The sequence below is a fragment of the Streptomyces sp. IMTB 2501 genome (assembly GCF_001953885.1).
Classification (GTDB): Bacteria; Actinomycetota; Actinomycetes; order Streptomycetales; family Streptomycetaceae; genus Streptomyces.
In genome coordinates this window covers 226909-283999 of the sequence record NZ_MQUS01000007.1, presented here as the reverse complement: position 1 = coordinate 283999, position 57091 = coordinate 226909, and the positions used below count along the sequence as shown (strand labels likewise).

51 protein-coding genes and 1 pseudogene (2 of these 52 running past the window's edge) are annotated in these 57091 nt (G+C 72.0%); 29 read left to right on the top strand and 23 right to left on the bottom strand.

Annotated elements, in window-relative coordinates:
- Positions 1–2193, top strand: the 3' portion of a protein-coding gene (locus AV521_RS15170) for a glycosyl hydrolase (protein WP_076088500.1). Its footprint begins 480 nt before the window's first position; only the last 2193 of its 2673 coding nucleotides appear in the window; the start codon falls outside the window, past its left edge; the stop codon is at positions 2191–2193.
- A gap of 79 nt (positions 2194–2272) precedes the next feature.
- Here the strand turns inward: AV521_RS15170 and AV521_RS15165 are convergent, their stop codons facing one another.
- The 5 genes from AV521_RS15165 to AV521_RS15150 all read right to left on the bottom strand — a co-directional run bounded on the left by AV521_RS15165 (position 2273) and on the right by AV521_RS15150 (position 7244).
- Positions 2273–2743, bottom strand: a complete 471-nt coding sequence (locus AV521_RS15165) for a hypothetical protein (protein WP_143658609.1) — start codon at positions 2741–2743, stop codon at positions 2273–2275.
- A gap of 106 nt (positions 2744–2849) precedes the next feature.
- Positions 2850–3263: a carboxypeptidase-like regulatory domain-containing protein gene (locus AV521_RS15160; RefSeq protein WP_076088498.1), complete on the bottom strand. Its 414-nt coding sequence runs from the start codon at positions 3261–3263 to the stop codon at positions 2850–2852.
- Between the two features lie 129 nt (positions 3264–3392).
- A complete protein-coding gene (locus AV521_RS15155; RefSeq protein WP_256725554.1) occupies positions 3393–5309 on the bottom strand; it encodes an exo-alpha-sialidase in 1917 nt (638 codons plus the stop codon).
- A gap of 93 nt (positions 5310–5402) precedes the next feature.
- Positions 5403–5540: a hypothetical protein gene (locus AV521_RS49290; RefSeq protein WP_179023108.1), complete on the bottom strand. Its 138-nt coding sequence runs from the start codon at positions 5538–5540 to the stop codon at positions 5403–5405.
- A 498-nt stretch (positions 5541–6038) separates the two neighbouring features.
- On the bottom strand, positions 6039–7244 hold the full coding sequence (locus tag AV521_RS15150) for an FAD/NAD(P)-binding oxidoreductase (RefSeq protein WP_076088497.1): 1206 nt from the start codon (positions 7242–7244) through the stop codon (positions 6039–6041).
- Positions 7245–7322: 78 nt separating this feature from the next.
- Here AV521_RS15150 and AV521_RS15145 point away from each other — a divergent pair, with 78 nt between their 5' ends.
- The 5 genes from AV521_RS15145 to fusA all read left to right on the top strand — a co-directional run bounded on the left by AV521_RS15145 (position 7323) and on the right by fusA (position 13221).
- Positions 7323–8162, top strand: a complete 840-nt coding sequence (locus tag AV521_RS15145; protein WP_076088496.1) for a GntR family transcriptional regulator — start codon at positions 7323–7325, stop codon at positions 8160–8162.
- A 109-nt stretch (positions 8163–8271) separates the two neighbouring features.
- The gene (locus tag AV521_RS15140; protein ID WP_076088494.1) at positions 8272–9633 is read left to right on the top strand and encodes a rhodanese-like domain-containing protein; all 1362 of its coding nucleotides are present in this window, start codon (positions 8272–8274) and stop codon (positions 9631–9633) included.
- Between the two features lie 51 nt (positions 9634–9684).
- Positions 9685–10074: a rhodanese-like domain-containing protein gene (locus AV521_RS15135; protein WP_076088493.1), complete on the top strand. Its 390-nt coding sequence runs from the start codon at positions 9685–9687 to the stop codon at positions 10072–10074.
- Complete coding sequence (locus AV521_RS15130; protein WP_076088489.1) at positions 10071–10817, top strand: sulfite exporter TauE/SafE family protein; 747 nt, start codon at positions 10071–10073, stop codon at positions 10815–10817. Before AV521_RS15135 ends, AV521_RS15130 begins: the two co-directional genes overlap by 4 nt.
- A 346-nt stretch (positions 10818–11163) precedes the next feature.
- Positions 11164–13221, top strand: a complete 2058-nt coding sequence (gene fusA / locus AV521_RS15125) for an elongation factor G (RefSeq protein ID WP_076088487.1) — start codon at positions 11164–11166, stop codon at positions 13219–13221.
- 340 nt (positions 13222–13561) lie between these two features.
- Here the strand turns inward: fusA and AV521_RS49285 are convergent, their stop codons facing one another.
- Positions 13562–13900, bottom strand: coding sequence for a hypothetical protein (locus AV521_RS49285; protein WP_179023106.1), 339 nt, complete (start codon positions 13898–13900; stop codon positions 13562–13564).
- 202 nt (positions 13901–14102) lie between these two features.
- Between AV521_RS49285 and AV521_RS15110 the strand changes: the two genes are divergently transcribed.
- The 9 genes from AV521_RS15110 (at position 14103) to AV521_RS15070 (ending at position 23885) form a co-directional block, all read left to right on the top strand.
- Positions 14103–15419 (top strand): sugar ABC transporter substrate-binding protein, encoded by a 1317-nt coding sequence (locus tag AV521_RS15110; RefSeq protein WP_076088483.1) that lies wholly within the window; start codon positions 14103–14105, stop codon positions 15417–15419.
- An 8-nt stretch (positions 15420–15427) separates the two neighbouring features.
- Positions 15428–16420, top strand: coding sequence for a carbohydrate ABC transporter permease (locus AV521_RS15105; protein ID WP_076088481.1), 993 nt, complete (start codon positions 15428–15430; stop codon positions 16418–16420).
- Between the two features lie 34 nt (positions 16421–16454).
- On the top strand, positions 16455–17294 hold the full coding sequence (locus AV521_RS15100) for a carbohydrate ABC transporter permease (protein WP_076088479.1): 840 nt from the start codon (positions 16455–16457) through the stop codon (positions 17292–17294).
- Positions 17295–17323: 29 nt separating this feature from the next.
- Entirely contained in the window at positions 17324–18688 is a 1365-nt protein-coding gene (locus AV521_RS15095; protein ID WP_076088477.1) for a GH1 family beta-glucosidase, read from the top strand.
- 246 nt (positions 18689–18934) lie between these two features.
- Positions 18935–19108, top strand: coding sequence for a hypothetical protein (locus AV521_RS52680; protein ID WP_371917039.1), 174 nt, complete (start codon positions 18935–18937; stop codon positions 19106–19108).
- 2 nt (positions 19109–19110) lie between these two features.
- A complete protein-coding gene (locus AV521_RS15085; RefSeq protein WP_076088473.1) occupies positions 19111–20616 on the top strand; it encodes an ABC transporter substrate-binding protein in 1506 nt (501 codons plus the stop codon).
- A gap of 3 nt (positions 20617–20619) precedes the next feature.
- Positions 20620–22329, top strand: a complete 1710-nt coding sequence (locus tag AV521_RS15080; protein WP_076088471.1) for an ABC transporter permease subunit — start codon at positions 20620–20622, stop codon at positions 22327–22329.
- A gap of 212 nt (positions 22330–22541) precedes the next feature.
- Positions 22542–23129 carry a hypothetical protein gene (locus AV521_RS15075; protein WP_076088469.1) on the top strand — a complete coding sequence of 196 codons (588 nt, stop codon included), beginning with the start codon at positions 22542–22544 and terminating at the stop codon, positions 23127–23129.
- 42 nt (positions 23130–23171) lie between these two features.
- Positions 23172–23885: a YcnI family protein gene (locus AV521_RS15070; protein ID WP_076088467.1), complete on the top strand. Its 714-nt coding sequence runs from the start codon at positions 23172–23174 to the stop codon at positions 23883–23885.
- Between the two features lie 70 nt (positions 23886–23955).
- Here AV521_RS15070 and AV521_RS15065 read toward each other — a convergent pair whose 3' ends face one another.
- On the bottom strand, positions 23956–24717 hold the full coding sequence (locus AV521_RS15065) for a CDP-alcohol phosphatidyltransferase family protein (RefSeq protein WP_076088466.1): 762 nt from the start codon (positions 24715–24717) through the stop codon (positions 23956–23958).
- Positions 24718–24823: 106 nt separating this feature from the next.
- On the opposite strand from AV521_RS15065, the gene AV521_RS15060 reads away from it, so the two are divergent.
- The 5 genes and pseudogenes from AV521_RS15060 to AV521_RS50785 form a co-directional block, all read left to right on the top strand.
- Positions 24824–25813 carry a dehydrogenase gene (locus tag AV521_RS15060; protein ID WP_076088464.1) on the top strand — a complete coding sequence of 330 codons (990 nt, stop codon included), beginning with the start codon at positions 24824–24826 and terminating at the stop codon, positions 25811–25813.
- Positions 25814–25925: 112 nt separating this feature from the next.
- Positions 25926–26324, top strand: coding sequence for a 6-carboxytetrahydropterin synthase (locus AV521_RS15055; RefSeq protein WP_076088462.1), 399 nt, complete (start codon positions 25926–25928; stop codon positions 26322–26324).
- On the top strand, positions 26321–27538 hold the full coding sequence (locus AV521_RS15050; protein WP_076088460.1) for a glycosyltransferase family 4 protein: 1218 nt from the start codon (positions 26321–26323) through the stop codon (positions 27536–27538). Before AV521_RS15055 ends, AV521_RS15050 begins: the two co-directional genes overlap by 4 nt.
- Before the next feature lie 281 nt (positions 27539–27819).
- The gene (locus tag AV521_RS15045) at positions 27820–28749 is read left to right on the top strand and encodes a class I SAM-dependent methyltransferase (RefSeq protein WP_076088459.1); all 930 of its coding nucleotides are present in this window, start codon (positions 27820–27822) and stop codon (positions 28747–28749) included.
- Positions 28746–29831, top strand: a pseudogene (locus AV521_RS50785) (YbhN family protein); the annotation flags it as partial. The gene AV521_RS15045 and the pseudogene AV521_RS50785, both read left to right, overlap by 4 nt.
- Positions 29832–29956: 125 nt before the next feature.
- On the opposite strand, the gene AV521_RS15035 reads toward AV521_RS50785, so the two are convergent.
- Complete coding sequence (locus tag AV521_RS15035) at positions 29957–30745, bottom strand: creatininase family protein (protein WP_076088455.1); 789 nt, start codon at positions 30743–30745, stop codon at positions 29957–29959.
- Between the two features lie 38 nt (positions 30746–30783).
- Between AV521_RS15035 and ribA the strand changes: the two genes are divergently transcribed.
- Positions 30784–31455: a GTP cyclohydrolase II gene (gene ribA / locus AV521_RS15030; protein ID WP_076088453.1), complete on the top strand. Its 672-nt coding sequence runs from the start codon at positions 30784–30786 to the stop codon at positions 31453–31455.
- Between the two features lie 58 nt (positions 31456–31513).
- Here the strand turns inward: ribA and AV521_RS15025 are convergent, their stop codons facing one another.
- The 3 genes from AV521_RS15025 to AV521_RS15015 form a co-directional block, all read right to left on the bottom strand.
- Positions 31514–32737 carry a serine hydrolase gene (locus tag AV521_RS15025; protein WP_076088451.1) on the bottom strand — a complete coding sequence of 408 codons (1224 nt, stop codon included), beginning with the start codon at positions 32735–32737 and terminating at the stop codon, positions 31514–31516.
- 64 nt (positions 32738–32801) lie between these two features.
- Complete coding sequence (locus AV521_RS15020; protein WP_107480918.1) at positions 32802–34205, bottom strand: MFS transporter; 1404 nt, start codon at positions 34203–34205, stop codon at positions 32802–32804.
- Positions 34202–34783 (bottom strand): TetR/AcrR family transcriptional regulator, encoded by a 582-nt coding sequence (locus tag AV521_RS15015; RefSeq protein ID WP_076088449.1) that lies wholly within the window; start codon positions 34781–34783, stop codon positions 34202–34204. The genes AV521_RS15020 and AV521_RS15015 overlap by 4 nt, the downstream gene beginning before the upstream one ends.
- A gap of 111 nt (positions 34784–34894) precedes the next feature.
- Between AV521_RS15015 and AV521_RS15010 the strand changes: the two genes are divergently transcribed.
- Entirely contained in the window at positions 34895–35332 is a 438-nt protein-coding gene (locus AV521_RS15010; protein ID WP_076088447.1) for a PPOX class F420-dependent oxidoreductase, read from the top strand.
- Positions 35333–35346: 14 nt separating this feature from the next.
- On the opposite strand, the gene AV521_RS15005 is transcribed toward AV521_RS15010, so the two are convergent.
- A complete protein-coding gene (locus AV521_RS15005; protein ID WP_076088445.1) occupies positions 35347–36225 on the bottom strand; it encodes an NAD(P)-dependent oxidoreductase in 879 nt (292 codons plus the stop codon).
- A 119-nt stretch (positions 36226–36344) separates the two neighbouring features.
- Here AV521_RS15005 and AV521_RS15000 point away from each other — a divergent pair, with 119 nt between their 5' ends.
- Positions 36345–36941, top strand: a complete 597-nt coding sequence (locus AV521_RS15000; RefSeq protein ID WP_076088443.1) for a TetR/AcrR family transcriptional regulator — start codon at positions 36345–36347, stop codon at positions 36939–36941.
- A gap of 129 nt (positions 36942–37070) precedes the next feature.
- Here the strand turns inward: AV521_RS15000 and AV521_RS14995 are convergent, their stop codons facing one another.
- Complete coding sequence (locus AV521_RS14995; protein WP_076088441.1) at positions 37071–37496, bottom strand: hypothetical protein; 426 nt, start codon at positions 37494–37496, stop codon at positions 37071–37073.
- Between the two features lie 211 nt (positions 37497–37707).
- Between AV521_RS14995 and AV521_RS14990 the strand changes: the two genes are divergently transcribed.
- On the top strand, positions 37708–38049 hold the full coding sequence (locus AV521_RS14990; RefSeq protein ID WP_076088439.1) for a VOC family protein: 342 nt from the start codon (positions 37708–37710) through the stop codon (positions 38047–38049).
- Between the two features lie 67 nt (positions 38050–38116).
- Here the strand turns inward: AV521_RS14990 and AV521_RS14985 are convergent, their stop codons facing one another.
- Both AV521_RS14985 and AV521_RS14980 read right to left on the bottom strand, forming a co-directional pair.
- Positions 38117–39475, bottom strand: coding sequence for an MFS transporter (locus AV521_RS14985; protein ID WP_076088437.1), 1359 nt, complete (start codon positions 39473–39475; stop codon positions 38117–38119).
- A 122-nt stretch (positions 39476–39597) separates the two neighbouring features.
- Positions 39598–40263 carry a TetR/AcrR family transcriptional regulator gene (locus tag AV521_RS14980; RefSeq protein ID WP_076088435.1) on the bottom strand — a complete coding sequence of 222 codons (666 nt, stop codon included), beginning with the start codon at positions 40261–40263 and terminating at the stop codon, positions 39598–39600.
- A 164-nt stretch (positions 40264–40427) separates the two neighbouring features.
- Between AV521_RS14980 and AV521_RS14975 the strand changes: the two genes are divergently transcribed.
- The 3 genes from AV521_RS14975 to AV521_RS14965 all read left to right on the top strand — a co-directional run bounded on the left by AV521_RS14975 (position 40428) and on the right by AV521_RS14965 (position 45347).
- On the top strand, positions 40428–41321 hold the full coding sequence (locus AV521_RS14975; protein ID WP_076088433.1) for a shikimate dehydrogenase: 894 nt from the start codon (positions 40428–40430) through the stop codon (positions 41319–41321).
- A gap of 135 nt (positions 41322–41456) precedes the next feature.
- A complete protein-coding gene (locus AV521_RS14970) occupies positions 41457–43307 on the top strand; it encodes a bifunctional sugar phosphate isomerase/epimerase/4-hydroxyphenylpyruvate dioxygenase family protein (RefSeq protein WP_076088431.1) in 1851 nt (616 codons plus the stop codon).
- A gap of 165 nt (positions 43308–43472) precedes the next feature.
- Entirely contained in the window at positions 43473–45347 is a 1875-nt protein-coding gene (locus AV521_RS14965; protein WP_076088429.1) for a glycosyltransferase family 39 protein, read from the top strand.
- 22 nt (positions 45348–45369) lie between these two features.
- Here the strand turns inward: AV521_RS14965 and AV521_RS14960 are convergent, their stop codons facing one another.
- Genes AV521_RS14960 through tkt form a run of 7 tightly spaced genes read right to left on the bottom strand, consistent with a single transcriptional unit; the run spans position 45370 to position 54301 of the window.
- Positions 45370–45954 (bottom strand): histidine phosphatase family protein, encoded by a 585-nt coding sequence (locus AV521_RS14960; protein WP_076088427.1) that lies wholly within the window; start codon positions 45952–45954, stop codon positions 45370–45372.
- Positions 45955–45960: 6 nt separating this feature from the next.
- Positions 45961–46839, bottom strand: a complete 879-nt coding sequence (gnd, locus tag AV521_RS14955; RefSeq protein ID WP_076088425.1) for a phosphogluconate dehydrogenase (NAD(+)-dependent, decarboxylating) — start codon at positions 46837–46839, stop codon at positions 45961–45963.
- A gap of 2 nt (positions 46840–46841) precedes the next feature.
- Positions 46842–48500, bottom strand: coding sequence for a glucose-6-phosphate isomerase (gene pgi, locus AV521_RS14950; RefSeq protein ID WP_076088424.1), 1659 nt, complete (start codon positions 48498–48500; stop codon positions 46842–46844).
- Position 48501: 1 nt separating this feature from the next.
- Positions 48502–49428, bottom strand: a complete 927-nt coding sequence (gene opcA, locus AV521_RS14945; protein WP_076088422.1) for a glucose-6-phosphate dehydrogenase assembly protein OpcA — start codon at positions 49426–49428, stop codon at positions 48502–48504.
- A complete protein-coding gene (gene zwf, locus AV521_RS14940; protein WP_076088420.1) occupies positions 49425–51038 on the bottom strand; it encodes a glucose-6-phosphate dehydrogenase in 1614 nt (537 codons plus the stop codon). The genes opcA and zwf overlap by 4 nt, the downstream gene beginning before the upstream one ends.
- The gene (tal, locus tag AV521_RS14935; protein WP_076088418.1) at positions 51035–52180 is read right to left on the bottom strand and encodes a transaldolase; all 1146 of its coding nucleotides are present in this window, start codon (positions 52178–52180) and stop codon (positions 51035–51037) included. Before tal ends, zwf begins: the two co-directional genes overlap by 4 nt.
- A gap of 45 nt (positions 52181–52225) precedes the next feature.
- Positions 52226–54301, bottom strand: a complete 2076-nt coding sequence (gene tkt / locus AV521_RS14930) for a transketolase (protein WP_076088416.1) — start codon at positions 54299–54301, stop codon at positions 52226–52228.
- A gap of 145 nt (positions 54302–54446) precedes the next feature.
- On the opposite strand from tkt, the gene AV521_RS14925 reads away from it, so the two are divergent.
- Together AV521_RS14925 and AV521_RS14920 are read left to right on the top strand one after the other, a co-directional pair.
- Positions 54447–55352, top strand: a complete 906-nt coding sequence (locus tag AV521_RS14925) for an AraC family transcriptional regulator (protein WP_076088414.1) — start codon at positions 54447–54449, stop codon at positions 55350–55352.
- A 182-nt stretch (positions 55353–55534) separates the two neighbouring features.
- On the top strand, positions 55535–56083 hold the full coding sequence (locus AV521_RS14920; RefSeq protein ID WP_076088412.1) for a hypothetical protein: 549 nt from the start codon (positions 55535–55537) through the stop codon (positions 56081–56083).
- A 52-nt stretch (positions 56084–56135) separates the two neighbouring features.
- On the opposite strand, the gene AV521_RS14915 is transcribed toward AV521_RS14920, so the two are convergent.
- On the bottom strand, positions 56136–57091 hold the 3' portion of the coding sequence (locus AV521_RS14915; protein ID WP_076088410.1) for a glycoside hydrolase family 16 protein. The gene runs 457 nt beyond the window's last position; the window shows 956 of its 1413 coding nt (coding positions 458–1413); its start codon lies off the right edge, out of view; the stop codon is at positions 56136–56138.

Sequence of the window (57091 nt, the reverse complement as noted above, 5' to 3'; positions counted from 1 at the left end):
TATGTGTACGCGGGCGGAGCCAACGGCGGTGTCTTCCGCTCGACGACCGGCGGCGGGCACTGGAAGCCGATCTCCGACAAGCTGCCGTCCCTGTCGACCGGCACCCTCTCCCTCGACGGCCGGCAGCGGCTCTGGTACGCCACGGGCGAGTCCAACACCGGGGCGACGTCCTTCGTGGGTACGGGCGTGTACGTCCTCAAGGACCCGCGTCACGGGCAGTTCCAGCCCGGTGACCGCGTCGGCGGCGCCGAGCTGGAGTCCACCGTCATCCACGCGCTGCGCTTCGCCGGCACCACGGTGTGGGCGGCGACCAGCACCGGTGTCTGGTCGCACTCCTCAACCGTCCTGTCCGGTCCGTGGAAGCACGAGTTCGCTCCCAACCCGGACTATCTGCCGGGCGGTGCGAAGGCGGACGACCCGAGCGCGCCGTACAAGAACATCGCCAACGACATCGCCGTCGACCCGAAGGACCCCTCCAAGGTTCTGCTCGCGGTCGGCTGGCGTGGCGGTGACACCTACAACGGCCTGTACGCCAAGGCGGACGACGGCAGCTGGAAGCCGGTCAGCGGGCTCGGTGACCTGCCCACCAGCAGTGCCGACGTCGGCAACATGACCTTCGCCGCGGCGGCCGACGGCTCGCGCCTGTACGCCATCGACCAGTCCCCGGCGCAGATGGCCGCCAACCCGGACAGCGGGCTCAAGGGCGTGTACGTCTCCAAGAACGGCTCGCCGTTCGGGCCGTGGACGCTGATCGCGGACTACACCAAGCTGAAGGCGTCCGGGTCGGCGCTGCAGACCGCCGGTTACATGCCCGGCATCCAGTCCTGGTACAACCAGTTCCTCCAGGTCGACCCGGCCAACCCGGATCATCTCTACCTCGGCCTGGAAGAGGTCTTCGAGACCAAGAACGGCGGCCAGAGCTGGACGACTCCGGGCCCGTACTGGAACTTCCCCTTCCCGTGCTGGAGCATCGACCCCTCGAAGCAGACGGGTGACTGCTCGCCCACCACCCACTCCGACCAGCACGCGGTCGCCATCGGCAGCTACCGGGGCAAGACCTGGGCCTACGTCGGCAACGACGGCGGCATCTACCGCCGCCCGCTGAACGGCGCCGTCGACTCGGGCGGTCACGCCAAGGACTGGCAGTCCCTGAGCGACGGCACCCTCGACACCCTCCAGTACTACTCGGTGGGCGTCGGCAAGGACCTCACCTATGGTGGGGTCTCGGTGACCGGCGGGCTCCAGGACAACGGCCAGTCGATCCTGCGCGGCCGGGACAAGGTCATGGGCTCCAACTTCGGCGGTGACGGCGGTGACACGATCACCGACCCCGCGAACGGCTGCAACATCGCCGCCGAGTACGTCTACCTCGACCTGTGGGTCACCCAGAACTGCGGCGTGAACGACGGCTCGTGGTCCACGGACCCGTCGAAGGCCACCGAGTACGAGGTCGCCCCGCCGGACAAGGACCTCGGCGGCGCGGGCGCCCGCTTCATCGCCCCGATCTCCGCTGACGCCAAGGACCCCAACACCTGGATCGCCGGTGGCCGGCACGTGTGGGTGAACACCAAGGGCTACGCCATCCGCTCCGGCAAGGAGTGGACGAACGCCTACGACCTCGGTGAAGGCCATGTGGCCACGGCCGTGGCGTCCTCCGGCGGCACGGTGTACGTCGGCTGGTGCGGGCCCTGCAACAACCAGGGCTTCACCCGCGGCATCGCGGTCGGCAACGCCGACGGCACCGGCTGGCACCAGCTCAGCCTCCCGGTCGACGGGACGATCCCGAACCGCTACATCTCCGGCTTCGAGGTCGACCCCGCCGACGCCCAGCACGTCTACGTGGCGGTCAACGGCTTCTCCCGCAAGTGGACCGAGGGCCCCGGCGCGGGCGTCGGCCACGTCTTCGAGTCCAAGGACGGCGGCGCCAACTGGACGGACATCTCCACCAACCTGCCCGACGTCCCGGCCGACACGGTCAAGCTCCTCCCGAACGGCGGCCTCGCCCTCGGCACCGACCTGGCCACCTTCTACCGCCCCGCCGGCGCCACGAAGTGGCTGGTCCTGGGGCACGACCTGCCGACCACGGCCGTGATGCAGCTGCGCCTCGGCCCGGACGGCACGCTGTACGCCGCCACGCACGGACGCGGCATCTGGTCCTTCGACGTACGGCGCCTCAAGGGCCGTAAGGACTGAACACGGCGGAACGTCCGCCGTACCACGGCCGGTGTGCTCCCTGCGCGGGGGCACACCGGCCGTCCGGCGTTTTCCGGGCTCACTGCACCGGATATGCCGCCACGCTCAGCCGGAGAGTGAAGAGCGGAGCGCCCTCCGGCCCCCAGGTGACGGTCACCGACCCGGTGCGCGCCGCTCGGACCGTGGCGCGCGTCGCGCCCTTGCCGTCGGTGGCGGTGGACGTCACGAGCGCCAGCATCGGATTGCTGGTGCGCGGCTGCGGCCATGGGCCCTGGGGGCGGGCCTGAAGGACCACGGTGACCGTCGTACCGGATCGCACGCACAGGTCGTGGACGGAGGCGTCGCCGGGGCTGTGGGTGACCGTGGCGGAGCCGGTGACGCAGCGGGGACGCGGTGTGCCGGGACTGCTTTCCGAGGGTCCTCGGGTGACCGGATCGGCCGAAGGGGGCGGTGGCGTCGCGTCCGGGTGTGAGCCGCCGCCGCTGCCTCCGCAGGCGGTCAAGAGGCAGCAGACGGCGACCAGGACGGCCCCGAGCCGAGGCCAGGACACGCGCCCGGTTCTGTTGCCGTCCCTCATCATGACCACTCCCTCGTACGGCCGGACGCCCGTGCGACGTTCTCGACCGCGGATCGGTTCCCTTCGGGCGAGGAGGGACTCAGCGGATACCCGAGTCGAACGAGATGACGACCGTGGTGAACCGTCCACCGGTGACCCTGACGTTCGTCGGCTGGGCGATCGGCGCGACGGCGCCGGTGAGGTTGACGGGATGGACGGTGTAGGTGCCCGGCGGCAGCGAGACACGGAAGTGGCCGTCGGCACCGCTGGTGGTCTCGGCGACCGTCCGTTCGGGATCACCGCCGGTGATGGTCAGCCGGGCGCTCAGGGGCCGGTCGGGGCAGGGGCTGTGTACGCGGATCACCGGGCAGCCGCCGTCGACCGTGGTGCGGCCCTCGATTCCGGAGCCGGACGCGCCCGGTGATCCGGCCCAGCGGGAGCCCGCGCATCCGGTGGCCGCCAGCACGGCGGCCAGCGCCGGGACGGCGAGCGCCGTGCGCAGGGGGCGCCTCATACGGGTTGGACTCCCCACTGTGCCGGTCGGTTCCCGCCACGGGCATGGCCCAAAGGCTGGCCCCCCGGCTGTCCCACAGGTGCGTTCCGGCGGACACCGGAACGCACCTCGGGGCGGACAGCGAGCAGATCAGCGCCGGGTCGGCAGGGGACCGGATCCGGTGGACTCGGAGGGCGCCGTGACGTTCGCCGCGCCGTGGGTGGTCGTGCGGGCGCTGCCGCCGGTGACGGCGAGGGGCCCTGCGGTGTAGAGGGCTTCGTCGAAGGCTTGGCCGCCCGCCGGGGTCTTGCCGACGGCGAAGACGGAGACTGCCTTGCCGCTGAGGACGGAGGTGGAGATGTAGTCGCCGACCATGCGTCCCTGGGTGGAGTCGGCGATCTGGGACAGGGACATGGGCCCGGCGACGGTGGTCGGACCGCTCCAGGTGCTGCCGCCGTTGGCGGAGGAGAGGTAGCCGACCTCCAACTGGCAGGTGGAAGCGGTGCAGTTGGCATTCGGGTAGAAGTAGTAGTAGAGCCCGATCTTCGCCGTGCTGCCGGAGGTGGTGGGGTCGATGCCGATGCCGGGGATGAAGTGGTCGGCGCTGCTCGTGGTGGCGTCGATCGGGACGCGGGTCACGGCCGACCAGCTGGTGCCGTTGGTGGAGGTGGCATAGACGATGTCGTTGGCGGGGCAGCCGGACCGGAAGCGGCAGTCCTGCCAGGCGACGTAGATCTTGCCGGACCCGTCGATCTCGGCGGACGGCAGACCCTCACCGTCACGGAGGTTGCCGGCCACGCCGTGGCTGGAGACGTTGGCGACCAGCGCACTGGAACTCCAACTGGAGCCGCCATTGCTGGAGTTGAAGGCGCGGATCGAGGACCCGTTGGTGGAATAGGGGACCACGACCGTGCCGTTCGGCTGGACGAGGGGCTGGCCGCCCAGCCCGGTCGGGTTGCCGGAGGGCGACACGGGGCCGGACCAGGTGGCGCCGCCGTCGGTGGACCGGCTCATGACCACACGGTTGCCGGACGAGGTGATGTCGACCTCGACATAGCAGGTGCCGTAGAACGCGCTGGAGGTGCTGTTGTCGCAGACGATCCATTCCTTGTCGTAGCCCTGGCCGTCGTTGCCGACCGCCATGACCGGGTTCTGCCAGCTGGTTCCGTTCGTGGAACGGCTGACCGTCACGCCCGCGCCGTTGACGGCGGAGTCGATGACCAGTCCGGAGACCATCCAGGTGCCGTGCTTGGCGTCGTAGGCGACGGACGGGTCGGACACGCGGGCCCAGCTGCCGCCGCCCTGGTAGGTGGTGATGCCGGGGAGCATGCCGTGCTGCCAGGTGGTGCCGCCGTCGGTGGAGGTGTTCCAGCCGATGTCGGAGGCGCCGCCGTCGGTGAACCGGCCGACCTGGGAGGAGGCGACGACCGTGTTGCCCCAGGCGAAGGTGTCCGGCTCCAGCTCGGTGGCGTGCTGGCTGGAGGAGTTGGTGAACGGGTCCGTGCTGACCTGCGTCAGACCGGGAGGGGGAGCGGCCGTGGTGAAGGCCGCGTCGTCGTAGAGCGTGTAGGTGGCGTCGCCCGTGTAGTTGTCGTCATGGCTGACGAGTTCGAGGGTGTAGTTGTGCCCGGCGGTCACCGCCGAGGTGACCTGCTTCCAGCCCTGGCCGTTGGTGCATGTCCTGGCCAGGACGGTCGTCGTGGTGCCGGCCGTGGTGTCGGCGAGAGTGGCCGTGGCCCAGTCGTATGTCACCGTGTCGGGGCAGGTGACGCTGTACCAGAAGGACAGCCGGCCGGCGCCGGCCGGCGCGGTGAAGGACTGGGAGACGGACGAGTCGCCGTTGGTGGGCGAGGTGCCGCCGACACGGGCGGCGTACGTCCCGCTGTGGGCGCCGGAGTTGACCACCGCGGTCGTACCGGTGGTCGTCCAGCCCGTCAGACTGCCCGACTCGAAGCCGCCGTTGGCGACGTCGGCAAGGGCCGGGTGCGAGGAGAGGAGGAGACCGCTCAGGGAGAGCAGGGCGGTGGTGGCGGTCGCGACGGATCTGCGGAGCGCGATGCGCGACATGAGGGACCCCTTGTCGTGTATGGGGGGGTTCGGTGGCGGGGCGGGCGACCGATGCGCGGTGGGTGGCCCACCCCCGGGGACGACGCCGGTGGATCAGGAGCGGGTCACGTCGTCGCAGCGGGTGCAGGTGGCGTCACCCGGGTAGTTGTCGTCGTGGCTGATCAGGGTGCGCGTGCAGCTGTGCCCGGCGGTGACGGACGCGGTCTTCTGGATCCAGGCGAAGGACGGCACACAGGTCCTGGCCGGCGCCCCGGGACGTGGTTCCCGCCGAGGTCCAGCCAGTCGAACTGCCCGTCTCACTCGTTCGTGTACCGGAAGGCGCAGTCGTCAGCGGGGTCGACGGCCATCGAGGTGTGATCGTCCCAGCGGCTGTAACTCGCCTGCCGCGTCTGCGTGTGCGTCTGCGTCTGGACCGGGTCACGGAACATCCTTTCGGACAGCCGGGGTCGACCCGGCGCGTCGGGGAGAGAAGGACGTTCACGCCGATGGAGCGCGTGTTCGCAATGCGGGATGCTTGCACCGGACATGTCATGTAACAAGGGAGCCGACGGCGAAATCACGCCAGGCAACCGAGAATTTACGGAGCACGTGAAGGAGTCGGTGAAGGCCCGGAGGAAATCCTTTCGCCGAGGCGGCCGTCGCCGTCGGAGTCGAGTTGACGGAAGCCGTGGCCGGGTTCGGCCGGGAGGACCCGGGAACCGCCGAAGACGGTGCGGTACTCGTCGGCGCTCAGGCGCGTCCGCGGAGCATCAAGTTCCAGTAGAGGAACGGCAGTCCGTAGCGCTTGAGGTACCACATGTCCCGGCGTTCATGCGTCGTGTCGATGAGCGGGAGCGTCGGGCGGTGGCGCAGGGTGTAGTCGAACTCGGCCAGCAGCATGCTGTGCCGGGAGGTGGTGATCGGGCAGGAGGAGTATCCGTCGTACGAGGCGGGCGGCGGCTCGGTGCCGGCGAGGCTCGCGGCGATGTTGCGGGCGACGACCGGTGCCTGTTTGCGGATCGCGGCCCCGGTCTTGGAGTTGGGCGAGGAGCCGGCGTCTCCGAGGGCGAAGATGTCGGGGTGGCGCACATGACGCAGGGTGTGCTTGTCGATCTCCGCATAGCCCGCCGGATCCGCCGGATCGGCCAGCGGGGTCTCCTTGAGCCAGTCGGGCGCCGACTGGGGCGGCACGAGGTGCATCATGTCGAAACGGAGGGAGTCCTTGGCCCCTGACGTGTGGTCGACGATGACCGCGTCGCGGCCGTCCGGGTCCACTTCCACCAGTTCGCTGTTCTTGCGCACCTCGATGCCGTAGCGGGCCACGACCCGTTCGAGTTCCTCGGCGAACACGGGAACCCCGAACATGCCGGGCGTGGGCAGTACGAGTACCACCCGTATGTCTTTCAGGACGCCCTGTTCGCGCCAGTGGTCCGCGGCGAGATAGGCGATCTTCTGGGGTGCGCCACCGCACTTGATCGGGCCTGACGGCATGGTGAACACCGCGGTGCCCGAGCGCATGGAGCGGATCAGGTCCCAGGTCTTGGGCGCCAGTTCGTAGGTGTAGTTGCTGGAGGTGTGCGGCGCGGTGACGGCCTGCGCCATGCCGGGCACCCGGTTCCAGTCGAGTTGGATGCCAGGGCAGACGACGAGCCTGTCGTAGCCGATGGTGTGTCCGTCGGCGGTGCCGACGGTCCGTCCTGCGGGATCCACGGTCTCCACGCGGCCGCGTATCCAGGAGACGCCCTTCGGGAGGACCGACCGCTGGGGGCGGGCGCTCGCCGCGGCGGTGGCCCGTCCGCCGCCGACCAGTGTCCACAGCGGTTGGTAGTAGTGCGTGGCTGAGGGCTCGACGAGCCCGATGTCACGGATGCCGTGGCGCCGCAGCCGGGCCGCGACGCTGATGCCGGCCGTTCCTCCGCCCACGATGAGGACCTTGTGGTGAGCCTTGATGGTCATGTGCGGCTTCCCCTTCGCGTCCGTCCGAGTTAATGTACGTACATTAGCTTTCCAAATGTACGTACACAAGGATGGATCATGAACGAGGAACCGTCTGCCCCGGCCGGCCGGGGCGCGCGTTCCCGGGCGGTCCGCGGCGGGACTCCGCTGTGGCGTCATGTGCGGGACGACCTCAGATCCCGGCTGGCGCGGGGCGAGTTCGGCGACTCCTTCCCCGGTGAGAACGAGCTGGCCGCGCGGTACGGGGTGAGCCGGCACACCGTTCGCGAGGCGCTGCGCGAGCTGCGGGAGGAAGGCCTGGTCACCGCCGCGAAGGGCCGGCGGCCGCGACCGGTGGGCGAGGCGGTCATAGAGCAGCCCGTCGGTGCCCTCTACAGCCTGTTCGCCTCCGTCGAGGCGGCCGGTCTGGAACAGCGCAGCATCGTCCGCGCTCTCGACATCCGTGCCGACGCGCACGTGGCGGTGCGCCTCGGCATGGAGGAGTCGACGCCGCTGCTGTACCTGGAACGCATCCGTCTGGCCGACGGGGAACCCCTGGCCCACGACAAGGTGTGGCTGCTGGCCTCGGACGCCCGGGCGCTGCTCGACGTCGACTTCGGCCACACGGCGCTCTACGACGAGCTGGCCGGCCGCTGTGGCATCCGCCTCGTCGGGGGAGAGGAACGGATCAAGGCGGTCACCCCGACTGCCGCCGAACAGCGGCTGCTCGGCCTCCCCGAGGGTGTCGCGGCGTTCTCCATCGAGCGGCTCGGCCGTACGCACGGCCGCACGGTCGAGTGGCGCACCACCCTCATCCGCGGCGACCGGTTCAGCGTCGTCGCGCAGTTCGACGCCCGTGCCGGGTACCGCCTCGATCCCGCCGGGACCCCGTTCACCCACTCGATGCGCAGGGTGCGGCGGCTCGATCCCGCGCGGTGAGAGGGCCCGGATCGGGTCATGTGTCCACGAGTTGGCCGAACGCCCACGCTCGCGCCCGACGCCCACGGGGGCTCCAGGGCGCCGCACGGCGCTGGAGGGAATGCCTGACATGTTCTTCGTCGACACCGTCGAGGTCACGGGACTCGGCAACCGCAGTTATCTGGCGGGCGGTGAGCGTACGGCCGTGGCCGTCGACCCGCCACGGGACGTCGACCGGGTCCTGGAGTCCGCGGCGCGCAGAGGTGTGCGGATCTCCCATGTCGTCGAGACCCACATCCACAACGACTATGTCACCGGCGGCCTGGAACTCGCCCGTCTCACCGGCGCCGCGTATCTGATTCCCGCCGGGGCCGCCGTGTCGTTCGAGCGCATACCCGTGCACGACGGAGACCGCACGGTCATCGACGCGGGCCTCACCCTGCGGGCGCTGGCGACACCCGGGCACACCCCGCACCACACCGCCTATGTCCTGGAGGAGTCCGCGTCGGTGGTCGCGGTCTTCACGGGCGGCTCGCTGCTGATCGGCACGGTCGGCCGCCCCGACCTGGTCGAGCCCCGCCTGACCGAGCGTCTCGCCCGGGCCCAGCACGCGTCCGCGCACCGGCTCGCCGCGGAACTTCCCGACACCGCCGCCGTGTTGCCCACCCACGGATTCGGCAGCTTCTGCTCCGCCGGCCGGGCCGACGGGAGCGAGACCACCATCGGGAAGGAGAGGGCGTCGAACGAAGCCCTCACCCAGGACGTCGACACCTTCGTCACCCGCCTGCTCGCGGGGCTGGACGACATCCCCGCCTACTACACGCACATGGGTCCCGCCAACTCGGCCGGACCCTCGCCGGTCGACCTCACCGCGCCCGCGCGCGCCGACGCCGAGGAGATCGCGGCGCGACTGGCCGCCGGGGAGTGGGTGGTCGACGTGCGCAACCGGATCGCCTTCGCCCAAGGGCATGTGACCGGAACCTACAACTTCGAGGCCGACGGTCAACTCGCCACCTGTCTTGCCTGGTTGATCCCCTGGGGTAAGCCGGTGACCCTGCTCGCCGAGTCGGCCGAGCAACTGGCGCAGGCGCAGCGCGAGTTGGTACGTGTCGGCATCGACCGTCCGGCCGCCGCGGCCACCGGGGGACCGTCCGCCTGGACGACCGAGGGCGAACCCCTGGCCGCCTTCCCCCGCGCCGACTTCGCGGACCTGGCCGCGCGCCACCCCGCCGAGGACATGGTCGTGCTGGACGTCCGGCGTGCCACCGAGCGGGCCGCCGGCTTCGTCGAGGGCTCGGTCCACATCCCGCTGCACACCCTGCACCGGCGCCTCGACGAGGTGCCGCCCGGCGAGGTGTGGGTGCACTGCGCGGGCGGCATGCGCGCCGCCATCGCCGCCTCGCTGCTGGACGCGGCGGGCCGTGACGTCGTCGCGGTGGACGACTCCTTCACCGCGGCCGACGCGGCCGGGCTCACCCTCCGTACCGACTGAGCCCCACCGGACCGGATCAACCCACCCCTGCGCACAAGGCGAGGACCGCGCATGAAGACATCCCGTTCCGGCACGAGCCGGATCACCGTAGCGGAAGCGGCCGAACGCACCGGGCACGGACGGGCGGACGCAGCCGCCGGCCGGGCCGCGGCATCGGTCCTGCTGGACGTCCGGGAACCCGACGAGTGGAGCGCCGGGCACGCACCCGGAGCCGTCCACCATCCCCTCACCGTACTCATCGCGGGCGCGCCCCTGCCTCCCGAGGCCCAGGGGCGGTGCCTGGTCGTCATCTGCCGCTCGGGCAACCGGTCCCGGCGGGCCGCCGACCTGCTGACGGGCCACGGCATCGAGGCCGTGGACGTGATCGGCGGCATGCGCGACTGGGCGGAGGCCGGGCTGCCCGTGGTGGACGCCCGGGGCCTGCGCGGTACGGTCGCGTGAGTGCCCTGATCCTCGCCCTCGTGGCCGGCGCGGTGATCGGGCTGGCCCTCGGCGCGCTCGGCGGCGGTGGCAGCGTGCTGGCCGTACCCGCCCTGATCTACCTGCTCGGCTTCACCCCCGTGGCGGCCACCACCGCCGGACTGGTGATCGTGGCCCTCACCTCGGCCACCGCGCTGACCGCGCACGCCCGTGACGGACATGTCCGTTGGGGTGCGGGCTTGCTCTTCGCCGCGGCCGGCATCGGCCCCGCGATGCTGGGCTCCGCGCTCGCCGCCCACCTGCCCGCGGGCGCCCTGCAGGCGGCCTTCGCGACGGTCGCGGCCGTCGCCGCGGTACGCATGCTGCAGCCGAGAGGAGAGGCCGAAGCCGCCCGGAGCGTCAGGCCCGGGCACGCGGCGGCGGCCGGTGCGGGACTCGGCGCCGTCACGGGTGTCCTCGGCGTCGGTGGCGGCTTCCTCGCCGTACCGGCTCTCGTGGGGGTACTCGGACTCCGCATGCGCGAGGCCGTGGGCACCAGCCTGCTGGTCATCACCGTCAACTCGCTCGCGGCGCTCGGACTGCGCGGCGGAACCGTGGACCGACTCGACTGGTCGGTGGTCGGCCCCTTCGCGGGCGCCGCGGTCCTGGGAGCGTGGGACGGCAGACGCCTGGCGTCCAGGGCGAAGGCGAGGACCCTGCAACAGGTCTTCGCTCTGGCGCTGTTGGCCGTGGCCGCGTTCATGCTCGTCGACGCCGTTCTCTGAGCGTCTCCGGCACGGCCGACTCGCCGGCGTACCCGAAAATCAGGTGCCCGGGCCGAGCCCCCTCTCGTACCGTCGTCCCGTACCGAGCGCCGTGACGACCGTACGGCGGCGCCTGTCGTCCGATGCAGAGGGGAGCCCGGCCGTGCGCGCACGCACCGCTGTCGTCGCTCCCCGTTCCCGGTACGAGGTGATCCTCGTGTCCCGGTGGTGCCGGTGCCCGCTGCGCGGCCGGCCCCGGACGCCCGTGACACCCTGCTGACTTCAGGACGCACGGGAAATCGCGCTGCCCTTTTCCCTGGTCGTCAGACCTGGTCTGCAGACCTGATCCTGAGAAAGGCCCTGGGCCGTGCGCACGAACACCACAGCCATCGCCGCCGTCCGCAACCTCGGCATCCTCGCCCACGTCGACGCCGGCAAGACCACCGTCACCGAGCGGATCCTGTATGCGACGGGCACCACCCACAAGCGGGGCGAGGTGCACGACGGCACCACCGTCACCGACTTCGACCCGCAGGAGCGCGACCGTGGCATCACCATCTTCGCCGCCGCCGTCAGCTGCTCCTGGGACGGCCGGCGCGTCAACCTCATCGACACCCCTGGCCACATCGACTTCGCCGACGAGGTCGAGCGCTCGCTGCGCGTCCTCGACGGGGCCATCGCCGTGTTCGACGCCGTCGCCGGGGTCGAGCCGCAGAGCGAGTCGGTGTGGCGGCAGGCCGACCGGCACGGCGTACCGCGCGTCGTGTTCGTCAACAAGATGGACCGCGCGGGCGCCGACCTGGACCGTGCCGTCGATTCGATTCGCGAACGGCTGCACCCGGCGCCACTCGTCGTCCAGCTGCCGATCGGCGCCGAGGAGGCGTTCACCGGTGTGGTCGACCTGGTGCGGATGCGCGCGCTGGTCTGGGCCGACGGCGCCGGTGCGGTCGTGGAGGGGCCGGTTCCCGAGGAGTTGAGGGAGGAAGCGGTACGGCGTCGCCGGGCGCTGGAGGAGACGGTGGCCGAGCTGCACCCGGCCGCCCTGGAGGAGTTCTGCGACCGCGAGACCCTCTCCGGCGACACCCTCGCCACCACCCTGCGCGACCTCACCCGCACCGGGGACGGCGTGGTCGTCCTGTGCGGCTCCGCCTACCGCAACCGCGGCATCGAACCACTGCTGGACGCGGTCGTGGCCTACCTGCCCTCACCGCTGGACGTGCCTGCCGTACGAGGCGACCACGCCGGCACCGAGCAGGAGCGGGCCGCGGACCCCGAAGCGCCGTTCGCGGGGCTGGTGTTCAAGGTGAACGCCGGCACCACCGGGCGGCTGGCCCATGTGCGCGTCTACGCGGGCACCGTCGAGAAGGGAGACACCGTGTGGGACCCGGGCACCGGGCGCACCGAGCGCGTCGCGCGCATCCTGCGGGTCATGGCGGACCGGCACGTTCAGCTCGACCGGGCGGTCGCCGGTGACATCGTCGCGCTCGCCGGGGTGAAGTCGGCCCGGGCCGGCTCCACGCTGTGCGACCCCGGCGCCCCGCTGCTCCTGGAGCCGCCGCAGACCGCCGAGCCCGTGGTGTCCGTGGCCGTCGAGGCCCGGCGTGCCACGGACACCGGCCGGCTGGCGACGGCGCTGGCTCGGCTGGCCGAGGAGGACCCCTCGCTGGTGGTGCGCACCGATCCCGAGACCGGGCAGACCGTGCTGTCCGGGATGGGCGAACTCCATCTGGAGGTCGCGGTGGAGAAGATCCGCCGTGACGGCGGACCGGAGGTCGCTGTGGGCCGGCCGCGGGTCGCCCTGCGGGAGACGGTCGTCGAGGGAGTGAGCGGGTTCGTGTTCCGGCATGTCAAACAGGACGGCGGGGCCGGGCAGTTCGCCCACGTCGTGCTCGACCTGGAACCGCTCGGACCCGAAGCCGGCGTCACCGGCTTCGAGTTCCGCTCCGCCGTGGTCGGTGGCCGGGTGCCGCAGGAGTACGTGCGCGCGGTGGAGGCCGGGTGCCGGGACGCGCTCGCCGAGGGCCCGCTGGCCGGGCACCCGGTGACCGGGCTCCGGGTCACGCTCACCGACGGCTCCACCCATGTGAAGGACTCCTCCGACACGGCCTTCCGCACCGCCGGCCGGCTCGGGCTCCGCGCGGCCCTGCGCGCCTGCGCGACGGCTCTGCTGGAACCGGTCGCCGAGGTCACGGTCACCGTGCCGGAGGACGCCGTCGGCTCGGTCCTCGGTGATCTGGCCGCCCGGCGCGGCCGGGTCGGCGGCTCCGCGACCCGGGGCGGCGCGGCCGTACTGACCGCGACCGTGCCGCTGGCCGAACTGTTCGGCTACGCCACCCGGTTGCGCAGCCGCACCCAGGGCCGCGGCACCTTCACGGCCCGCCCCGCCGGCTACGCCCCGGCGACGCGACCGGCGCCGGTCCGGTAGCGGGGCGGCCCGGTAGCGGTGCCGGACAGGGCCCGCGCCATGCGCCGACTCGACGCGCGGCGCGGGCCCGCGCACGCTTGGCCCATCCCCAGGGACGCGGGGAACTGCGCGACGAGCCACAATGCGCCCCGATCTAGGAGGCGTTCGGCTGAGAACGACGCCGCGCCGACGCCCGAGCCGAACAGCACCGCCACGGCGTTGCGGGCCCCGCGTCCCCCGCCGAACCACATCTCCGCCTGCCCCGGCGCCCGAGAGTGGATGAAGTACGGTACGTGAGGCGGGAGTTGACCCGAGCCCGAGGCGCACAGCAGCCGCTCCAGCGGCACCCGCCGACGGCCGCTCACCTCCTGCGGTTGTACGGGTGCGGCGTCGGCGACTCCCCCAGGGGTGCGGGGAACTGCGCGACGAACCACGATCCACCCGCAGCCGCCGGATCGCAATGCGCCCCGAGCCATGAGGCGTTCGGCTGCGACGACGCCGTGCCGGCCGCGCCCGCCTCCTCCGCCAGGCCTTCGGCGAGCAGGCCGGTCACGGCGTTGCTGAGGGAGCGCGAAATCAGCCCGGTCGCAGGCTCCAGTGTGTGCCGGCTCATCGGCCCGTCGACATACAACCGTTGCAGAACGGTGCCTCGGCTTCCCTGCCGCAGGTCACGCACCGTTCGGCCGCACAGCGCCGCCACCCGACCTCCCGGTTCTCCGGGGATTTCCGGCCTGTTCGACCGTTCACCGCTGTCGGATCTCTTGACGAGCGATTCTCGTGAGGTTTAACTCACGTCCTAAATTAAGCCATGAGGGGCTTCGGGAGCCGCACGGGTCCGCACGGGTGCCGGGTCCCGTGAGCCGCCTCGGGTTCTCGACTCCCGGAAAGGGACACCAGGAGCCATGCGCAGCATCCGAGCCGCGGCCACAGGCGCCGTCACCCTCTCTCTCGTCCTCGCGGCCACGGCCTGCGGAGGCGGCTCGTCCAGCGGCGGCGGGTCCGACGCCTCGCCGAAGACGCTGACGTACTGGGCCTCCAACCAGGGCGCCAGCGTCGCCGTCGACAAGCAGGTCCTCCAGCCCGAACTCAACAAGTTCCAGAAGCAGACCGGGATCGAGGTGAAGCTGGAGGTCGTGCCCTGGTCGGATCTGCTCAACCGGATCCTCACCGCGACCACCTCGGGTCAGGGCCCGGACGTGCTGAACATCGGCAACACCTGGAGCGCCTCGCTGCAGGCGACCGGCGCCCTGCTGCCGTGGGACGCGAAGAACTTCGCCAAGATCGGCGGCAGGGACCGGTTCGCCGGCACCGCGCTCGGCTCGACCGGCGCGGCGGGCAAGGACCCGGCCGCGGTCCCGCTGTACTCGATGGCGTACGCCCTCTACTACAACAAGAAGATCTTCGCCGACGCCGGTATCTCCAAGCCGCCCGCCACCTGGGACGAGTTGACCGCCGACGGCAAGAAGATCCAGGGCACCGGCAAGTCCGCGCTCGGTGCCGAGGGCGCGAACCTGTCGGAGAACATCCACCACGTCTTCGTCTTCGCCCAGCAGCACGGCGCCGGCTTCTTCACCGCCGACGGCAAGCCGGACTTCACCGGCCCCAAGGTGGTGGACGCGGTCAAGAGCTACGTCGACCTGATGGCCAAGGACAAGGTCATCCCGGCCGGCGACGCCGAGTACGCCCAGAACCAGTCCGTCAGCGACTTCGCCAAGGGCAAGCAGGCGATGCTGCTGTGGCAGTCGGCCGCCGCCAACCTGAAGTCCCAGGGTATGAGCGAGGACGCCTACGGCACCGCGCCGGTCCCGGTGATCTCCGGCACGCCCGGCACCGGCACCCAGGTCGACTCGGCCGTCATGGGCATCAACATGGCCGTCTTCAGGAACACCCACAACCTTGACGGCGCCACGCGGTTCGTGAAGTTCATGACCTCCGACCCGGAGCAGAAGATCCTCAACGCGGCCTACAGCACCATCCCGCCGGTCAAGTCCGCCCAGCAGGACCCGGCGTTCAGTACTCCCGGCACCGCCGTGCTGAAGACCACCCTCGCCACCAGCGCGGCCGCCCTGCCGCAGGTCGCGTCCGAGTCGCAGTTCGAGACAGCGGTCGGTACGGCCGTCAAGGACCTGTTCGCCGACGCCGCCGCCGGGCGCGCGGTGACCACCGACTCCGTCAAGGCCGCGCTGCAGAAGGCCCAGCAGCAGATGCCGGCGGCGTGAGAGCGAAGATGACGACCACCGCCTTCAAGGAGCCGGTGCGACGGGAGATCCCCGGTGCGGCGGCGCGCGAACCCCGCCGCCGCACCGGGCGGCTGCGTCGCCTCTCGCTGCCGTACCTGCTGCTCCTGCCCGCCCTGCTGCTCGAACTTCTCGTCCATCTGGTGCCGATGGTCATCGGCATCGTGATGAGCTTCAAGGAACTCACCCAGTTCTACATCCGCGACTGGAACACCGCCCCCTGGTCCGGCCTCGGCAACTACAAAGTGTCGGTGGACTTCGACGCGCCCGCCGGGAACGCGCTGCTGCACTCGTTCTTCGTCACCGTCGCCTTCACCCTGCTGTCGGTCGGCCTGTGCTGGCTGATCGGCACCGCCGCCGCGCTCTTCATGCAGGACACCTTCCGCGGCCGCGGCCTGCTCAGAGCGCTGTTCCTGGTGCCGTACGCGCTGCCCGTCTACACGGCCGTCATCACCTGGGTGTTCATGTTCCAGCACGACAACGGCCTGGTGAACCACGTCCTGCACGACCAGCTGCACCTCACCGGCAAGCCGTCGTTCTGGCTCATCGGCGACAACAGCTTCTACGCCCTGCTGACCGTGTCGGTGTGGAAGGGCTGGCCCTTCGCCTTCCTCATCGTGATGGCCGGACTGCAGAACATCCCCAAGGAGCTGTACGAGGCGGCCGCGCTGGACGGCGCCGGGATGTGGCAGCAGATCCGCCGGATCACCCTGCCCTCGCTGCGCCCGGTCAACCAGGTCCTGGTCCTGGTGCTGTTCCTGTGGACGTTCAACGACTTCAACACGCCGTACGTGCTGTTCGGCAAGTCCGCCCCCGAGGCCGCCGACCTCATCTCGGTCCACATCTACCAGGCGTCCTTCGTCACCTGGAACTTCGGTACCGGCTCCGCCATGTCCGTCCTGCTGCTGCTCTTCCTGCTCGTCGTCACGGGCCTGTATCTGCTGTTCACCTCACGCGGACGGAGAGCCTCCGCCGATGTCTAGCCCGCCCGTCGCCCCCTCCACGCACAACTCGCCCATGGCACCACCGCGTTCGTTCCTGTGGTCACGGCGGATCTTCCTCACCCTGCTCACCGGGTTCGTACTCATCCCGGTGTACGTGATGGTCTCCAGCTCGCTGAAGCCGCTCGCGGACGTCACCGGCAAGTTCCGCTGGCTGCCGAGCGGCCTGACCATCCGGCCGTACATCGACATCTGGTCGACGGTCCCGCTCGCGCAGTACTTCATGAACTCGCTGATCGTGGCGGGCTCGGCGACGATCTGCTCGGTGGTGATCGCGGTGTTCGCCGCGTACGCCGTCAGCCGCTACAGCTTCCGCGGCAAGCGCGTCTTCACGGTGACAGTGCTCTCGACGCAGATGTTTCCCGGCATCCTCTTCCTGCTCCCGCTGTTCCTGATCTACGTCAACATCGGCAACGCCACCGGCATCGCCCTGTTCGGCTCCCGCGGTGGCCTGATCCTGACGTATCTGACCTTCTCCCTCCCCTTCTCCATCTGGATGCTGATCGGCTACTTCGACTCGGTGCCGCGCGACCTGGACGAGGCGGCGTTGGTGGACGGCTGCGGCCCGCTCGGCGCGCTAATCCGGATCGTCGTACCGGCCGCGATCCCCGGCATCGTCGCGGTCGCCGTCTACGCCTTCATGACCGCGTGGGGCGAGGTGCTGTTCGCGTCCGTCATGACCAACGACACCACCCGCACACTCGCCGTCGGCCTCCAGGGCTACTCCACCCTCAACGACGTCTACTGGAACCAGATCATGGCCGCCTCGCTGGTCGTCAGCCTGCCCGTGGTGGCCGGCTTCCTGCTGCTGCAGCGCTATCTCGTCGCCGGTCTGACGGCAGGTGCCGTCAAGTGACCCACACCCCGCATTCCGAAGGGACTTCCGTGTCCGAACGTATCGACCTCGCCGCTCTCCCGCACGACTTCCTGTGGGGCACGGCCACCGCGGCGTACCAGATCGAGGGGGCCGTCGCCGAGGACGGCCGTACGCCCTCGATCTGGGACACCTTCTCGCACACCCCGGGGAAGACCGCGAACGGCGACACCGGCGACGTCGCCTGCGACCACTACCACCGCTGGCGCGAGGACATCGGCCTGATGCGGCAGCTCGGTGTGAACGCCTACCGTCTCTCCGTCGCCTGGCCACGCGTGCTGCCCGGCGGCACCGGCCCGCTCAACCCCAAGGGCCTCGCCTTCTACGACGAGTTGGTGGACGCCCTGCTGGAGGCGGGCATCACCCCCTCCGTCACCCTCTACCACTGGGATCTGCCGCAGGTGCTCCAGGACCGCGGCGGCTGGCCCGAGCGGGACACCGCCTTCGCGCTCGCCGAGTACGCCTTGGCCGTCGCCGCCCGCCTCGGCGACCGGGTCAAGCTCTGGGCCACCCTCAACGAGCCCAGCTGCTCGGCCTGGATCGGCCACCTGGAGGGCAAGATGGCCCCCGGCCGGACGGACCTCACCGCCGCCGTGCGCGCCTCCTGCCATCTGCTGCTCGGCCACGGCCTCGCCACCCAGGCGATCCGCGCCGCCGCCCCCGACGCCCGGGTCGGCATCGTCAACAACCTCTCCACCGTGCACGCGGCCACCGACCGCCCCGAGGACGTCGCGGCCGCCCACCGCCACGACGGCCACGTCAACCGCTGGTGGCTCGACCCGGTCCACGGCCGCGGCTTCCCGGCCGACATGGTCGAGACCTACGGCGTCGAACTCCCGCTCCGAAAGGGTGACTTGGCGACGATCGCGGCCCCGCTGGACTGGCTCGGCCTGAACTACTACTTCCCGGCCCATGTCGCCGACGCCCCCGACGGCCCGGCGCCGTACGTCCGTGCGGTGCGCCGGGTGGGCGTGCCGCGCACCGGCATGGACTGGGAGATCGACGCGAGCGGCATCGAGACCCTGCTGCTGCGGCTCACCGAGGAGTACGGCGCCCGGAAGATCTACGTCACCGAGAACGGCTCGGCCTTCCCCGACGTGGTCCGCCCCGACGGCAGCGTCGACGACCCCGAGCGCCAGGACTACCTGGAGACCCACCTGGCCGCCTGTGCCTCCGCCGCCCGCAGGGGAGCCCCGCTGGCCGGCTACTTCGCCTGGTCCCTGCTGGACAACTTCGAGTGGGCGTACGGCTACGACAAGCGCTTCGGCCTGGTCCACGTCGACTACCGCACCCAGGTGCGCACCATCAAGGCCAGCGGACACCGGTACGCGGATCTCGTACGCGGCCACCGCGGCCAGGCGCGCCGGGCCGCCTGAGCCGGGCCCGGCCGGCCGGTGGGCAGGGAAGGGAGCCCCTGCCCACCGGCCTCGTACGCCCGTGCAGCCATAGATGCATAGGATGTGCAAGTGCGTAAAAATTGCATCAGGCCGGCAACCCTCAGCGAGCTGGACGGCGCCCGGGCCGTCATGCTCGATACCGTCCACCGGGATTTCGGGACCGGGGCGCTCGATTCGCGGGGGCCTGGGTGCCCGCCCAATCCGCGACGGCCGGCCGAGCGGCTCGTGGAGTTCGCCGTCGCCGACGGCGGGTACCGGGCCGTCTGTCTGCACACCGATCCGGCCGTGCCCGGTGCCGAGGCGTTCTGGCGGTCGCTCGGGACGGTCGTGCACGACGAGCGCAGGGACGCCGAACACCCGCAGAGCCTCGTCCACTTCGAGCTTCCGGTGGGGCGATAAGCGTGCGTGCCTTCGTTGTCTCGCGTGTTCTCCGTCGTTCCCGTGTGCTCGCCGCGCTCGCGCTCGCGCCGTTGCTGGCCGGCTGTTTCAGCTCCGGCGCTGACACGCGGAGCGGTGGCGGGGCCCGGCTGCGGGTCGCGCTCGCCTTTCCGCCCGCCGAGCGGCTCTCGCCGTACGGCGCCGACGGCACCATCCTCAGCCGGCTCGGCATCACCGAGTCGCTGACCGCTCTCGACGGCAACGGCGCCGCCGCGCCCGCCCTCGCCTCCTCCTGGCGGCAGGAGGGCGCCCGCAGCTGGCTGTTCACGCTGCGCGAGGCCACCTTCCACGACGGGACCGACGTCACCGCGCAGGCCGTCGCCGCCTCACTCGCGCAGGCCGCCCGGGCCAAGCCCGCCCCGGCCGCCGTGTCCGGCAGCACGCTCACCGCCCGGGCCGTCGACCGGCACCGCGTCCGTATCACCACCGAGCGGCCCGACCCCATCCTGCCGCTGAGGCTGTCCAGCCCCGGCCTCGCCGTGCTGTCCGCCCGGGCGTACGCCCACCGGGGCGCAGTCGACCCCGCCGGCAGCGGCACCGGACCCTTCGCGCTGAAGAAGGTGAACGGCACCTCGTCCGCGACCCTCGAACGGTACGACGGCTACTGGGGCGGCCGTGCCCGGGCCGCCGGCATCGACGTCCGCTTCGTCGCCGACGGCACCGCCCGCACCAACGCCCTGCGCAGCGGCGACGTCGACATCGCCGAGGCCGTGCCCGTCGCCCAGGCCGCCACGCTCGACGCGGACACGCGCCGCGAGACCGCCACCACGCGGACGACCAGCCTGCTGCTCAACTCCCGCTCCGGGCCGTTCCGGGACGCCGGGCTGCGAGCCGCCGCCCGTGCCGCCGTCGACACCTCCGGCCTCGCCCAGGGCGTGTACGAGGGGCACGCGGATCGCGGAGCCGGGATCTACGGGCCCGCCGTCACCTGGGCCGAGGGCAAGCACCGCCGGCCCGAGGGCAGGGCAGCCGCCGAACCGGCCGACGGGACCGCCGTCACCCTCGCCACCTACGACAACCGGCCCGAACTCCCCGAAGTCGCCCAGGTGCTGAAGCAGCAGCTGGAGGCGGCCGGGTTCCGTGTGCAGCTCGTCGTGCGCGAGTACTCCCGGCTGGAGAGCGACGCGCTCGCCGGGAAGTTCGACTCCTTCGTGCTCGCCCGCAACAGCCTCGTCGACACCGGCGACCCGGTCGCCGTCCTCGCCGGCGACTACACCTGCGACGGCGGCTACAACCTGGCGCTGCTGTGCGACCGCGCCGTCGACCGGGCCGTGGCCGCCGCCGAGCGCACCGCCGACCCCGCCGAACGGCGGACCGCGGCGCTCGGTGCCGAGGCGGCGATCCTCGGCACCGACACCGTCGTACCGCTGGTCCACCAGCGCGTCATCACCGGCGTCGGCAGCGCGGTCAAGGGGGTGCTCCTCGACCCGTACGAGCGCGCCCTCGTCGGCACCGGCACCCGGCGCTGAGCGATGCGCACCCTGCTGTGGCGAGGCTCGCTCGCCGGTGCCCTGGTGTGCGGGATCGGGCTGCTGCCCTGGCTCGCGCACACCGATCCCGCGCTCACCGTCCTCAAGGCCCGCGCCCAGGACCGGGACCCCGACCCCGAGGTCCTCGCCGCCGTCCGCAACCAACTCCGGCTCGGCGAAGGGCCGTTGGCGCTGCTCGGACGCTGGCTCGGCGGACTGCCGCGCGGCGACGCCGGGCGGTCCTGGATCTCCGGCGCCGAGGCCGGGCCGACTGTGCTCCAGGCGCTCGGCGCGTCCCTGTTGCTCATGGCGGTCGCGTCTCTCGTCGCCGGCTGCACCGCCGCCGTGGTGTGCGCCCCGACCCTGTACCGGGGCGGGCGGACCCGCCCCGGCGGCACCGGTTCCGCCGTGCTCGCCGCACTGCCGGAGTTCCTCACCGCCTCCGTCCTCGCCACCGTCGTCGGCGTACAGCTCGGCTGGCTGCCCGCCCTCGGCTGGTACGGGCCGCAGTACACTCTGCTGCCCGCCCTCGCCCTCGGCCTGCCCGCCGGCGCCGTCCTCGGCCGGCTCCTCGACGACCAGTTGCCCGGCGCCTTCGCCGAGCCCTGGGTGCGCGCGGCCGCGGCACGCGGACTGCCCGCGCCGGCCATCGCCCGGCAGGCGGTACGGCGCTGTCTGCCCGGACTGCTGCCCAACACCGCGCTGTTCGTCGTCGGCATGACCGGCGGTGCCGTCGCAGTCGAGCAGATCTTCGACATCCCCGGCCTCGGCCGCACCACCCTGCAGGCCGCCCTCGCCCAGGACCTGCCCGTGCTCCAGGCCGGCACCCTCGCCCTGGTGCTCCTCGCGGCCCTCGCCGCGGGCGCCGCCCGGCTCGGTGTACGCCTGCTCATCGGCCCCGCGCTGAGGGACGCCGCCGTCCCCGCCCTGACCAGGCCCGCCGTGCCCGCCAGGCGTACGACACCGCTCGCGCTCGCCGCTGCCCTGCTGGCCGTCCTCACCGCCGGCCTGCCCCGCGACCCGCTCGCCGTGGACACCGGGGCGCGCCTGCGACCCCCGTCCTGGGAGCACCCGTTCGGCACCGACGCGCTCGGCCGCGACCTGCTCGCCCGCATCGCCCACGGCGCCCTCGACACGCTGCTGCTCGCCCTCGCCATCAGCGCGGGCACGCTGCTGGCCGGGCTGCTGCTCGGACTGCTGCCCCGGCTGTCCGGGCCGCTCGTCGACACCGTCAACGCCGTGCCGCCGGTGCTCGCCGCGCTCCTCGTCACCGCCGTCGCGGGCGGTGGCCCGGCCACGCCCGCGCTCGCCGTCGCCGCCGTGGCCTGGGCCCCGCTGGCCGCCCACACGTCCGCCCTGCTTCGGCAGGAGCGCGCCGCCGTCCACCTCACCGCCACGCGAGCGCTGGGGGCGGGGCGCCGGTATCTCCTGCGCCACGAACTCCTGCCCGCCGTCGTGCCACCCGTCACCCGGCACGCGCTGCTCCGGCTGCCCGGCACCGCACTCGCCCTCGCCTCCCTCGGCTTCCTCGGCCTCGGCGCGCAGCCGCCGTCGCCCGAATGGGGCCACCTCCTGGCCGAGAACCAGCCGTACGCCGAGCGGGCGCCGTGGACGGTCCTCGCACCGGCTGCGGTCCTCGCCGTTCTGGGCGCGCTCGCGGTGACGGCGGCGGGAGCGGTAGGGCGCTCGCGGCGCGGCACGGGTGCTGCCTGACGTGCGGTCGGCCGGGGGCTTGCGCTTGCCCGCGCTTGTGGGGTGCCGCTGAAGCCGACGGCACCGCAGCCCCCAAGAGGTACTGGGAACCGCGCGACCAGCCATGACGGACCCACACCCGGCAGTGGCGAAGCGGCCCCACCCCCTGCCCCGGCGGCTGAACACCGCATCCCTGCCGCACGTATCCCCCGGACGTGGCAGGATCCCTCACCATGAGTGCGTGCCCGGCGGTGAGAGGCGTGCGGGCCGCGGTCTTCGCCGCGGTGTGCGTGCTGCTCGCCGCTGCCGGGCACGGGCTCGCCATGGGTGACATGCCGCCGCCGCGGGCCGACGCGGCCGGGTTCCTGGGCGTGTTCGCGCTCGGCTGGAGTCTCGGCAAGCGGGAGCGGTCGCTCGCCGGTATCGGCGCCGCCATGCTGCTCACCCAGGCCGCGCTGCACGTCGGCTTCGACGCCGCCCACCGCACCACGCCCGCGGCGGCCATGCCGGCCCACTCCATGGCTCACTCCATGGCCGCGATGCACGCCCACGCCACGGCCCACGCCACCACCGCGCACCTCCTCGCCGCGCTGGTCGCGTCCTGGTGGCTGCGCCGGGGTGAGGCCGCGCTGTGGTCGTTGCTGCGCCGTACCGTCACCCTCGTTCCCGGCCTGGCCGCCTGGTGGCGGGACGCCCCGCTGCCCAACCCCGCCGCGCACGCCCCGCGCCTCCCGGCCGACCCCGAACCGCCCCGCCGGACCCCGCTGCGGCACGCGGTCAGCCGGCGCGGACCCCCGGTCCCGGTCCCGTACTCGCTCTGACCCCTTTCCTCACACGTCACTCGTACGGAGACCGACTCAGCCATGTCCGCACCACGCACGACCCTGCGCCGCGCCGCGACCGTCACCCTCACCGCCGGCGCCGCCGTCCTTCTCGCCGCCGGTGCCGCCTCCGCGCACGTCACCGTCCACCCCGGCAGCTACGCCAAGGGAGCCACCGACGGCGTGCTGACCTTCCGCGTCCCCAACGAGGAGGACAGCGCCTCCACCACCAAGGTGCAGGTCTTCCTGCCCACCGACCACCCCGTCCTCGGCGTGCTCGTCCACCCGCAGGACGGCTGGACCGCCAAGGTCACCACCGCCAAGCTCAGGACACCGGTCAAGACCGACGACGGCACCATCACCGAGGCGGCCTCCGAGATCACCTTCAGTGGAGGGAGGATCGGTGCCGGGCAGTACGAGGACTTCAACGTCGCCTTCGGTCAACTTCCGGACGAAAGCGGCCAGTTGGTCTTCAAGACGCTGCAGACCTATTCCGACGGCAAGGTCGCGCGCTGGATCGAGGAGCCGACCGGCGGCGACCAGCCGGAGAACCCGGCCCCGGTACTGAAACTGACCGCCGGCGCGGCCGGTGACGCCGGCGCCGCGCCCGCCAAGACCGCCTCCGCCACCGCCAGGACGGCCGCCGCCAGTGACTCCACCGCCCGCGGCCTCGGCATCGCCGGCCTGGTCGTCGGCGTCCTCGGCCTCGCGGCCGCCGCGTTCGCGATCGTACGGAGCCGGGCCGAAAGGCCGTAACCGCCGAGGCGACGGGCCCGGACCGGCAACCCGGTCCGGGCCCGTCGTCCTGATCCCGAACGGCCTCGGCTCAGCGCGCCGCCAGCTCCAGTATCTGGGGCTCGGCCGGCATCCGCACCGCCACGCGGGACGTCCGCCACAGCCACAGCACATCCCGGCCGAAGGACCACAGCAGCGAGCCCAGGGCCACCAGCACGATCGCCAGGTTGGCCAGGTGGGGGAGCAACTCGGCGCCCGCCAGGAGCAGGGCGATGCCCTGGACCGCGGCGACGGTCTTGCGGGCGAAGGACGGCGGCAGCGGGGCGTTCAGCCAGGGGGCCAGCCGGGCCGCGGCGACGAAGGCGTACCGCATCCCGCCGATCAGCAGCACCCACGGGCCGAGCTGCATGGCCACGTACACGCTCAGCACCAGGATCAGAAACGCGTCGACCTCCATGTCGAAGCGGGCGCCGAGCGCGGTCGACGTACCGGTGCGGCGGGCCACCTTGCCGTCGACGCCGTCCAGGAGCAGGGCTATCGCGGTCAGGCCGACCAGCACGGTCACCGGCGGCGCACTCTCGAAGGAGTCCGCGACCAGCGCGGTCACGCCGCCCACCAGGGCCGCCCGGCCGAGCGTGACCCGGTTCGCGGGGCCGAAGGAGCGCAGGCAGGAGCGGTGCAGGGCGCGGGCCAGCACCGCCCAGGTGGCGAACGCGAACGCGAGCCCCGTCAGCCAGCCGGCCGGCCCCATGCCTATCGCCGTGCCGAGCAACGCGAGCAGCAGGACCTGTAGGCCCGCGCCCACAGCGGTTTCCTGCTGGGGCCTCGCGTCATACGTGTTGTTCAGGGCCACCGCACACCCTCCGGCCGAGTGACAGAGTCGATCACGCCGCGTACTGTGCGCGGCCTGTGCACTTCTCGGTACGTGAACAACTTGCCTACTGTTCAGGAGGATGCCGATGAACCGCTCGGCCCGCGCGTTCTGGCTGCGCTCACCCGGCCACGGCGAGCTGCGCGACATCACCCTCGCGGAGCCCGCCGACGGCGAGGTCCTGGTGCGCGCCCTCTACTCAGGCGTGAGCCGCGGCACGGAGACGCTCGTCTTCCGCGGCGGCGTCCCGGAGAGCCAACACGCCGCGATGCGGGCGCCGTTCCAGGAGGGCGACTTCCCGGGTCCGGTGAAGTACGGCTACCTCAGCGTCGGCACGGTGGAGGAGGGCCCGGCTGAGCTGATCGGGCGTACGGTCTTCTGCCTGTATCCGCATCAGAGCCGTTACGTCGTTCCGGTGACCGCCGTGACCGTCGTGCCCGAGCGGGTGCCCGCCGCGCGGGCCGTGCTCGCCGGCACCGTGGAGACCGCCGTGAACGCCGTGTGGGACGCGTCGCCGCTGATCGGCGACCGGATCGCGGTCGTCGGCGGTGGCATGGTGGGCTGCTCGGTGGCCGCGCTGCTCGCCCGTTTCCCCGGCGTACGGCTGCAGCTCGTCGACGCCGACCCGGCCCGCGCCAAGACCGCCGAGGCGCTCGGCGTGGACTTCGCGACACCCGCCGACGCCCTCGGCGACTGCGACCTGGTCGTGCACGCCAGCGCCACCGAAGCCGGCCTCACCGGTGCCCTGCGGCTCCTCGCGCCCGAGGGCACCGTCGTGGAACTGAGCTGGTACGGCGACCGGCGCGTTTCCCTGCCGCTCGGCGAGGCCTTCCACTCCCGCCGGCTCACCCTGCGCAGCAGCCAGGTCGGCACCGTCTCCCCGGCCGCCCGCGCCGGACGCGACTACGCCGACCGGATGGCGCTCGCCCTCGACCTGCTCGCCGACCCGGCCCTGGACGCGCTCATCACCGGCGAGAGCGCATTCGAACAACTCCCGGACGTCATGCCGAAGCTCGCCTCGGGCGAGATCCCCGCCCTGTGCCACCGGATCCGGTACGCCGAGACGGGCCTGACCTGAGAAAAGAGTGAGAGAGGACTGAACGCGGGAAAGCGAAGAGCCGTACTACACGGCATCCCCCGCCGGGTAAGGACAAGGGGGACCAGACGCGTCGTACCTGGAGGGTCGTCCGTTGTTCAGCATCACCGTCCGCGATCACATCATGATCGCCCACAGCTTCCGCGGCGAGGTGTTCGGGCCCGCGCAGCGACTGCACGGCGCCACGTTCCTGGTGGACGCCACCTTCCGCCGTGAGCAGCTGGACGAGGACAACATCGTGGTCGACATCGGCCTGGCCACGCAGGAACTGCGCCTCATCACCGCCGAGCTGAACTACCGCAACCTCGATGACGAACCCGAGTTCGCCGGTATCAACACCTCCACCGAGTTCCTCGCCAAGGTCATCGCCGACCGGCTCGCCGAACGCATCCACAAGGGCGCCCTCGGCGAGGGCGCGAAGGGCCTCGCGGGCCTCACGGTCACCCTGCACGAGTCGCACATCGCCTGGGCGAGTTACGAGCGTGGCCTGTGACCGGGGCGACCACACGGCGGGCGCGTCTGTCGTACGTGCCGGTGCAGCCCACCGCCGTCGTGGAGGCCACGGCCGGCGAGAAGGCCGACGACATCGAGAAGGCCGGAATCATCCCCATGTCCCTGCGCACCGTGCACTTCGTCCTGCCGGGCGGTGTCGACGACCCGGCCGCGCCCAGCGGTGGCAACGCCTATGACCGCCGGGTCTGCCTGGACCTGCCCGGCTTCGGCTGGCAGGTCACCCGGCACACCGCGCCGGGTGGCTGGCCGCGTCCAGACCGGGCCGCCCGCGACCATCTGGCCCGCACCCTGAGCGACCTGCCGGACGACGCGGTCGTCCTGCTGGACGGGATCGTGGCCTGCGGGATCCCGGAGATCATCGCCTCGGAGGCCGACCGGCTGCGCCTCGCGGTACTGGTTCATCTGCCGCTCGGCGACGAGACCGGCCTCGAACCGGCCGTCGCCGCCGACCTCGACGCCCGAGAACGGGCCGTACTGCGCACGGTGCCCGCCGTCGTCGCGACCAGCGACTGGGCGGTGCGCCGGCTCGTCTCGCATCACGGACTGGCACCCGAACGGGTGCATGTCGCCGCGCCCGGTGCCGACATCGCGCCGCTCGCGCCCGGCACCGACGGCGTCTCCCGGCTGGTGTGCGTGGCCGCCGTCACCCCGCGCAAGGGCCAGCACCGGCTCGTGGAGGCGCTCGCGGCGGTCCGGGAACTGCCGTGGACCTGCGAGCTGGTCGGCGGACTCGGCCACGACCCCGGCTACGTCGGCCGGCTGCGCACCCTCATCGACCGGCACGGCCTCGCCGACCGGCTGCACCTGACCGGCCCGCGCTCCGGGGCGGACCTCGACGCCACGTACGCCGCCGCCGACCTGATGGTCCTCACCTCCTACGCCGAGACCTACGGCATGGCGGTCACCGAGGCCCTGGCGCGCGGCATTCCGGTCCTCGCCACCGACGTGGGCGGAGTGCCGGAGGCGGTGGGGCGTGCCCCCGACGGTGGGGTGCCCGGCATCCTCGTCCCGCCGGAGGACCCCGCCGCGTTCGCCGCCGAACTGCGCGGCTGGTTCGGCGAACCCGACGTACGCCGTCGGCTGAAGGCCGCGGCCCGCGGCCGCCGCGCTGCGCTGGACGGCTGGGCCGCCACCGCCCGCAGCCTGGCCGCGGTCCTCGCCCGACTTCCCGAAGCCCCGAGGAGGGCGGCATGACCGGGCCGGAGACGAGGACGAACGGCACGGCGGACGGCATGGCGTCGATTCCGGTCCAGAGCGGGCCGAGGAAGGTGGAGCCGGTGCGCGACGTCGGTCGTGGTGAGGCTCGTACGGTGGCAGCCCTGGTACGCGCGCAAGCGTCCGGCTCGGGGGAGCGGGATGGTGGGCCCTCCGGGGCGGCGCAGGGCGCCGCATCCTCGGGCCCGGAGGCCGGGGCCGGGAGCGGTCGCGGGAACTCTGCGGAGGCGGGCGGTGCCGTCGGCGCCGATGATGGCGGAGTGCGTGGTGTGGACTCCTCGGTCGTCGCCGGGGCCGGGCCTGTCGGGCGTCCCGGCGAGCGGGCCACCGTACGGCTGCGCGACAGCGAGGCCGAGGAACCGCCCCGGTACGCGCCCGAATGGCTGCGGTTGCGGGAGACGGCCGACGCTGCCGCCCGCGCGCTGGACCTGCTGGACCCCTTGCGGATCCGGCTGGCCGGCCTGCCGGGCGGCACCGGCGCACTGGCCGTGCACGACCTGGGCTGCGGTACCGGCTCGATGGGCCGCTGGCTCGCGCCCCGCCTGGACGGACCCCAGCACTGGGTCCTGCACGACCGCGACCCCTATCTGCTGCACTTCGCCGCCGCGGCCTCCCCGCGCGCCGCCGCCGACGGCAGCGGTGTCACCGTCGAGACACGGCGCGGCGACGTGGCCCGGCTGACCCCGGACGCGCTGGCCGGCGCCTCGCTGGTCACCGCCTCCGCGCTGCTTGACGTCCTCACCCGTGAGGACGTCGCCACCCTCGCCGACGCCTGCACCGGGGCCGGCTGCCCGGCGCTGCTCACGCTGTCCGTCGTCGGACGCGTCGAACTCACCCCGGCCGACCCGCTGGACGCGGAGATCACCGAGGCGTTCAACGCCCATCAGCGGCGCGGCGGGCTGCTCGGCCCGGACGCGGTCACCGTGGCCGGCGAGGCGTTCGCCGCGCGCGGGGCCACGGTACGGGTGCACCCGAGCCCTTGGCGGCTGGGGCCCGCGGAGGTGGCGCTGACCGAGCAGTGGCTGCGCGGCTGGGTGGGCGCGGCAGTGGAAGAGCGGCCCGAGCTGGGCGACCGCGCCGAGCGCTATCTGCGGGACCGGCTCGCCGCCTGCGCCGCCGGTGAGTTGCGGGTCGTGGTCCACCACAGCGACCTGCTGGCCCTGCCCCGGCCGACGGGCGGGGCGTCATGACCAACCGGTCGGCCGCGACGGAGGCCGGGCACCGGGTCACCCGAACGGGCCCCCACGCGCGCGTGACGGCCACAGGCGCGGTGCACGCGCGCGTGCCCGACTCCGGCCCGGCGGGCGCATGCGTGTACGGCGCCGGAACGGCCCACCCGCGCGTTGAGGCCGCGGCGGACACCGGGCCCCTTCCGGTGACTGCGGCGTCGACTCCACAATCCCCGTCCGCCGCACCCGAGGCCGTACAGCCGCCGCCCCCCGCCCCCCGGCGTCCCGGTCTTCGCGCGCTGCGTACGCACTTCGGCAGTCTCGTCGGCGTGGTCATCCTCGGCGTTCTGCTGTGGCGGCTCGGCACCGGCGTGCTGCTCGACGGGCTGCGGCGGATCGACACCGTGACGGTGCTGGCCGCGCTGGGGATCGGTGTGGTCACCACCGTACTCAGCGCCTGGCGCTGGCAGTTGGTGGCCCGCGGCCTGCGTATCCGGCTGCCGCTCGGGCCCGCCGTCGCCGACTACTACCGGGCGCTGTTCCTGAACGCGGCGCTGCCCGGCGGGATCCTGGGCGACGTGCATCGCGCGGTCCGGCACGGACAGAGCGCCGGTGACCTGCGGCGCGGGGTCAAGGCGGTCGTCCTGGAGCGCGTCGCCGGGCAGATCGCGCTGGCCGTGTTCGCCGCGGTGGTGCTGCCGACCCTGCCGTCGCCGGTCCGGGCCGAGGCCCGCGACCTCGCCGCGCCGGTGGCGTTCGCCGTGGCCGGTGCGTTCGCCGTGGGCCTCGCCGTCCGTATGAACCGCGCGCCCTCGCACCGTCCCGGGGGCCTCGGCACCGCCCTCGGCGAGGCCCGCCGGGGCCTGCTGTCCCGCCGGGGCGGACCGGGCATCGCCCTGTCCTCCGCCGTGGTCCTGGCCGGGCACCTGGCCATGTTCGTCGTGGCCGCCAGGGTCGCCGGCTCCGCCGCTCCGGTCGCGGTGCTGGTCCCGCTCGCCGTCCTCGCCCTGGTCGCCATGGGGCTCCCGCTGAACGTCGGCGGCTTCGGCCCCCGCGAGGGCGTGGCCGCCTGGGCGTTCGGCGCGGCGGGGCTCGACGCGGGCACCGGGGTCGCCGTGGCCGTCGTGTACGGCGTGCTCAGTTTCGTGGCGAGCCTGCCCGGCGCCGTCGTCCTCGCCGTGCGCTGGTACGGCGGTCTGCGCGGCACGACCGGCGGCCCCGCGGCGGACTACCCGCGTTCCCGCCCGGAGGTGAGCAACGCGACATACGACTCGAAGGATTCCGCCAGGCTCGCCAGCAGTTCCTTCCCCTTTTCCGCCGACCCCAGGGAAGGACGGCCGATGACGCCCGATTCGGTATAGGCGGACATTCCCACGGTGAGCAGATGACGACGGTCGTCAGCGGTGAAATCGGCGGACTCGTAACCAGGGCGGACGAATTCGGGATGAGCGTGCAGCAGAATCGAGGTCTCGATTTCCCCCGCGTGCATGTCGGTGAGCAGCGAGGTGCGCACCCCGGCCCGCTCACGCGCCGCCTCCCAGTCCTCTACGGCCGGGAACAGCGCCATCCGCTCACCGCGCGCGGACGCCTCCTGGACGACGTTGCCCAGGACGTAGTTGCCGCCGTGCCCGTTGACCACGACGAGCGCGTCGACGCCCGAACGGCGCAGCGACGCCGCGATGTCCGAGACCACCGCATGGAGGGTCACGGCGGAGATGCTGACGGTCCCCGGCCATTGCGCATGCTCGTGCGAGCAGGAGACCGTCACCGGAGGAAGGAGGTGCACCGGGTACGCGGCGGCGATCTCCCGAGCCACGGCACAGGCGACGAGCGTGTCGGTAGCCAGCGGAAGGAACGGACCGTGCTGTTCGAAACTGCCGACGGGAAGGACGGCGACCTGTGCTGAAACGCCCGCCCCCCGCGCCGTCACGTCGTCCGTGGTGTCCGTCGGCACCACCCCGTGCGCCACGCTGTTCGTCCCCCCGCCTGCCGCCGCACGCGCGCCCGAACCACTCATCTTTTCACGGCCTTTCGTCTCTGCTTAGGAATCAGATCATGACAGAAAACACCGGCGTCAACCTCGGCGTACTCGGCACAAAGTCCCCGCGGCGTTCGGGTGCGGAACGCGTGGTGAATGCACCGCTGCCCACCGTGTACGGGAAATTCCAGGCGATCGGCTACCTGGACCACGACCGCGGTGACGAGCAAGTGGCCCTGGTGTACGGCGAGATCGGCGCCGAGAACGTGCTGACCCGGCTGCACTCGGAGTGCCTGACCGGGGACGCGTTCGGCTCCCGGCACTGCGAGTGCGGCGACCAGCTGGCCTCGGCGCTGCGCGCCGTCGTCGCCGAAGGCAGCGGCGTCGTCGTCTACTTGAGGGGCCACGAGGGCCGCGGCATCGGACTGCTCGCCAAGCTGCGCGCGATGGCCCTGCAGGCGGAGGGCCTGGACACGGTGGAGGCGAACCTCGCGCTCGGCCTGCCCGTCGACGCCCGCGACTACCGCGTCGCGGCCGAGATCCTGCGCGACCTCGGGGTGCGCTCGGTACGCCTGATGTCCAACAACCCGCGCAAGCGGGAGGCGCTGGTACGGCACGGCATCCAGGTCGCCGAGCGGGTGCCGCTGCTGATCGAGCCGTGCGAGAGCAACATCACCTATCTGCGCACCAAGCGGGAGCGGCTGGACCACATCCTGCCCCACCTGGACGCCGTCGCCCACGGCTCCTGAAGGCCGGCCGGCCGGTTCGGCGCCCGCCGCCCCCACGGACGGCGGGCGCCCGGCCCGGTCAGTCCACCAGTGCCTCGTGCACCAGCCGCCGCAGCTCCGGGAAGATCTTCAGCGTCTTCGGGCGTACCTGCGTCATGAACTGCACCGTCAGCTCGTGCGCCGGATCGACCCAGAACGCGGTCGTCGCCGCGCCCGTCCAGCCGTACGTGCCGGGGCTGGACGGCGCCAGGGTGCGGGACGGGTCGGTCACCACCGACACGTTGAATCCGAAGCCGAGCCCGTCGTTGCCGGGCTCCTGGTGGACGGGGGCGCCGAAGGTGCGCAGGACGGCGCCGCCGGGCAGCTGGTTGCGGGTCATCAGCGCGACCGAGTCCGCGGACAGCAGCCGGACACCGTCCAGTTCGCCGCCGCGGCGCAGCAACTCCATGAACCGGTGGAAGTCGTACGCCGAGGAGACCAGGCCGCCGCTGCCGGACAGGAACCGCGGCCGGCCGCGCACCGGCAGCCCCGGCACCGGCTCGATCCCGCCCTCGTCCGTCTCGCCGTACAACTCGGCCAGTCTGTCCGCCTGTTCGGGCTCGATGCGGAAGCCGGTGTCGGTCATGCCGAGCGGACGCAGGATCCGCTCGGCGAAGAACGTGTCCAGTGGCTGCCCCGACACCACCTCGATCACCCGGCCCAGCACATTCGAGGCGACCGAGTAGTTCCACTGCGTGCCCGGTTCGAACTGCAACGGCCTTCGCGCGTACACCTCGACCGTCTCGGCCAGATCCGCGCCCGGCGGGACCGAGTACGTGAGACCGGACGCGCGATAGAGGGCGTCGACCGGGTGCCGGTGGTAGAAACCGAACGTCAGGCCCGCGGTGTGGGTGAGCAGATGCCGGATCAGGATCGGGCCGGCCGCCGGACGGGTACACATGTCCGTGCCCGAACCGCTCTCGTACACAACGGGTTCGGCGAACGCCGGCACGTAGCGGTCGAGCGGGTCGTCCAGCGACAGCCCGCCCTCCTCCGCCAGCAGCAGCACGGCGACCGCGGTGACCGGCTTGGTCATCGAGTAGATCCGCCACAGGGTGTCCGTCTCGACCGGCAGCCCGGCCGCCACATCGCGCCGGCCGTACGTGGTGAGATGGGCGACCCGGCCGCCGCGGGACACGGCCACGAGAAAGCCGGGCAGCCGGCCCCGGTCGACTTGGTCGGCGACCTCCCGGTCCAGGCGGTCCAGCGCCTTGCCGTCCAGCCCCGCCTCGTCCGGGTCGACTTCCTGCCGCAGCTCTGCCATCGCTCTCCTCCGGTCGCCTGGTCCACGCTGCCTCCCCGACTACCGCCGGGAACGCACCCGTTGCTCATCGTCCCGCAGGAGCACCGTCGCGGACCCGCTCATCAGCGGCGGGTGTGATCGACACGACGCCGTCGGACGCGGACGTGGCACGCTCGCCGCCGGTCCCGGGGAGCGCATCCTCGCCGTCGGTTCCGGGCAGCGCGCGCGCCAGGGGCACGCCGAGCGCCGCGACGCCCGCCAGCGCGAGCAGTGCGGGCCCGGTTCCGGTGCCCATCAGCGTGCTCGCCGTCGCCACCCCCACCGCCGGGCCGACGTTCAGCGCCGTCTGCTGCAGCCCGCCCGCCACTCCGGCTTCCGCCACCTCCGCCCGCCGTACGACCACCTGGGTGGCCGCCACCATCACCGTCCCGAACCCGGCGCCGAGCAGCGCGAACGCACAGCCGAACGCCGGTGCGGACGTGGCTGCGGACAGCGCGAGGACACCGAGCGCGAGCAGCGCCGTCGCCACCGTCGTCGTACCGCGCGCCGCGAGGCGACGCAGCAGTACGGGGCACAGCGCGGCGGACACCACCATCAGCACCGCCAGCGGCAGACTGCGCAGCGCGCTGTGCAACGGGTCGAGTCCCAGGCGGCGTTGCAGGACGTAGGTGGCCACGAAGAGGGCGCCGAACAGGGCCGCGGAGACGACGACCAGGACACCGAGCGCCGCCCCGGTCGCCCGTGAACCGGTGACCGCGGGCGACAGCAGCGGACTCGCCGTACGCCGTTCGTGCCGTAGGAGGACGGCGGCGGCGACCGCGGCGACGGCGAGCCCCGGCCAGGAAACCGGCCGTACGGTCAGTGCGTGCACCAGGCAGCACAGGGTCACCGCGAGCAGCACGGCACCCGGTACGTCCAGCGGAGCGCGGGGGCCCGCAGGCGTGCGCTGTGGACGCGACAGGGCCGGCAGGCCGAAGACGAGCGCAGGCAGTACGTTGACGAAGAACACCGCCCGCCAGCCCAGATCCGTCACCAGTGCCCCGCCCACCAGCGGACCCGCGGCCGCCGCCAGCCCGATCGCGGCGGTCCGCACGGCGAGCGGCGTGGCCAGCCGGTCCGGCGGGAACGCGGCCCGCAGCATGCCCAGAGTGGCCGGCTGCAACAGCGCCCCGAACACCCCTTGGAACGCCCGCAGTCCGATCACCCAGCCCACACCGGGCGCGACCCCGATCCCCGCCGACGCCACCCCGAACCCCAGCATGCCGAGCGCGAACACCCGTCGCTGCCCGTACCGGTCACCGAGCCGCCCCGCGAACACCAGCAGGCTCGCCACCGCGACGAGATACGCCGTGCTGGTCCACTGCACCTCGGCCAGCGACGCGCCCAACTCCCTTTGCAGGCACGGCTGCGCGACCGTGAGAACCGTACCGTCGAGCGCGACGACCACCGCCCCCGCGACGCTGCTCGCCAGCGTCCACCGCCGGTTCACCGGCCGCCCTCCGCGCCCAGGTGCGCCACCAGTACCGCATCGAGCAGAGCCCCCAGGTCATCGCCCCCGACAGCGAGTTGGAGGCTTTGCCAGCGCCACAGCTGGGCGAGGCCGTGCAGATTCGCCCACAGCGCGCCCGCCGCCCGGCGCGCATCGGCCTCGGGCCGCGCCTCGCCGACCAGGCCCGCGAGCACTCCGAACAAGGGAAGACTTGTCTCCCGCAGTCCCAGATGCCCGCTCTCCAGCAGATCGTGACGGAACATCAGCTCGTACATGCCGGGGTCGTCCAGCGCGAACTCCAGATACGTCCGCGCCAGTGCCGCCACCCGCGCCCGGGGCTCGGCAGCCGCGTGCGCGAGCGTCGTGCGCGCCCGCTCGGCGAGGTCGGCGAAGCCGCGCCGCGCGATGGCCGACAGCAGTTCCAGATGCGTGGGGAAGTAGCGGCGCGGCGCCCCGTGCGAGACGCCGGCGCGCCGGGCGATCTCCCGCAGGGTCAGCGCCCGCAGCCCCTCGGCGGCCAGCAGTTCCACGCCCACGTCGACCAGACGTTCCCGCAACCCGATGTCGGACTCAGTCATAGACAGTGTCTACCAGTCGTCGGTAGACACTGTCTACTGGGCTCTGGCGTGCGGGAACCCCGTGCCTGGCATGGGGGAATGCGGTGCCCGCTCCGGTGAGTTGACGGTGTTATGACTCACGACACCACGCAGGACGCACTGCTCGAACTGCTCTCGGCGGGCCACGGCGGCGTCCTGGTCACGCTCAAGCGCGACGGCCGCCCCCAGCTGTCCAACGTCAGCCACGCCTACGACCCCGACGAGCGGATCATCCGGATCTCCGTCACGGACGACCGCGCCAAGACCCGCAACCTGCGCCGCGACCCCCGCGCCTCGTACCACGTCACCAGCGCCGACCGCTGGGCGTACACCGTCGCCGAGGGCACGGCCGAACTGTCCCCGGTCGCCGCGGACCCGCACGACGACACCGTCGAGGAACTGGTCCGCCTCTACCGGGACGTGCTCGGCGAACACCCGGACTGGGACGACTACCGGGCCGCGATGGTCCGCGACCGGCGCCTCGTGGTGCGCCTGCACGTGGACCGGGTCTACGGCGCCCCGAAGCGCTGACCCGCGGCGACCGGCTACGACGCCCCGGCGGTCCGCGCCTCGATCGCGCGCAGCACGGCGACCATGTCCTCGCCGCCGTGCCCCTGCGCCACCGTCTCCTCGAACAGGGCGTGGCACACATCGAGGAGCGGCGAGGCCAGCCGTGCCCTGCGTGCCGCCTCGGCGATGAGCCGGTTGTTCTTCAGTACGTCCAGCGCCGCCGCCTGCACCGCGAAGTCCCGCTCGCGCAGCTTCGGCGCCTTCATCCGGGAGACGCCGCTGGCCATGGGGCCCGCGTCCAGGACCTCCAGGAACAGCCGCCGGTCCAGGCCCTGCCGCTCGGCGAAGTGGAACGCCTCGGTCAGTCCGGTCACCAGGGTGATCAGGAAGAGGTTCACGGACAGCTTCATCAGCAGCGCGCGGGGCGCCGGCCCGCACACGAAGGTCTCCCGGCACAACGGCGCCAGCAGCGGTCGTACGGCGGCCACGGCGTCCTGCTCGCCGGCGAGCATCGCCACCAGCTGTCCCTCCTCGGCCGGGACACGTGATCCGGACACGGGTGCCTCGACGTACCGGCCGCCGGCGGCGCGGATGCCGGTCTCCAGGGCGTGGGAGTACTCGGGAGAGGTGGTGCCCATGTGGACGACGGTGCGTCCCGCGACGCGTGCGGCGAGGGCGGGGGTGCCGCGGCCGAGCACGGCGTCCGTCGCGGCCTCGTCGGCGAGCATCAGCAGCACCACGTCCGCCCGCGCGAACACCTCGCCGGCGTCCGCGGCGACCGTGGCCCCGGCCGAGCGCAGGGGCGCGGCGCGCTCCGGGGTCCGGTTCCAGACCACCAGGGGAGTGCCGGCGGACAGCAGGCGCCGCGCCATGGGCCGGCCCATCACTCCGAGACCGATGAAACCGACGTCCACGGGGACCGCCCTTCACTCCGGCAGCCGACTATGACCGCTGTCATAGTAGCCGCCGTTATGACGCCGGTCATAGAGTGCCGGTCGTAGAGAGGGGCCGCGGCGAGGAACGGAGGCCGGCGATGGGCGAGGTTCGACGGGGTCCGCGGGAGCGGATGGTCTTCAGCGCGGCCCAGCTCATCCGGCGCGACGGTGTCGCCGCGACCGGTATGCGCGAGGTCGCCGCGCACGCCGGCGCACCACGCGGCTCGCTCCAGCACTACTTCCCGGGCGGGAAGGAACAGCTGGTCAACGAGGCGGTCGGGTGGGCCGGACGGTACGCGGGCAAACGGATCGCGCGCTTTCTTGAGGGGCTCGACGAGCCGACACCGGGCGGGCTGTTCGCGGCGATGGTCACGCAGTGGACCGACGAGTACACGGCGGACGGCTTCGCGACGGGCTGCCCGGTCGCCGCCGCCACCGTCGACTGCGCCTCCGCGGGCGGCGCGACCCGGGAGGCCGTCGCCGCCGCGTTCACGGCCTGGCGGACCCCGCTCGCCGAGGCCCTGACCGACCTGGGCGTCCTCACGGACCGGGCCGACTCCCTGGCCACGCTGATGATCAGCACCCTGGAGGGCGCGATCCTGATGTCTCGCGCCGAACACGACGTACGACCCCTGACCACGGCGGTACGGGAACTCGGGCCGCTGCTCGACGCGGCGGTGGCCCCGGCTCCCTGAGCCCGGCAGCCGGCCCTCGTCCCGCAGTCCGAAGTCCCGCGGCGAGCAGCCAGAAGACCGCCCTGCTCTCCAACTCATCGGTCAGGCCCCCCGCGGGTCGGCTCTGCGACGGTGCGTCGCCCCTGGTCCTCAGTCGAACGGGCTGGAGGCGCCGTCCCGCCCCACGCACAGGGCCCAGATGATGAATCCGGAGAACGCGATCAGAACGATCGACCAGACCGGGTAGTACGGCAGGGAGAGGAAGTTGGCGACGATGATCAGCGAGGCGATGGCCACGCCGCAGACCCGCGCCCACAGGTCACCCCGGAAGAGGCCGAGGCCCACGAGCAGCGCGACGACGCCCAGGACCAGATGGACCCAGCCCCACCCCGTGAGGTCGAACCGGAAGACATAGCCGCGTGTCACGAGGAACACGTCGTCCTGCGCGATCGCCATGATGCCGCGGAAGATGTTCAGTATCCCGGCGAGGACCAGCAGGACCGCGCCGAAGGCTGTCAGCCCGCTCGCCCAGTGCCGCCCGGCGGTGGGCGTGGATGCGGTGTGTGCGGCGGTCATCGTGCCACCTCGTTCCTGTGCTGTGCGACGTGCTCAGTGCGCTGAGGCGGACGGCGGGCCGCCGGCGAGGACCAGTTCCTTCGTCCGCCGCCGCAAGCCTGCGCCCGCCCGGTCGGACACACCAGGGGCCGATGGTCCCCGGGAAGGACAGAACGGCCCTGATGCGGGTCCGGTGCTTGTCCGGCCCCGCCGGCCGCACTAACCTCCGCGCGTGATCAACGGTGCACATGTGGTGCTCTACAGCAGGGACCCGGAGGCCGACCGGGCCTTTCTGCGCGGCACCCTCTGCTGGAACTACGTCGACGCGGGCCGCGGCTGGCTCATCTTCAAGGCGCCGCCCGCCGAGGTGGCCTGTCACCCCACCGACGGCGAGTCCTCGCACGAGCTGATGCTGATGTGCGACGACCTCGACGCGACCCGTAGTCAACTCGCCGAGCGCGGAGTGGAGTTCACCCGTCCGGTGGAGGAGGCGCGCTGGGGCCGGGTGACCGCCCTCCGCCTGCCGGGCGGCGGCGAACTCGCCCTGTACGAGCCGCGTCACCCGCGCCCGTAGCGGACCTGGGCCCCGGCCTCGGCGGACACCGGCGTCGTAGCGTTCCAGGACCTTGGAGCGGCTCGCCTCAGGCCGTGACCCGTTCCGCACCCGCCGCCTTGCGCCCGGCCCGCTCCCCGAGCAGTTCCGTCGGGACCCTGTGCGTCTCGCGGGCGGTGAGCGCGGCCACGGCCGGCGGGAGGCACAGCGCGGCCGTGAACAGGGCCACCGCCGACCAGTCGTCTCCGCCCGGACCGGCGATCCCGGCGGCGAAGGTGACCGCGAACCCGGCCACCGCGAATCCGGTCTGCGTACCGATGGCCACGCCCGACAGCCGGACCCGGGTCGCGAACATCTCGCCGTAGAAGGCGGGCCACACCCCGTTCGCCGCGCTGTAGACGAGCCCGAAGGCCACGATCCCGAGGACCAGGGTCAGCGGGCGGGAACCGGTGGAGATCGCCCACAGATACCCGGCCATCGCGACCGCACTGCCCACCGCGCCGATCAGGAACACCGGCCGGCGCCCGATCCGGTCCGACAGCGTGGCCCACAGCGGGATCGCGGCCAGCGCGGCGAGGTTGGCCAGCGCGCTCACCCACAGCATGAACGTACGCGACATGCCGACCGCGTCGCTGGTGGCGTACGACAGCGCCCACACCGTGAAGACCGTGCTGACCGAGGCGATGAGCGCGCCCGCGACCACCCGCAGCACATCCGCCCCGTGCTCCCGTGCCAGCACCACCAGCGGCAGCCGGACCACACCCTCGGTCGCCGCCTGCCGGGCGAAGGCCGGGGTCTCCCGCAGCCGGCGCCGGATGACGTAGCCGGCGACGGCGACCGCGACACTCAGCCAGAACGGGACCCGCCAGCCCCAGGACAGCAGCTGGTGCTCGGGGAGTCCGGCCACCGGGATGAAGACGAGGGTGGCGATGAGCTGGCCGCCCTGGGTGCCGCTGAGCGTGAAGCTGGTGAAGAAGCCGCGCCGGTCCGGCGGTGCGTGCTCCAGGCTCATCGAACTCGCGCTCGCCTGCTCGCCCGCCGCCGATATGCCCTGCAGCACACGGCAGAGCACCAGCAGCACCGGGGCGAGCGAGCCGGCCTGGGCGCGGGTGGGCAGACAGCCGATCAGGAAGGTGGACAGACCCATCAGGATCAGCGTGAACACCATGATCTTCTTGCGCCCGAGCCGGTCGCCGATGTGCCCGAGGACGAGTGCCCCGAGCGGCCGGGCGGCGTAGGCGACGCCGAAGGTGGCGAGCGACAGCAGGGCCGCGGTGGCCGGGTCGGAGGAGTCGAAGAACACCTTCGGGAAGATCAGCGCGGCGGCGCTGCCGTAGACGAAGAAGTCGTAGTACTCCAGCGCGCTGCCGATCCAGGCGGCCGTCGCCGCCTTCCAGGGCTGGCCCGGAGGGGCGGCGGCTGCGGAAGCAGGGGCGGGGACGGACACGGCGGTCCTCCTTCGGGCTCGCCAGATAATTAACCCACTGGATAGTTAGTTGCGGGTGGTGGGATGTTGCGCCCGTGTCACGCCCGTGTCAAGAGTTCTTACGACAGGTCCAGGAGCCGACGTCAGCCGGCCGCCCGCTCCGCCGTCAGATAGGCGATGACCATGTCGCCGAGCATGGTCCGGTAGCGCTCGCGCCGGGCGGGGTCCACCAGGTCCCGCCCGAACAGGGCGCCGAAGGTGTGCCGGTTGGCGACCCGGAAGAAGCAGAACGAGCTGATCATCGCGTGCAGGTCGACGGCGTCCACGTCGGCCGTGAACAGCCCCGACTCCTGCCCCGCGGCGAGGATCCGGCGGATCACCTCCAGGGCCGGCGAGCCGATCCTGCCGAGCTTCTCGGAGGCCGCGATGTGCTCCGCGTCGTGGATGTTCTCGATGCTGACCAGGCGGATGAAGTCCGGGTGCTGCTCATGGTGGTCGAAGGTCAGCTCGGCCAGCCGCCGGATCGCCGCGACCGGGTCCAGATGCTCGACGTCCAACTGCTGCTCGGCCTCGCGGATCACCCCGTACGCCCGCTCCAGCACGGCCGTGAAGAGCTGCTCCTTGCCGCCGAAGTAGTAGTAGATCATCCGTTTGGTGGTGCGGGTGCGGGCCGCTATCTCGTCCACCCGGGCGCCGTCGTAGCCGGCCCGGGCGAACTCCTGCGTGGCCACGTCGAGGATCTCGGCCTTGGTGCGGGCGGCGTCGCGCACCCGTCCCCCGGGTCGTACCGGTTCTTCGACGCTGGTCATCGCTTTCCTTCGGGCCGGGGGACGCCTGGTCGGCGCGCGCTCGTGCGCGTGCCGGTGATTGTAGAAGCAGGGCGCCCGGAACGGCCGGGGTCTTCCACGCGGCCCGCGCGGCTGATATAGCTAACGTACTGGTTCGTACATTAGTGCCGCCTCGGGAGGGTCACGTGGCCAAGGACGCGTATCTCGTCGGGCTGATCGGAGCCGGTATCGGCCCCTCGCTCAGCCCCGCCCTGCATCAGCGGGAGGCGGACCGGCAGGGCCTGCGCTGTCTGTACCGGCTCCTCGACCTCGACGTCCTCGGACGGGCGCCGGAGGCGGTCGGCGAACTGGTCCGCGCCGCCCGCGACCTCGGCTACGACGGGCTGAACATCACACACCCCTGCAAGCAACTGGTCGTCGACCACCTCGACGTCCTCTCGCCGCAGGCCGAGGCGCTCGGCGCCGTCAACACCGTGGTGTTCGAGGGTGGGCGGGCCGTCGGACACAACACCGACGTGACCGGTTTCGCCGCGTCCTTCGCCCGCGGTCTGCCGGACGCCCCACTGGAGCGGGTCGTCCAGCTCGGTGCGGGGGGCGCGGGGGCGGCGGCCGCACATGCCGTGCTCACTCTGGGCGCGGGACGGGTGTCCGTAGTCGATGCGGTGCCCTCGCGGGCGGCCGGCCTGGCCGGCTCGCTCGTACGGCACTTCGGCCATGGCCGGGCGGAGGCGGCGACGCTTGATCAGCTGCCCGTGCTGCTTGCCGAGGCCGACGGGGTCGGCGGGCTCGTCCATGCCACGCCGACCGGTATGGCCGCGCATCCGGGACTGCCCCTGCCTGCGGAACTGCTGCATGCCGGGTTGTGGGTGGCCGAGGTTGTGTACCGGCCGCTGGAGACGGAGTTGTTGCGAGTCGCCCGTGCACGGGGCTGCGCCGCTCTGGCCGGGGGCGGGATGGCTGTGTTCCAGGCTGCCGATGCGTTTCGGTTGTTCACCGGCAAGGAGCCGGACCGTGTGTGGATGCTGGCCGACTTCGAGGAGTTGGCGGGCGTGGAGCGTCCGCGGAGTCATGCCGGATGACGGCTTCGGGTCAGGTGTGTTTGATCGCTCCCCCACTCTCGACTTCGCTCGAACGGGGGACCCCCACCGCGGCGGAGCCGCATATCGATGCAGCCCCGCGCCCCTCGAAGCACAGCACCTCCCAGGAGCACAGGTATGCACACATCCATCGCCACCGTCTCCCTCAGTGGTTCCCTGACCGAGAAGCTCGCCGCCGCCGCTCGTGCCGGGTTCGGCGGGGTGGAGATCTTCGAGAACGACCTTCTCGCCAGCCCTCTCACTCCCGAGGAAATCCGAGCCCGTTGTGCCGACCTCGGGCTGAGCATCGACCTGTACCAGCCGTTGCGTGACATGGAAGCCGTCCAGGGCGACGTGTTCGCCGCTAATCTGCGGCGGGCCCGGCACAAGTTCGCGCTGATGCAACGGCTGGGCGCCGACATGGTCCTGGTGTGCTCCAGCGTCTCGCCGGACGCCGTGGACGACGACTCCCTGGCGGCCCGTCAGCTGTCCCAACTTGCCGATGCGGCCCAGGAGTTCGGAGTCCGGGTAGCCTACGAGGCGCTCGCCTGGGGACGGCACGTCAGCACCTACGACCACGCCTGGCGGATCGTCGAGGCCGTCGGCCATCCTGCGCTCGGCGTCTGTCTGGACAGCTTCCACATCCTCTCCCGCGGCTCCGACCCCAGCGGAATCGAGGACATACCCGGCGAGAAGATCTTCTTCCTGCAGCTCGCGGACGCCCCGCTGCTCGCCATGGACGTCCTGCAGTGGAGCCGCCACTACCGCTGCTTCCCCGGTCAGGGCGGGTTCGACCTCGCCGGGCTGCTTCGGCACGTCCTCGCCGCCGGCTATCGCGGCCCGCTGTCCCTGGAGGTGTTCAACGACGTCTTCCGGCAGGCCGACGCCGGCGCCACCGCCGTCGACGCCCACCGCTCGCTGCTGCTCCTGCGGGAGGCCGCCGGCGCCGGTGCGCTGCCGCCGGCCGTCGTGCCCACCGGGGTCGCCTTCGCCGAACTGCTCACCCCGGACGCCGAACCCGTCACCGCGCTGCTGGCCGCCCTCGGTTTCACCCGTGCCGCCCGGCACCGGGGCAAGCCCGTCGATCTGTGGCAGCGGGGTGAGGCCCGGATCCTGGTCAACACCGCCGCCACCGCCCGCCGCGACGGCACCCGGCTCGCCGCGATCGGTCTCGAATCCCCGGATCCGGCAGCCGCCGCCCGCCGCGCGGAGGCCCTGCTCGCTCCCGTGCTGCCCCGCCGGCGCGGCCCCGAGGACGCCCCGCTCGACGCCGTCGCGGCCCCCGACGGCACGGAACTGTTCTTCTGCGCAACAGCAACAGCAACAGCAACAGCAACAGCAACAGCAACAGCCACCACCAGCGGCACCCCCACCGCTGCCGTCGCCGACCCCGAACTCCCCAACTGGCGTACCGACTTCACCGACCTGCCTGTCACTCCAGTGCCCTCGGTCACCCGCATCGATCACCTCGCCCTCACCCAGCCCTGGCACCACTTCGATGCGGCCACGCTCTTCCACCGCAGCGTCCTCGGCCTGACCGCGCAGGAGAGCGTCGACCTCGCCGACCCCTACGGCCTGCTGCGCAGCCGCGCGGTCGCCGCCGCCGACGGGAGCGTCCGGATCGCGCTGTCCGTGGGCGCGGCGCCGAGTGACGACACGGTGCACGCCCAGCACATCGCCCTGGCGACGGACGACGTGGTGGCGGCGTCCCGTCGCTTCCGGGACGCGGGCGGACGCCTGCTGCCGGTGCCCGCGAACTACTACGACGACCTCGCCGCCCGGTACGAGTTCGCCGACGGCGAGCTGGACACGTACCGCGGGCTCGGCATCCTCTACGACCGCGACGCCCACGGCGCGTTCCGGCACTGCTACACCGAGACCGTCGGCCGGGTCTTCTTCGAACTCGTCCAGCGCGATCCCGGCTACCAGGGGTACGGCGCCGCGAACGCTCCGGTGCGGCTCGCGGCTCAGCAGGCCGGGCGGCGGTGAGGAGCTCGGAAGGAAGTGGTGAGTGCGCGGTGAGACCTCGGTGAGACCGGGCTCCGTCACGCGCCGACCCGTGTCATAGCGGCAGATACTCGCACGGTCCGGGACATGCGCGTCGCCCCGGACCCGAGGGTCCCGGTCCGGACCCGTGCGCCTGGAAGGCCGTTCATGCCGAGCCCCGTCGCCCAGCAGCCGCTGGGCCACGCCCCGCCACCGACCGCACCCGCCCGGCCGATACCCGTCCGCGCCGACCGCTACGAGCGGCCGGTCCTCGCCGCCATCGCCGTGCTCGCCGCCGTGCTGTGCCTGTGGGGCCTCGGCCACAGCACCTACCACGCGTTCTACGCGAGCGCGGTACGCAGCATGACCGACAGCCCCTCCGACTTCTTCTACGGCGCCTTCGACCCGGCGGGCTCCATCACGCTGGACAAGCTGCCCGGCTTCCTGTGGCCGCAGGCCCTCTCGGCGATGGTGTTCGGCTTCCACCCGTGGGCGCTGGTGCTGCCCCAGGCCCTGGAGATGGTGGGCTGTGTCCTGCTGCTCCATCTGCTGGTGCGCCGGTGGGCCGGGGTGCCCGCGGGCCTGCTGGCCGCCGCCTTCTTCACACTCACCCCGGTGACGGTGGGCCTCGGCCGCTCGGTCACCGAGGACGCGCCGTTCGTGCTGCTTCTGCTGCTGGCCGCCGAGGCCACCTGGCGGGCCACCGAGCGGGCCCGCCCGCGCACCCTGTTGCTCGCCGGTGTCTGGGTGGGCCTCGCCTTCCAGTGCAAGATGCTGGAGGCGTGGGCGGTGGTGCCCGCGCTGGCCGCGACCTACCTCGTCGCCGCCCCCGTCGCACGGCGCCGCCGGCTCGGCCATGTGGCCCTGGCCGGCGCGGTGACCGTGGCGGTGTCGCTGTCGTGGATGCTGGTGGCCGCCCTCACCCCGACCGGCGCCCGTCCCTACCTCGACGGGACCACCAACGACTCGCCGTTCGCGCTGGTCGTCGGCTACAACTTCCTGACCCGTTTCCGCGCCGTCGGCATAGACGCGGCCGGCAGCGGCAGCATCGTGGCGGACCGGGCGGTCCACGCGGGTCAGCATCTCGGACCCGGCATGGGCGACGGCCTGGGGAAGATGTTCAGCCCGGGGCTGGCCACCCAGACCGGCTGGCTGTATCCGCTGGCCGCGCTCGGTCTCGTCGGCGGGCTGCTGGCGCTGCGGCGCAGCCGCGTACCGCGTACCGACCGGCTGTTCGCCGGGTATGTGCTCTGGGGCGTGTGGTGCGTGACGTTCTTCGCCGTGTTCAGTTTCGGCAGCGTCACCGGCCACACCTATTACATGGGTGTTGTCGCGGTGGCCGTGGCCGCGCTCGCCGCCGTGGGGGTCGTCCGGGCCCGCCGCTCCCGTGTGCTCGCCGTCGTCCTCGCCGTCGACGTCGTCTGGTGTGCCGCCCTGGCGCTGCGGTACCCGCACTTCCAGCCCTGGTCGGCGCCCTGCGCGGTGGTCCTGGGGCTGTTCGCCCTGCTGCTCGCGGCCCTGCGCCGGCCGGCCGCGCTGGCCACCGCCCTCGCCGCCGTCCTGCTGATCCCGGCCGGGTGGACGGCCTCCGCGCTGTCCCTGCGCTACAACCAGCCCGGCGCCTTCGGCCGGGTCGGCCCCACCAGCACCCGCGCCGGCACCGCACCGGCCCCGCTCGGGCCCCAGCACCGGCGGCTGCTCGCCTACCTGACCGCGCACCGCGACGGCGCCCGCTATCTGGCCGCCGTCCCCGGCTGGCTGAGCGCCGCGCCGTACATCCTCTCCGCCGACGCACCCGTGCTGCCGATGGGCGGCTTCACCGGCGAGGTCCCGTACCCGGCGCCGGCCGCCTTCCGCCACCTCGTGGACACCGGACAGCTGCGCTACGTCGTCCTGACGGACGGTACCTTCCGGGCACGCACCCCGGCCGGGGACCTGGCCCGCTGGACCGCCGCCCACTGCGCGCTCGTCCCGTCGGCCGCCTACGATCCCCTCGACCGGACCCGGCTGCTGTACCACTGCGGCCCGGCCCACCAGGGGTGAGCCGGGCCGTCTGACGGGGCCGTTACGGCCGTCTGTTCCACTCCGCGATCGCGGGTCGCCCGTGTTCGGTGGACAGTCGGCTGACCGTGCCCGTGGCCAGCTGGAACAGCCGGCCCTCGGCGGGCGGAAGGCCCAGCCGGCGGGCGGTGAGCACCCGCAGGACATGGGCGTGGGCCACGAGGATCACGTCCCCGTCGGCCAGGGCCGGGGCCAGGCGGGCCAGCACCCGGTCGGCGCGGGCGCCGATCTGCTCGGGTGACTCGCCGTGGCTCTCGGGGCCGGGCGGTACGCCGTCGGTCCACAGGTCCCATTCGGGGCGGGCCCGGTGGATGTCGACGGTGGTGATGCCCTCGTAGCCGCCGTAGTCCCACTCGTGCAGATCGGGGTCGGGCACGACCCCGGTCAGGCCCGCCAGTTCGGCGGTGCGTATCGCCCGGCCCAGCGGGCTGGCCAGCGCAAGGGCGTAGGTCCGGTCGGTGAGCAGCGGGGCGAGGGACTTGGCCTGTTCCTCGCCGTGCTGGGTCAGGGGCAGGTCGGTCCAGCTGGTGTGCCGGCCCGACCTGCTCCACTCCGTCTCGCCGTGGCGGACCAGCAGGAGGTCCCCCACGGCGGGTCAGCCCTTCGTCTCGACCGCGTGGCCGCCGAACTGGTTGCGCAGCGCCGCGATCATCTTCATCTGCGGGGAGTCGTCCTGCCGGGAGGCGAACCGGGCGAACAGGGACGCCGTGATCGCAGGGAGCGGTACGGCGTTGTCGATGGCCGCCTCGACCGTCCAGCGGCCCTCACCGGAGTCCTCCGCGTAGCCGCGCAGCTTCTCCAGGTGCTCGTCCTCGTCCAGGGCGTTGACGGCGAGGTCGAGGAGCCAGGAACGGATGACCGTCCCTTCCTGCCAGGAGCGGAACACCTCGCGGACGTTCTCCACCGAGTGCACCTTCTCCAGCAGCTCCCAGCCCTCGGCGTAGGCCTGCATCATGGCGTACTCGATGCCGTTGTGGACCATCTTGGAGAAGTGCCCGGCACCGACCCGGCCCGCGTGCACATAGCCGTACGGACCCTGCGGCTTGAGCGCCTCGAAGATCGGGTGCAGCCGCTCCACGTGCTCCTTGTCGCCGCCGACCATGAGCGCGTAGCCGTTCTGCAGGCCCCACACACCGCCGGAGACACCGGCGTCGACGAAGCCGATGCCCTTGATGGCCAGCGCGGCGGCGTGCTTCTCGTCGTCCGTCCAGCGGGAGTTGCCGCCGTCGATCACCGTGTCACCGGGCTCCAGCAGATCACCCAGCTCGTCGACGACGGTCTGCGTGGCGGTGCCGGCCGGGACCATCACCCACACGTTGCGCGGCGCGTCCAGCTTCTCGACCAGTTCGGCCAGGCTCTTGACGTCGGAGACCTCGGGATTGCGGTCGTAGCCGATGACGGTGTGGCCGGCGCGGCGGATCCGCTCGCGCATGTTGCCGCCCATCTTGCCGAGACCGATGAGACCGAGTTGCATGATCAGTTCTCCTGAGCGTTCTTGAGGGTGCGGTAGGCGGCGACGAGGGCTGTGGTGGACGGGTCGAGACCGGGCACGTCGGAACCCTCGGTGAGGGCCGGTTCGACCCGCTTGGCGAGGACCTTGCCGAGCTCGACGCCCCACTGGTCGAAGGAGTCGATGTTCCACACCGCGCCCTGCACGAACACCTTGTGCTCGTAGAGGGCGATCAGCTGCCCGAGGACGGACGGGGTCAGCTCGCCGGCGAGGATCGTGGTGGTGGGGTGGTCGCCGCGGAAGGTGCGGTGCGCCACCTGCTCCTCGGGGACGCCCTCCGCGCGGACCTCCTCGGCGGACTTGCCGAAGGCGAGGGCCTGGGTCTGGGCGAAGAAGTTGGCCATCAACAGATCGTGCTGGGCCTTGAGTTCACCGCTCAGCTCGCCGACGGGCCGGGCGAAGCCGATGAAGTCCGCCGGGATCAGCTTGGTGCCCTGGTGGATCAACTGGTAGTAGGCGTGCTGCCCGTTGGTGCCCGGCGTGCCCCACACGACGGGCCCGGTCTGCCACTCCACCGGCTCGCCGTCCCGCTGCACCGACTTGCCGTTGGACTCCATGTCCAACTGCTGCAGGTAGGCGGTGAACCTGGACAGATAGTGGCTGTACGGCAGCACGGCGTGCGACTGGGCGTCGTAGAAGTTGCCGTACCAGATACCCAGCAGGCCGAGCAGCAGCGGCGCGTTGGCCTCCGCGGGCGCGGTGCGGAAGTGGTCGTCCATCAGCCGGAAGCCGTCGAGCATCTCGCGGAAACGGTCGGGTCCGATCGCGATCATCAGGGACAGCCCGATCGCCGAGTCGTACGAGTACCGGCCGCCGACCCAGTCCCAGAACTCGAACATGTTGTCCAGGTCGATGCCGAACTCGGTGACCTTCTCGCCGTTCGTGGACAGTGCCACGAAGTGCTTGGCCACCGCCTTTTCGTCGCCGTCGAAGGACTTCAGCAGCCAGGAGCGCGCCGAGGTGGCGTTCGTGATCGTCTCGATCGTGGTGAACGTCTTGGACGCGACGATGAACAGGGTCTCCGCCGGATCCAGGTCCCGGGTCGCCTCGTGCAGGTCGGCGCCGTCCACGTTCGACACGAACCGGAACGTCAACTCCCGTGCGGTGTACGGGCGCAGCACCTCGTACGCCATCGCCGGGCCGAGGTCGGAGCCGCCGATGCCGATGTTGACGACGTTCCTGATCCGCTTGCCGGTGTGGCCGAGCCATTCGCCGGAGCGGATCCGGTCGGCGAAGCCGGCCATCTTGTCCAGCACCGCGTGCACCTTCGGGACGACGTTCTCGCCGTCGACCTCGATCACCGCGTCCCGCGGGGCACGCAGCGCGGTGTGCAGTACGGCCCGCCGCTCGGTGACGTTGATCCTCTCGCCGCGGAACATGGCGTCGCGCAGCGCGAACACGCCCGTGGCGGTGGCGAGTTCCTGGAGCAGGGCCAGGGTCTCGTCGGTGATCAGATGCTTGCTGTAGTCGAGGTACAGGTCCCCGGCCCGTACGACATACCGCTGGGCGCGGCCGGGGTCCGCCGCGAACAGCTCCCGCAGGCGCGGCTGCCCCTCGGCGCGGTGGTCGGCGAGCGCCGTCCACTCGGGCCGGTTGGTGAGCTTCGGAAACTCGGACTCTGCCATCTCAGGCGTTCTCCTTGGCGGCCTCGCCCTTGAGGGCGATGGCGTACATCTCGTCGGCGTCGAGGCGGCGCAGCTCCTCGGCGATGAGCTCGGAGGTGGGGCGGACCTTCAGGGCCAGGGTGCGCGGCGGCTGGCCCGGCAGGGTCAGGGTCGCGAGGGGGCCCTCGGGGCGGTCGATGACGATCTCACCGTTCGCGGTGCCGAGGCGTACGGCCGTGACGACCGGGCCCGCGGTGACCACGCGGTCCACCGCGACCTTCAGGCGGGCCTCCAGCCAGCGCGAGAGCAGCTCGGCACTGGGGTTGTCGGCCTCGGCCTCGACGGCCGCCGAGGTCACCTGGGTCCGGGCCTGGTCCAGGGCGGCGGCCAGCATCGACCGCCACAGGGTCAGCCGGGTCCAGGCGAGGTCGGTGTCGCCGGGGGCGTAGTTGCGGGCGCGGGTCTCCAGGACCTCCATCGGCCGCTCGACCGCGTACAGGTCGGTGATCCGCCGCTGTGCCAGCGCGCCGAGCGGGTCCTTCGACGGCGTGTCGGGCGCGTCCACCGGCCACCACACGACGACGGGCGCGTCCGGCAGCAGCAGCGGCAGGACGACCGAGTCGGCGTGGTCGGACACCTCGCCGTAGGTGCGCAGCACGACGGTCTCGCCGGTGCCCGCGTCCGCGCCCACCCGCACCTCGGCGTCGAGCCGGGAGTGGGTGCGGTCGCGCAGGGTGCGGGCCTGCCGGCGGATGACGACCAGGGTCCGCGAGGGGTGCTCGTGCGAGGCCTCCTCGGAGGCCTTGATCGAGTCGTAGGCGTTCTCCTCGTCCGTGACGATGACCATCGTCAGGACCATGCCCACGGCCGGCGTGCCGATGGCGCGGCGGCCCTGCACCAGCGCCTTGTTGATCTTGCTTGCCGTGGTGTCGGTCAGGTCGATCTTCATGGCCTGCGCCAGCTCCGTCCGTCTCGTGCGAGCATCTCGTCCGCTTCCCTCGGTCCCCAGCTGCCGGACGCGTACTGCGCCGGCCTGCCGTGTGCCGCCCAGTACTCCTCGATCGGGTCGAGGATCTTCCAGGACTCTTCCACTTCCTGGTGACGGGGGAACAAATTCGCGTCGCCGAGCAGCACGTCCAGGATGAGCCGCTCGTACGCCTCCGGGCTGGACTCGGTGAACGACTCGCCGTAGGCGAAGTCCATCGACACGTCCCGGATCTCCATCGATGTGCCGGGCACCTTGGAGCCGAACCGGACGGTCATGCCCTCGTCGGGCTGGACGCGGATGACGATCGCGTTCTGGCCCAGTTCCTCGGTGGCGGTGGAGTCGAACGGGGAGTGCGGGGCCCGCTTGAAGACCACCGCGATCTCGGTGACCCGGCGGCCCAGCCGCTTGCCGGTGCGCAGATAGAAGGGGACGCCCGCCCAGCGGCGGTTGTCGACGCCCAGCTTGATCGCCGCGAAGGTGTCGGTCTTCGACCTGGAGTCGATACCGTCCTCCTCCAGGTAGCCGACGACCTTCTCGCCGCCCTGCCAACCGGTCGTGTACTGGCCGCGCACGGTGTGCCTGCCGAGGTCCTCCGGCAGCCGCACCGACTTCAGCACCTTCAGCTTCTCGGTGAGCAGCGCCTCCGCGTCGAACGCGATGGGCTCCTCCATGGCGGTCAGCGCCATCAGCTGCAGCAGGTGGTTCTGGATGACGTCACGGGCGGCGCCGATGCCGTCGTAGTAGCCGGCCCGGCCGCCGATGCCGATGTCCTCGGCCATCGTGATCTGCACATGGTCGACGTACGACCGGTTCCAGATCGGCTCGTACATCTGGTTGGCGAAGCGCAGCGCCAGGATGTTCTGGACCGTCTCCTTGCCGAGGTAGTGGTCGATGCGGAACACCTGGTCCGGCTCGAACACGTCGTGCACGATCGCGTTCAGCTCGATGGCGCTGGCCAGGTCGTGGCCGAACGGCTTCTCGATGACCGCGCGCCGCCAGGCACCCTGCGGCGGACTCGCCAGGCCGTGCTTCTTCAGCTGCCGCACGACCTTCGGGAAGAACTTCGGCGGCACCGAGAGGTAGAACGCGAAGTTGCCGCCCGTGCCGCGGGAGGTGTCCAGCTCCTCGACGGCGTCCTTCAGCTGCTTGAACGCGGTGTCGTCGTCGAAGTCGCCGGGGATGAACCGCATGCCTTCGGCGAGCTGCTGCCACACCTCCTCGCGGAACGGGGTGCGCGCGTGCTCGCGCACGGAGTCGTGCACGACCTGCGCGAAGTCCTGGTCCTCCCACTCCCGGCGGGCGAAGCCGACGAGGGAGAAGCCCGGCGGCAGCAGACCGCGGTTGGCCAGGTCGTACACCGCCGGCATCAGCTTCTTGCGGGACAGGTCACCGGTCACACCGAAGATGACCAGCCCGGACGGGCCCGCGATCCGGGGCAGCCGGCGGTCGCGGGTGTCCCGCAGCGGGTTCACCCAGTCGGCCGCCGGGGCCACCGGCACGCGCACCTCCTCGGGCGCCGGGGTGCCGCGCACCTCCTCGGGTGCCGCGGCGGCGGATGCGTTGTCGGTCATCGGGCGTCAGCTCCCTTGCTCTTCAGGGACTTCGCTACGGCGTCCAGCAGCTCCTGCCAGGCCGCCTCGAACTTCGCGACGCCCTCGTCCTCCAGCTGCTGGACGACCTCGTCGTAGGAGATGCCGAGCCGCTCCACGGCGGCCAGGTCGGCGCGGGCCTGGGCGTAGCCGCCGGTCACCGTGTCGCCGGTGATCTCGCCGTGGTCGGCGACGGCGTTCAAAGTGGCCTCCGGCATGGTGTTGACGGTGCCCGGCGCGACCAGCTCGTCCACGTACAGGGTGTCCTTGTACGCGGGATCCTTCACCCCGGTGGACGCCCACAGCGGACGCTGCTTGTTCGCCTTGTCCCCGCCGAGCGCCAGCCAGCGGTCCGAGGCGAAGACGTCCTCGTACGCCTCGTAGGCCAGCCGGGCGTTGGCGAGGGCCGCGCGGCCCTTGAGACCGAGGGCCTCCTCGGTGCCGAGGCCGGTCAGCCGCTTGTCGATCTCGGAGTCCACGCGGGAGACGAAGAAGGACGCCACCGAGTGGATCGTGGACAGGTCGATGCCGCGCTCGCCGGCCTTCTCCAGGCCGGCCAGGTAGGCGGCCATGACCTCGCGGTAGCGCTCCAGGGAGAAGATCAGGGTCACATTGACGCTGATGCCGAGGCCGATGACCTCGGTGATCGCCGGCAGGCCCGCCTCGGTGGCCGGGATCTTGATCATCACGTTGGGGCGGTCGACCAGCCAGGCCAGCTGCTTGGCCTCGGCGACGGTGGCCGCGGTGTCGTGGGCGAGGCGCGGGTCGACCTCGATGGAGACCCGGCCGTCACGCCCGGCGGAGGCGTCGTACACCGGGCGCAGGATGTCGGCGGCGTCGCGCACGTCGGCGGTCGTCATCATCCGCACGGCCTCGTCGACCGTGACCCCCCGTACGGCGAGGTCGGTGAGCTGCTCCTCGTAGCCCTCGCCGGAGCCGATGGCGGCCTGGAAGATCGACGGGTTCGTCGTGACACCGACGGCGCTGCCGCTCGCCACCAGGTCGGCGAGGCTGCCCGAGGTGATCCGCTTCCGCGACAGGTCGTCGAGCCAGATCGACACGCCCTCGTCGGCGAGGCGCTTGAGGGCTCCCGGGGTCGCGATTGCTTCGGTCACAGTGATCATCTTTCTTTCGCGTCGGTAGTGAGGCGCCAGTTGACGGCGTCGGTGTCAGGCGCGCGCGGCGGCGAGCGACTCGCGGGCCGCCGCGGCGACGTTCTCGGGGGTGAAGCCGAACTCGGCGAAGAGGGTCTTCGCGTCGGCCGAGGCACCGAAGTGCTCAAGGGAGACGATGCGTCCCGCGTCGCCCACGTACCGGTACCAGGTCAGACCGATCCCGGCCTCGACGGCGACCCGGGCCTTCACGGCCGGCGGCAGCACCCGCTCGCGATACTCGCGGGGCTGCTCCTCGAACCACTCCACGGAAGGCATCGACACCACGCGCGTGCCAATCCCCTCGGCCTCCAGCCGCTCCCGCGCGGCCACGGCCAGCTGCACCTCGGAGCCCGTCGCGATGATGATCACCTCCGGGACCTCGGTCGAGGACTCGCGCAGCACATAGCCACCCTTGGCCGCGTCCTCGTTCGGCGCGTACACCGGCACGCCCTGGCGGGTGAGCGCGAGCCCGTGCGGGGCGGGGTTCGTGGCGTGCCTCTTCAGGATCTCGGCCCAGGCCACCGCGGTCTCGTTGGCGTCGGCCGGGCGGACGACGTTCAGGCCCGGGATCGCGCGCAGGGAGGCCAGGTGCTCGACCGGCTGGTGGGTGGGGCCGTCCTCGCCGAGACCGACGGAGTCGTGCGTCCACACGTAGGTCACCGGCAGCTGCATCAGCGCCGACATCCGCACCGCGTTGCGCATGTAGTCGGAGAAGACCAGGAAGGTGCCGCCGTAGATCCGGGTGTTGCCGTGCAGGGCGATGCCGTTCATCTCCGCGGCCATGGAGAACTCACGGATGCCGAAGTGCACGGTACGGCCGTAGGGGTCGGCCTCGGGCAGCGGGTTGCCCTTCGGCAGGAAGGAGCTGGCCTTGTCGATGGTGGTGTTGTTCGAGCCGGCGAGGTCGGCGGAGCCGCCCCACAGCTCGGGGAGGACCGGGCCGAGGGCCTGCAGCACCTTGCCGGAGGCGGCGCGGGTCGCGACCGACTTGCCCTCCTCGAACACCGGCAGCGCGTCCTGCCAGCCCGCGGGCAGCTCGCCCTTGCTGACGCGCCCGAACAGCTCGGCGCGCTCCGGCTGCGCGGCACGCCACTCGGCGATCCGCTTGTCCCAGGCCGCGTGCGCCTCGGCACCCCGGTCCAGGGCCCGCCGGCTGTGCTTCAGGACCTCGTCCTCGACCTGGAAGGACTGCTCCGGGTCGAATCCGAGGACGCGCTTGGTGGCGGCGATCTCGTCCGCGCCGAGCGCGGAGCCGTGGGAGGCCTCGGTGTTCTGCGCGTTCGGCGCGGGCCACGCGATGATCGTGCGCATCGCGATGATGGAGGGGCGCTCGGTCTCGGCCTGCGCCGCCCGCAGCGCCGTGTGGAGGGCGGGGACGTCGATGTCGCCGTCGGCGGTGGGCTCGATGCGCTGGGTGTGCCAGCCGTAGGCCTCGTACCGCTTCAGTACGTCCTCGGAGAAGGCGGTCGCGGTGTCGCCCTCGATGGAGATGTGGTTGTCGTCGTAGACGAAGACCAGGTTGCCGAGCTTCTGGTGGCCGGCCAGCGAGGAGGCCTCGGCGGAGACACCCTCCTCCAGGTCGCCGTCGGAGACGATCGCCCAGACGGTGTGATCGAAGGGGGAGGTGCCTTCGGGGGCCTCGGGGTCGAACAGGCCGCGCTCGTAGCGGGCGGCCATCGCCATGCCGACGGCGTTGGCGACACCCTGGCCGAGCGGGCCTGTGGTGGTCTCGACACCCGCGGTGTGCCCGTACTCCGGGTGGCCGGGGGTCTTCGAACCCTGCGTACGGAACGCCTTCAGGTCGTCCAGCTCCAGCTCGTAGCCGGAGAGGAACAGCTGCGTGTACAGGGTCAGCGAGGTGTGCCCGGGGGAGAGGACGAAGCGGTCACGCCCGGCCCACTCCGGGTCGGCCGGGTCATGACGCATCACCTTCTGAAAGATCGTGTACGCGGCAGGCGCCAGGCTCATCGCCGTGCCCGGGTGGCCGTTCCCCACCTTCTGCACCGCGTCGGCCGCCAGCAGGCGGGCAGTGTCCACGGCACGCCGGTCGAGGTCGGTCCACTCGAAGCCATCGGATGTCTGCGTGGTCATCTTCAAGAAGTCCTCGTTCAGTGCGGGTGTGCTGACCTGACGCGTTCAAATTTAAAAGTCTGACTTTTTCGAAGAAAGGTCGGGGTGTGTCAGCCTGTGGTGAATCTGGGACAGTGATCGCGCGACGGGACGGCACGAAAAGGACATGGCAGACACAACGCCTCAAGCTGAGGGATCCGGTGCGGGGGGTGAGGGCATCAGAACCTTCCCCTTCCCGACCGAACTGTCCGTCGGCGGCGTCGGCATGCAGATCGGCCCCATGGGGACCGACCGCACCTGGCACGCCGACGCCCCACTGCATCGCGTCCACCGCATCGACTTCCACGTCGTCATGCTCTTCACCGGCGACCCCGTACGCCACATGATCGACTTCGCCGAGTACGAGGCCGGCCCCGGCGACCTGCTGTGGATCCGCCCCGGACAGGTCCACCGGTTCTCCCGGACGAGCGAGTACCGCGGAACCGTCCTGACCATGCAGCCCGGCTTTCTGCCGCGTGCCACCGTCGAGGCCACCGGCCTGTACCGCTACGACCTCCCGCCCCTGCTGCACCCCGACCCGCCCCGTCTCGCCGCCCTCCAGGCGGCCCTCGACCAGTTGCGCCGCGAGTACGAGGACACCGCCACACTCCCGCTCAGTCTGCACACCGCCGTACTCCGTCACACCCTGACCGCGTTCCTGCTGCGCCTCGCCCACCTCGCGGCCAGCTCCGCGGAGGCCACCCGGCAGCAGACGGACAGTACCTTCACCCGTTTCCGGGACGCTGTCGAGCACGGCTTCGCCGCCAACCACATTGTCAGCGCCTACGCCGACGCCCTCGGCTACTCCCGCCGCACCCTGGTCCGCGCCGTCCGCGCCGCCACCGGCGAGACTCCCAAGGGATTCATCGACAAACGCGTCGTCCTGGAGGCCAAACGCCTCCTCGCCCACACGGACATGCCGATCGGCCGGGTGGGTGTGGCCGTCGGCTTCCCGGACGCGGCGAACTTCTCGAAGTTCTTCCAACTGCACACCGGGCAGACGCCGGTGGGTTTCCGGGCGGAACTGCGATAGCGGCACAAGGCCGTGACGGTTCGACGGCTCCTGTTGCGCCGCCGTGACAGGGAATGACCGAATCCGCCGAAAACGATCAATAAGTTCGATCGGGCAAGACGCCGATTCTCATGGCCCCCGCACAGGAGGAGACAGGCGACCTGCGGCTTACATCCCTTTGGCTCTTCACCGAGGAGACCCGCATGCCGACATGGAAGACGCCCCGCCGGGCAGCCCTTCGGGCCCTGGCCGGCACGGTTCTGACGGCCGCTGTGGCCGGCACCCTGCTCGCCCCCGCCGCGAGTGCCGTCGCGTCCCGGGCCCGGACCGGGACGCCGGCGCCGGTGCACACCGAGAAGCTGGTGGACGGCAGCACGGCCGAGATCTACAAGCTCGGGGCCCACCACTACCGCATGGAGATCATCGACAGGGATGCCGTCTACGCCAGGCTGGAGGCGAACCAGCGCGACGCCGGCGTGGACGCGAACGACATGTTCGTCGTCCTCACCTTCGACGGGCAGGTGCACTCCTGGATCGGCGGAGGCCACCGGGGGCCCGGCGGCTTCAGGCTCCCCGACGACTCGACCGCCAAGGTCACGAAGGTCGGCCCCCACCACTACCGTGCCCGGATCATGGACCGGGGTCATGTCGTCGCCAGGCTGGAGGCGAACCAGCGCGACGCCGGCATGGACGGCAACGGCCTGTTCGTCGTGCTCACCTTCGACGGGGAGATCAGCGCCTCCCTCACGTGACGAGCCGGGGGCCGGCCCCGTGGGCGCGGGCCGGCCCCCGTTCGCCGGGCGATCAGTGCCCGAAGTCGAACCAGTTCACGTTCACGAAGTCCGCCGGCTGGCCGCTGGAGAAGGTCAGATAGACGTCGTGGGTGCCGGTCACTGAGCTGATGTTGGCCGGGACGGTCCGCCAGGACTGCCAGCCGCCCGTGTTGCCCACCGCGAAACTGCCGATCGGTGTGCTGGTAGGGCTGTCCAGACGTACCTGGACCAGACCGCTGACACCGCTCGCGGCCCCGCTGGCCACCCGGCCGTAGAACTGTGTGGCCGGCGCAGAACCGAAGTCGACGCCCTTGTACAGCGCCCAGTCACCGTTCGCGATGTACCCGATGTCCTGGCCGCCGCCGGTGTCCGTGGTCGTCTCGGTGCTGATGCCGGACTGGCTGTCGTAGGACTCGGCCTGAATGGGGCTGTAGGCGTCGCGGTTGCCGGACGGCGGGGGAGTGGTGCCGCCTCCGCCCGAGGACTGCAGGACCTGGACGTAGTCGACGACCATCGGGTGGCCAGGCTCCGTGGCGCCGGTCGGGCCGCCGCCGAAGGCCGCCGGGAAGCCGCCGCCCATCGCCACGTTCAGGATGACGAAGAAGCCGTGGTTCGTGGCGTTGGCCCAGGTCGTGGCGTCCACCTGGTTCGCCGTCACCGTCTGGTAGTTCACGCCGTCGACGTAGAAGCGGATCGCCTCCGGGCTCACCGAGCGGTCCCACTCCATCGTGTAGGTGTGGAAGCCCGACTGGCAGGTGGTGTTCGGACAGGCGGTGGAATTGCCCAGGCCCGTGGTCTCGTTGCAGGGGCCGCCGGGACTGGTGCCACAGTGCATGGTGGCCCAGGTCTTGTTCAGGCCGTTGACGTTCTCCATGACGTCCAGCTCGCCGACACCCGGCCAGTTCTGGTAGTTGCCGCGGTACGGCGCGCCCAGCATCCAGAAGGCCGGCCAGTAGCCCGCGGCCGCGTCCCCGGTCACGTTCGGCA

Bases quoted from the DNA above. Each gene is read 5' to 3' on its own strand.
- AV521_RS15155 (WP_256725554.1), bottom strand. From the start codon at position 5,309: ATGTCGCGCATCGCGCTCCGCAGATCCGTCGCGACCGCCACCACCGCC.
- AV521_RS15080 (WP_076088471.1), top strand. From the start codon at position 20,620: ATGCGCACCCTGCTGTGGCGAGGCTCGCTCGCCGGTGCCCTGGTGTGC.
- zwf (WP_076088420.1), bottom strand. From the start codon at position 51,038: ATGACCGACAACGCATCCGCCGCCGCGGCACCCGAGGAGGTGCGCGGC.
- AV521_RS14995 (WP_076088441.1), bottom strand. From the start codon at position 37,496: ATGACCGCCGCACACACCGCATCCACGCCCACCGCCGGGCGGCACTGG.
- AV521_RS15025 (WP_076088451.1), bottom strand. From the start codon at position 32,737: ATGGCAGAGCTGCGGCAGGAAGTCGACCCGGACGAGGCGGGGCTGGAC.
- opcA (WP_076088422.1), bottom strand. From the start codon at position 49,428: ATGAAGATCGACCTGACCGACACCACGGCAAGCAAGATCAACAAGGCG.
- tkt (WP_076088416.1), bottom strand. From the start codon at position 54,301: ATGACCACGCAGACATCCGATGGCTTCGAGTGGACCGACCTCGACCGG.
- AV521_RS14925 (WP_076088414.1), top strand. From the start codon at position 54,447: ATGGCAGACACAACGCCTCAAGCTGAGGGATCCGGTGCGGGGGGTGAG.
- AV521_RS15015 (WP_076088449.1), bottom strand. From the start codon at position 34,783: ATGACTGAGTCCGACATCGGGTTGCGGGAACGTCTGGTCGACGTGGGC.
- ribA (WP_076088453.1), top strand. From the start codon at position 30,784: ATGACAGAAAACACCGGCGTCAACCTCGGCGTACTCGGCACAAAGTCC.
- AV521_RS14970 (WP_076088431.1), top strand. From the start codon at position 41,457: ATGCACACATCCATCGCCACCGTCTCCCTCAGTGGTTCCCTGACCGAG.
- AV521_RS15000 (WP_076088443.1), top strand. From the start codon at position 36,345: ATGGGCGAGGTTCGACGGGGTCCGCGGGAGCGGATGGTCTTCAGCGCG.
- gnd (WP_076088425.1), bottom strand. From the start codon at position 46,839: ATGCAACTCGGTCTCATCGGTCTCGGCAAGATGGGCGGCAACATGCGC.
- AV521_RS15160 (WP_076088498.1), bottom strand. From the start codon at position 3,263: ATGAGGCGCCCCCTGCGCACGGCGCTCGCCGTCCCGGCGCTGGCCGCC.
- AV521_RS15035 (WP_076088455.1), bottom strand. From the start codon at position 30,745: ATGAGTGGTTCGGGCGCGCGTGCGGCGGCAGGCGGGGGGACGAACAGC.
- AV521_RS15060 (WP_076088464.1), top strand. From the start codon at position 24,824: ATGAACCGCTCGGCCCGCGCGTTCTGGCTGCGCTCACCCGGCCACGGC.
- AV521_RS15140 (WP_076088494.1), top strand. From the start codon at position 8,272: ATGTTCTTCGTCGACACCGTCGAGGTCACGGGACTCGGCAACCGCAGT.
- AV521_RS15105 (WP_076088481.1), top strand. From the start codon at position 15,428: ATGACGACCACCGCCTTCAAGGAGCCGGTGCGACGGGAGATCCCCGGT.
- AV521_RS15145 (WP_076088496.1), top strand. From the start codon at position 7,323: ATGAACGAGGAACCGTCTGCCCCGGCCGGCCGGGGCGCGCGTTCCCGG.
- AV521_RS15075 (WP_076088469.1), top strand. From the start codon at position 22,542: ATGAGTGCGTGCCCGGCGGTGAGAGGCGTGCGGGCCGCGGTCTTCGCC.
- tal (WP_076088418.1), bottom strand. From the start codon at position 52,180: ATGATCACTGTGACCGAAGCAATCGCGACCCCGGGAGCCCTCAAGCGC.
- AV521_RS15010 (WP_076088447.1), top strand. From the start codon at position 34,895: ATGACTCACGACACCACGCAGGACGCACTGCTCGAACTGCTCTCGGCG.
- AV521_RS14980 (WP_076088435.1), bottom strand. From the start codon at position 40,263: ATGACCAGCGTCGAAGAACCGGTACGACCCGGGGGACGGGTGCGCGAC.
- AV521_RS15100 (WP_076088479.1), top strand. From the start codon at position 16,455: ATGGCACCACCGCGTTCGTTCCTGTGGTCACGGCGGATCTTCCTCACC.
- AV521_RS14965 (WP_076088429.1), top strand. From the start codon at position 43,473: ATGCCGAGCCCCGTCGCCCAGCAGCCGCTGGGCCACGCCCCGCCACCG.
- AV521_RS15135 (WP_076088493.1), top strand. From the start codon at position 9,685: ATGAAGACATCCCGTTCCGGCACGAGCCGGATCACCGTAGCGGAAGCG.
- AV521_RS15110 (WP_076088483.1), top strand. From the start codon at position 14,103: ATGCGCAGCATCCGAGCCGCGGCCACAGGCGCCGTCACCCTCTCTCTC.
- pgi (WP_076088424.1), bottom strand. From the start codon at position 48,500: ATGGCAGAGTCCGAGTTTCCGAAGCTCACCAACCGGCCCGAGTGGACG.
- AV521_RS15150 (WP_076088497.1), bottom strand. From the start codon at position 7,244: ATGACCATCAAGGCTCACCACAAGGTCCTCATCGTGGGCGGAGGAACG.
- AV521_RS15070 (WP_076088467.1), top strand. From the start codon at position 23,172: ATGTCCGCACCACGCACGACCCTGCGCCGCGCCGCGACCGTCACCCTC.
- AV521_RS14920 (WP_076088412.1), top strand. From the start codon at position 55,535: ATGCCGACATGGAAGACGCCCCGCCGGGCAGCCCTTCGGGCCCTGGCC.